Source organism: Rectinema subterraneum (assembly GCA_009768935.1).
Lineage (GTDB): Bacteria > Spirochaetota > Spirochaetia > Treponematales > Rectinemataceae > Rectinema > Rectinema subterraneum.
Map to the genome: position 1 here is coordinate 57672 of WESA01000003.1, position 57671 is coordinate 115342.

Genomic DNA, 57671 nt, shown 5'->3' on the forward strand with positions numbered 1-57671 from the left:
CTTGCTGGCGCGCAATTACTGCAAGCCCGAGCACCGCGTAGATGTCGAATTCGATGTTGAGTGCATTCTGGTAGTACTCGACTGCTTTATCGTAATCGCCCATGTTGCGGTAGGCGTCGCCTGCGCGGGTAAGAATGACCTTGTTCTTTGGGTCTTTTTCAAGGATCTTGTTCCAGTAGACAAGCGACATGTTCTGCTTGCCCACGCCTCGATAGCAGTCGGCGATTCCAAACAGGGCATAGAAATTTTCTGGTTCTTTTTCCAGCGCTTTTTCGAAATAAGGGATGCCCTTGTCGAAGTGCTTGAGTTTGCGATAGCAGTTGCCGATTGCGGTGAGTACCCGAATATCGACATTGTCCCCTTCGAGCTCGACCATGCGCTGCCAGTATGAGAGGGCTTCTTTGTATTCCTTGAAGTCATAATGAAGATGGCCAAGTCCGATAAGCGCGTAGTGATTGTCCGGGTTTAGTTCGAGCACACGGTGATAGATGGCCTTGGATTTTCTGAAATCATGCACTTTGCGGTAGGCATCGGCAACGCGCGTGAGCACAGTAATGTTGGTGTTGTCATGCAGGAGGTACTGCTCCCAGATTTCGATGGCTTTCTGGAACTGGTTGAGCGCTTTGTAGCAATCGGCAAGTCCGAAAAGCGCGTAGCTGTTGCCGGGATGGAATACAAGGCATCGCCGGTAGTAGTCGGCAGCTTCCTTGAAACGACCTTGCTTCCGCGCAGAATCGCCCATTCCGACGAGTGCATAGTTGTTTTCCTTGTCTTTTTCAAGGATCTGTATAAAACATTCTACTGCTTCGTCAAAACGGTTCTCTTTGAGCAGCTGGTAGCCTTTCTTGGAAGTTTCGGCTATTTCGGTGTTTTCTGACTGGATTTCTTCAGGCACTTCGAAAAAATCGTCATTGTAGGGTAAAGACGGCATATCACTCATGACTTTTACCTCATGGCGGAAAGTATTTTTACATATGGCTCATACAAGCCTGCATATTTATTACTTATTTCTTTCCGTCCTAATTCTATATGAAATTATACTTGCTGAATCCAATTTGCGCAAGGAACTGGCGCAAAATAAATTTGATATTCAGGCTGGGCCTTTGCGATAAAATCGGACGGTCGAGCGGCCGAATATTCTTGTGTCTATGCTTTTCAGAGCCCCGACCTGTTCGGGCAGGCGGTCTTCGTGCGGAAAATGAATAAGGACGAGGCTTCCTTCATGGAGGCTGGCAGAGCAATCGAGCCGCTCCAGCAATTGAAGCTTGAATTTGTAATCGAACGGAGGATCAAGGAATACAATATCGAAAGCGGTTTTATTGCGCATAATAAAAGTTTCCGCAGGCATTGCGCGACAGAAAAGCGGCGGCTCGGCGATAGTCGCATTCTGCAGCAAAACAGGGAATTTTTTTCTGTCTTTTTCAATGCACACAACAGGCTTTGCGCCCCGGGATGCCGCCTCGAGCCCGATAATTCCGGAACCCGAAAAAAGATCGCAGAAGGAAAAACCGGTCAGGTCGCCAAGCACTGCAAATACCGATTCCCGCATCCGATCCATGGCTGGGCGGATTTTGAGATCGCCCTCAGGCATCTTGACAATTCGGCCGCTATACAGTCCTCCAGTGATGCGCATCTGCAATTACCAGTCTTTAAGCCTGAAATCGCGCCGGATTTCGCGATCGATGTCGCGGGCTTTTATATCCGCGCGCTTGTCGAATTCCTTTTTGCCGCGGCACAGGCCCAGCTCAAGTTTCACAAGGCCATGCTTTAAATATATGCTGAGCGGTACGAGCGTATAGCCTTTTTCCCGAACCCGGCGGTCGATACGCTTGATTTCCTGCCGATGGAGGAGAAGCTTTTTCGGGCGGTCCGGATCATGGCTGAACATGGAAGCCTGAGCATATTCCGCGATATGGAGGTTGTTGAGCCAGACTTCCTCGCCTTTTATTTCAGCAAATGAATCGCCGAAGCTTACGCGCCCTTCTTTAATCGATTTTACTTCGCTGCCCTGGAGCGCGATGCCGCATTCAATATTTTCCTCGATTTCATAATCGAAACGGGCGCGGCGATTCTGGGCGATTATTTTTATCGGAACCTGGGATCTCATTTCTTTCTCAATGCAGGTCGGAATCCGAGAAACTCGGAGCCATGGGCAGCAGGAACAGGCCCTCTGGAATCGATCGAAATCTGATCGGGGCTGTTCGCCCACGAGCCGCCCTTGACTGTTTTCTGGCTTATAGCGCCAATGAGTTCGTCAAAAGCTGAAGAGTCCTTCTGGATCCATGCATAGGGACGGAAACCATCAGAAGTCCATTCCCACACATTGCCAAAAAGATCTGAGAAGCTCAGGCTGTCAGTACCAGCAGAACCGACTGGCAATGGCCCCGTCGATGCATGGTTTTTGAATATGCCGAGAGAAGAAATGCTGCGCGAAGACACTGCAGCAGCAGCTTCCCACATGGCCTCTGTCGGCAAGACCACTTCATAGCCTGCTGGAGCCTGGCGATTCAGCCATTGGCAATAAGCATTGGCCGCGTACCAGGATACTCCTGTGATCGGTCGGTTATCTGCTGCAGCCAAATCGAAATCTTTCAGATACGAGCTGTCTGCAAGGCCTTTTTCGATAAGCACAGCTTTATTCTCAGGCTTCCAGTCGGGATTTTCCGCAAGGAATCGAGCAAATTCGCGCTGTGTCACCTCGGTGGACGCAAGACCAAATTCAGGCAATGTGCTCTGGAATAAGGTTTTCGAGCCCTCGGGCGTGCTGCTGACAAGGTCGAGAAGTCCGCCTTTGAACATGATGAATGAATGAGGTCCAACGGATCGAAGTCCATTCGCTTGCAGAGGGTTTATGCGCAATGCTGCTGTTTCCTGCTTTAATGCGGCAGCGGCGTTCCTAATGGCATCGCTTGCTTTGTCGGGGATTGTCTCCATAACCATTGCGGCGCTGTTTTTGGACGAGGCAAGCATTCCTGCCAAGTTTCTTGCAGTGCAGAGTACGCCAAGCGGACTTCCGGCAGGCGCAGCAATTGCGGTGCTGGCATACACGGTATCTCGCAAGGAAGCAGCATTCATGGAGAGACTTATTCCTGCTGCCAGAAGCGCATCGGAAAGAGCAGCGCGGTCGATGTTCTGGATGGATGCCAGATCCCTTGAGGCTTCGGAAAGCGTCATGGGCAGCTGATAGATGGCGCTTGGCTTTCCGGATAGAGCCCAGCTAGCGAAATCCTTGAATGCTGGAAGCATAATCGCTTCTTGCGATTGAGGCTCAAGAGCGTAGCCAAGATGCACAGCTGGAGGAAAAATCAGAGTGGCAAAAATGCGGTTTGGAACCGTTGTTTGCAATACTTTCGAGGAAAACCCCTGCTTGCGGATTTCGATTTGATGGGGGCCTGGTTTTGCGTGCGCTCCATCTTGTGTATTCCCTGCGTATGCGCCATCTATATAGACTGCGGCTGCGTCCGGATGCCCGGAAAATTGCAGGCGCGCCCCTGGATGCGACAAACCGGGGTTTACGAGAAGAAAAAAGAGCACAACCAAAATGGCAATTGAATAGAGAACCGGGACATATACGCGGGGACGAACGCCCAGCACGGGTTTGAGTGTGACCTTGGCTTGCGCTATTTCTTGCTCGGTTATCTTGTCAGCGTCTTTCATTGCAAAAGAAGCCTAGCCGAAGGGCACCGTCTTGTCAACGATATGCGCTCATGATAGCCTGATATCGCCATGAAGAAAACAGATTTCTTCGACCGCCTTGTTGCATTCTCCGAAAGTTTTTTGACCCGAAGAAAACAGAAGTCTCTTCGGGCAAAGATGAAACAGCAGAAACGCCACCCGGTTGTCGACTGGATATATGCCATTCTCTGGGCGGCCTGCGTCGTGCTCGTGATCAACCAATATCTCTTCCAGGCATATCGCATCCCTTCAGGGTCCATGGAAAAAACGCTCCTTGTAGGCGACATGATTTTCGTAGACAAGCTGTCATATGGCCCTGAATTGCTTCCTGGCGTGCTGAAAACACCAGGAGTATCCAAGCCCGAGCGAGGCAAGGTCATCATATTCGAAAATCCATCCTACCTTTCGCGCGGTCCCTTATACACGATTTTCCAGCAAATGTTATACATGGTCACTTTCACACTGGTCGATATCGATAGAGAGCCAACAGGCGAGCCTCGTGTCCACTATCTCATCAAGCGGGCGATAGGAGTAGGTGGGGACACTATCCATGTTGTCAATGGTGAAGTGTACATCAAGCCTCGTGGTTCGTCTGAATTTATGAGCGAAAAATCGCTCATGCAGGGGCTGGGCCTTGCTGTCAAAACTCAGCGGCTTGTTTCGCAGAGCGAATATGCTGAAATCACAAATGTCGGAATTGCGTCGGCATATTCCGAGCTGAATCTTGCATTCCCGGCGAGCCTGGGTACACCATCTGTGCAGAGTGCCAACAAGGACGCGTTCCATTATGACATGAGCCGCGTTACCACTCTCAGAGACGCGAATCCTTCGGAAGCCCGCAACGCTCAGATTGCGCAGCGCTATGAGAACGGCTGGTACATCGCTGATTCTCGCGTCTTCCCAATGGGCGACAACAGAGACAATTCCCGCGATGCGCGGTATTTCGGTCCTGTCGCGGAAAAGAAAGTTCTTGGCCATGCCCTTTTTATCTACTTCCCCTTCAGCCGAATGGGCAGTATCCGGTAGTGGCAGCATGTTCGCGAGAAGGCCTGTTCGATACGCGGAAAAAGTCGAGAGAAAAAAGAATCGTCTGAGAGCTATCTGGTTCGTCGTGGTCTTTATAATTCTGAGCTCTTTTATTCGGGGTGTCGTGATCCAGAGCTGGCAGATACGCGATCAAACAATGAACCCCTCCCTTGTGGTCGGGGATGTCGTGCTCGCTGTTCCGTTCTGGTCAATTTTTTCTTCCGCTCCATTTAGCTTTTCGGGTCCTCTTCATCAAGGCGACCTCGTGCTTATCGATGACGGGGCATCTGAGGTCACGCCTCCTGCGCTCCTTACTGCCGATGCAGTGTTGCGCTTTTTTACATTGCAGCGATTTTCCATTCTGGAAGCACAGTATGGCAGGAATTTTGGTGTGCCCGAAGTCATGCGGATAAAGTCCATCATACGGGAGAACAGGGAAAACAAGCGAGTTATCCTCTATACCCTTGAATATGATGCCCGGCGAATGTCTGCCGATGCTCCCGCTGATAAAGAGGTACAGGCTTCACGAATCCGCGCTAAACTCGTATTTAGAATTTGGCCAATACGAAGAGTCGGGCCTTTGACATGAGCGCAGAGCATTTCACGGACAAAAAGCCATTCCCCACACGCTCGCTGTATGTCCATATTCCCTTCTGTGCAGGGCGATGTGCATATTGCGATTTTTTTTCGGTTCCACGAGGAAGCTGCTCCCCCAGTACATTGGCGAGCTATGTCAGCGCTGTCCTTGAACAGGCAGCGGAATGGACAAAAATATTCGAAGCAGGGGAATTTGCGACAATTTATATAGGGGGCGGCACACCGACTGTTCTTGGTACAGAATTATTGGGAACGCTTGTCCGAGGCCTTGAGCCTTACGCCGCAAATGAATGTGAATGGACAATCGAAGCAAATCCGGAAAGCCTCGATGAAGAAGCAGTCCAGATGCTTGCAGAGACGAAAGTCAGCCGCATTTCGCTTGGAGTGCAGACATTGTCGCAAAACCAATGGCCAATACTAGGGCGAGTCGGTTCGGTTGAAGATTCGCTCCGCGCAATCGAGCTGCTCGGATCGAGCAGATTTGAAGTTTCAGTCGACCTTTTGGCAGGGATTCCATATCGGGCCAGTGATCCGGCTGGGGCCCCGGAGTACATCGAAGCGCAGCTTCTGCAAAGTTTGAGTGCGCTCTCAGGGAAAGTTCCGCATATTTCGATGTACGATCTCACTATAGAAGAAGGGACTGTATTGCAGCGCCGGATTGTAGATGGGGAACTTGTGCTGCCTGATACCGACAGCCTTGCTCGCGCGAGGGAGAGCGCAGACGGCCTGCTTGCAGCGCACGGCTACATTCGCTATGAAGTCTCGAATTATGCCCTGCCTGGGCATGAATGCAGGCACAACCTGGCATATTGGAACATGGACCCCTATCTGGGTTTGGGCAGCGGGGCAGTCAGCACCCTTGCGTACCCTGCAGATGCACATCAGCGAATGCTTGGTTCCATGGTGAGGCTGAATGGCACGAAAAATCTGAAACATTTCATTGCCCGTCCCGCTGAAATTCCGCCAGAAGTTGAAATTATCGACAAGCCGACTGCAGCTTTCGAGGTCTTGATGATGGGTTTCAGAACGGCAAGAGGTGTCGATGCCACCAGGTTCTCTGCGCTTTTTGGCATTCCGATCTTAGAGCTCATTCCATCATCGCTCGAACGATGGGGTGGGGAGATTATTCAAAAAGATAATCACATTGCCATTCATCCTAGGAACTTCGACATTCTAAACAGATTTCTGGTAGAATGCTTTGAGGAGATGGACGAAAATCGAGCCATGCTAAAAACTTGAAATTTTAGAAGGAGCATTTCATGACATTATTTCAATATGCCGTAGTGGCGTCGATTCTTCACGACGAAAAACAGAAGCAAGAGCTGCTTTCAAAATTCGAGCAGGCATTGATCGAAGCTGGAGGTGAGCTTCAGTCTGTCGGGACGCATACACTATGCCCTCGGAACACCAACCTTCCTCTCTTTATTTTTGTCCTCACTGGAGGCACCGAAGCCGAAGCGATGCAGCTTATTCAAAAAGAAAAAATGATAGAGCAGGGTACACCTGTCGTCCTCCTGGCTCATCCTTTCCAAAACTCGCTTCCCGCAGCAATGGAGATCCTTGCCAAAGTGAAGCAGGATAGTGGCAAAGGGCTCATTCTGCAGGCAGACGCATCCGGAGTGTTCGATGCTGCTGCCCTGGGGAACATTATCGCTGTATCGCAAAGCATGAGAACCCTGCAAGCGAGCCGCATTGGCGTTGTCGGGAAGCCTTCAGACTGGCTTATTGCATCGAGCCAGCATCCGGACATTGCAAAAAAAGCCTGGGGTCTGACCCTAATCGATATTCCTTTTGCAGAACTTATGCATGACATAGAAGCCATTCGCGCAAAACCCGAGCGCGCGCCCGATATGCCAGGCTTGCGTGCAAAAGCTGAGTTCTTTTCCGAGGCAGATGAGGCGGATATGCGCAAATCCGCGGAAATTCTGCAGGCACTGAAAGGCATTGTCGCTCGCTATAGGCTTACTGCGCTGACATTGCGTTGTTTTGACCTTGTATTGCAGGACAGCAGCACTGGATGTCTTGCGCTTTCAGCACTTGCCGATGAAGGGATCGATGCAGGATGCGAAGGTGATATCCCTTCGATTATTGCGCTTCACTGGATGCGTACGCTCACGGGAATGACAGGATGGATGGCAAATCCTTCGAGAATTTCGATTGATAAAGAAAAAGGAACTGCTCAGGCGCTTATTGCGCATTGCACCGCTCCACGCTCCATTCTTTCAAGCTATGGATTGCGCAGTCATTTTGAATCGGGTTTGGGTGTAGCAGTCGCCGGAATTACTCCTGAAGGTCCGGTAACATTGGTAAGGATCGGAGGAAAGAATCTGGAAAGAGTGTGGTTTTCTAACGCGTCAGTTATTGGCAGCCCCCGCCAAGAAGGCCTTTGCAGAACACAGGCCTTGCTTGAACTTCCGGAAGCTCGCGCTGAGGAACTCCTCACCAACCCTCTTGGTAACCATCTTGTCATGATTCGCGGCGATTGGATAAAGCGCATAGAAGCTTTTATCCGGCTATGGCAATCATAGACGATTACACGAAGAAATCGTAATTCGACTTGATGTGCTCAGCGAAGCCCTCCTGATACGAAATATTCGCGCGGGTTTCTGAAAAAATTGTGCTCGGAGGGCCATGACCTGGGAAAATCACTGTTTCTTGCGGGAGGGAAAATAGCTTCTGCTGTATACGTGCTGCAAGCGCATTGGTATTAAATGTGCTACTTGTTTTTCCGATTAAGCCAGCATGCAGGACATCCCCTGTGAACAGGAACGACTCATCGACGAGATAGACAATGGAATCCTGAGAATGCCCCGGTACCGCAATCGCTCTGACAGAAAAACCGGCTTCCTCGAATGATTCGCCATCTCTGACCTTTTTGCATTGGAATTCAAGGATCTTTGCATTGGAGGCATAGATTATCGGACTGTAAATCTTCATTATTGTCGAAAGTCCGCGAATATGATGTGTATGGTTGTGCGTTATGAATATGGCACAGAGGTCAAAGTGGTTTTGCTCGATTTTTTCTATCATTGTTGGCGTAAGTTCGGCAGGATCCACCGCAATGGCCTTGCCCAGTTTTTCGTTTCCAATCATATAACTGTTCGAAAAACCGAAAATGGAATAATGCTGATAAATTTTCATAGGTATAAATGCTCCAGATCGCGGACTGCTTCCGCAATATTCGATCCGACAAACGTGACGTTGGATTCCTTTGCTGGAATGTAGAAGGCGCGTTTGAAATCGCAGTTGTCGAAATTGACTGTATCGAGATCACAGAGCATAAAGCGCGAATTATAGAGATTCGATCCGGAAAAGGTACAATCGGAAAAGTGCGAGCCATTGAAGTTTGTTTGGATAAGTTCGGAATTTTCAAAACTGCAATCGAGGAAATTTGATGAGCCGAATGAGCAGAAATCTATATCTGTGCCGGAAAAGTCGCACGAAATGAATTCTGATCCATCCAGAAAAGAGAGATGGAATGAAGCGCCTGTGAACATTGCGTGATGCATTTTGACATTTCTGAAAGAACAGCCAACAAATCGGTAGCGGGAAAAATCCATTCCCATTATCGTTGCATCGTCAAAAACACGATTCATGATGAGCGTTTGGGATCGCAATTCTTCAAGGGATTTGCGCATGCGTTCTGCATCATTTTTCAGGTGATCGAAGCAGAGAGTTTCGAGCGAAAATGAAGGCCGGTGGCAACCCTCGACGGAGCAAGGAACAACCTTGAACATGCCTACAGCCTACATGATTTGGCGGCAGCGCTCAAGGTCCATACCATTATTCCGATACAGATTCGCTGTGTGCTTGCCAGGAATCTCCATCCTGTGTAGTATTTTATCCATGTGTTATGCATGTGGCGCTCTCTTGCCGTATGGATACAAGCCAGGCTTCAATGATACTTGCGAGCAGTGTGGCAAGGACTTGCACGTATGCCAGATGTGCCGTTTCTATACGCCTGGACTGCATTGGGACTGCGCCGAGAATATCGACGAACAGGTTTTCGACAAAGAGAAGCGCAACCATTGCGAGTGGTTCTCGGCTGCAGAGAAGTTCGTAGAGAATTCTAGCACAGACAGGACAGTTTCGCAGTCTGACGCGAAACGCAAGTTCGATGCGCTGTTCGGAGACTGAATGCAAAGCAACAACGATGCATTGCATGTATGTGTGTTTGATTCAGGCATCGGCGGATTACCATTCCTGAAAGCAATTCACCAGGAGTGGAGAGGAGTCACGATTTCGTATGTTGCTGACGATGCCGGTTTTCCATATGGAACAAAATCCCCCGAAGCCATTCGGGACATTCTGTTCGAGCGAGTAAGAAGAATCCGCGCTCGCCTCGATCCGGATATACTCGTGATATCCTGTGTGACCGCAGTGCAGATTGGGCTCAAAGATCTGCAGGCAGCACACCGTCCGATGAAAATCATTGGTGCTATTCCTCCGATTGCGCAAGCAGCCCGGGAAACGCAATCGCACCGTATTGCGGTGCTCACTACTGCCCGCGCTGCGGAAGATGCTTTTCTTGATGATATGATTGCTCGAGATGCTCCGGAAATCGATGTGTTCAGGATCCCTGCGCAAGACCTTGTCGATTATGTCGAGCAGCATTTGCCTTTTGCGGAGCAGGAAAGCGCTGAAGCGGCTGTCGAACCATATATCGCGTATGCCCTGGAAAAGGGAGCTGACAGGCTTGTCCTGGCAAGCAGTCATTTTGTTTTTCTTGAGGAAGCAATTCGGCATGTTATTACTGCGCGCGGAATGGATGATGTCCATTGCCTGGATTCAAGAGAGCATGTGCTTTCTGCGCTTCGGCGTTTTTTGTTTTCTGAGCCTGCGGCCGAGGCGGCTAACGAGGGGGGCTTTTATCTGACAGGCGACAGAAAACCTTGTCCTTCCTACATTGCGTGGGCGAACCGGTTCGGGACAGCTGTGCCCGAACTGCTTTGAGGAACAAGCTAGTGGGAACCAGCATGCTAGGCATCGTTCTTTCCTTCAGCAACCATTATGCGCGAGTGAGATGCGAAGACAATACAGTTCGTCTCTGCACCATCAAAGGCAAGAGAATCCGCTCTCTCGATGGCTGGTACAATGCGCTTGCAGCAGGTGACAGGGTTTCTGTTCAGATCATTTCTGATGGCGAAGGTGTAATCGAAAAGCTGCTGCCCCGTAGGAATGTCTTCGGGCGGTTCAATGAAAAGGGAGGCGCGGATCAAGCGTTTGCAGCCAATATCGACATGGTCGTATGCGTGACTAGCGCAAATTCCCCGCCTTTCCGGCCTAGATTCATCGATCGGGTAAGCGTCATAACTGAACAGTGCGGCGTTCCGCTATTGATTCTTTTCAACAAAATAGACTTGGGAAGCGATGAACATGCTGAAGCGAGGCTTTCTGTTTTCGAATCGCTGGGATATAAGGTTCTTCGTTGTTCGGCATTGCTTCAGCAGGGATTGAATGCGTTGCGTGAATCCATTCTCGGCAAAACAGCAGTTTTTGTCGGCCAATCAGGCACAGGAAAATCGAGTATAATCAATGTACTAATGCCTGGTATCGACCGCAAGGTCGCAGCGATTTCCGAAAAATACAATAGAGGCAAGCACACGACGACACTCGCGGAGCTCTTTTTCTCTCCGGAAGGAGATATAGCAGTTATCGATACGCCGGGATTTCGCCGCCTGGCCATGCGCAATATCGAACCTGATGATTTGAGCGCATATTTCCCTGACATGATGCCATTTATCGGGAAATGCGCCTTCGGAGCTTCATGTTCCCATACCCATGAGTCCGGCTGCGCAATCATGGATGCTGTCCAAAATGGCATAATCCACTATGATCGCTACGAAAGCTATCTGCGCATACGCAGCGAACTCGAGCGATCCAGACAGTGGAAGAAAGAAGAAACAGGAAAATTTCGCAAAACTCCCAAGTTTCGCCTTGAGGATGAAGAGGGATGGTAATGCACGAGCACAGCCTTGCACGCCTTGATTTTTTCCGGCTTCGTGAGAGGCTGGAAGGATATTGCCTTTCCTATGAAGGGCGCGCACTGATGCGCAACACTCTTCCCTGTTCGAATCCAGAATCAGTTCGCAGGCTCAAACGCGATCTCTATCTGCTTTCCGAGGGGCTTAGAGAAAGGGAAATTCCAGCCTTGCCTTTCCCCGACCTTGATGTTGTTGTGCAAAAAGCAAAGAAAGAAGGCCTTGCCCTTGATGTAGACGAGCTCTTTGCCTTAGGCATATGGGCTACATCATATGAACAGATTGTCGGGCTAGTGCGCTCGATACTTGAAGCCAGCGACAGAGCGAAGAGAGCGCACCAACCAGAAGAGAATGTGCCCATGACGGCATTTGACAGCAGCGCTGATACTGAGGAATGGGCGATGCTCGGCATCGAGACAGCAGTTTTTTCTGCTCCTTCGCTCGCGCTGCTTCGAGAGAGAATATTTGCGATTCTTACACCAGAAGGCGAAATCAGAGACTTGCCCCGGATTCGGGCGCTAAAGCGGGCCATCCATACAGCACAGCTCGAAAATCAGCGGCTCGTCAGCCAATATCTGTCGGATCCGGATTTGCAGGATGCACTGCAGTCGAATGCCGCCACAGAGCGCGACAACCGCACTGTGCTTGCTATCAAGGCAAATTTCAAAGGCAGGGTAAAGGGCATTGTTCATGAATTCTCTTCGACTGGCCAGACTGTTTTTATCGAGCCGCTGGAGCTGATCGAGCGCAACAACCGGCTTCTGGAACTGGAAACCAGGCTCAATGAAGAAATACGCGCCATCCTCCGCGAAACAACAGAAGCCATCCGTCCGCTTGTGCCATCCTTTGAGAGAGCACGACAGCACCTGGCAGCTATCGATGCAAGGCTTGCTCGCGCAATACAGCTCCGGAGGGAGGATCTTGTCAATGCCACGCTTCTCGACGAAGGCCTGCACTTGTATCAGGCCAGACACCCACTTTTGGGAAAGAAAGCTGTGCCGATCGATGTCGATGTGCCGGATGGAACACGCGTGCTCATCATCACCGGGCCCAATACGGGAGGCAAGACAGTTTCGCTCAAGACAATCGGGCTTCTTGCGCTTTTGAATCAGTATGGAGCTGGCATTCCTGCGCTATCTACTTCAGGATTTGCAGTTTTTGATACAGTTTTTGCCGATATCGGCGATGAACAATCCATCGATCAGTCTCTTTCCACATTTTCGGGGCATATGCGCGTCATTTCCGACATTGTGCGTGCAGCTACCGGCAGAAGCCTTGTGCTGCTCGACGAACTTGGAGCAGGAACCGATCCCGAAGAAGGGTGCGCCATCGCTATGGCCTTGCTCGACTTTTTTCTGGAGCGTAAGAGCCTGACCATTGCGACCACTCATCACGGTATTCTCAAGAATTATGGATATACAAAACCCGGCTGTCTCAATGCCTCGATGGAGTTCGACGCGCAAAGTCTGAGTCCTACCTATCGCATGTGTATGGGAATTCCTGGCGAAAGCCGCGCACTGGAGATTGCCAGGCAGACGGGCCTGTCCGATGAAATAGTGGCGACCGCGACAAGCTATCTCGATGATGAGCGAACCGATTATTCAGCGTTGATGCGCTCTCTGGGAGAGAAGCAGCGTGAACTCGACAGGCTGGAGCAGGAAAAACGCAAGCAGTTGAAAGGAGCACAGGAGTCTCGCCGGAATGCGGATTTGCAGAATCTGAAGGTGCGGCAGAGAGAGCTGGAACTGCGGCGCCAGGGTGTTGCCGAGCTGAACCGCCTTCTTTCGGAAAGCCGCAGGACCTTCGAAAATCTTGTAAGAGAGATCAGAGAATCTGGAAGAAAGGTGGAGGAGGCTTCCAGTGCGCGGGAATTTCTGAATGAGCTTTCTGAAGAAGCCAAGCGGGAAAACGACGAACTGAGCCGATTCGAAGCGGAGACAAAAACGCTTGCTCGTTCACTTTCCGATGGGAATGCTCCGTCCCGCCGAATCGATCCGGCGTCGGCAAGCGTTGGAGAAAAAGTACTGTATGCTGGTCGCGAAGCGATCATCGTACGCAAGCTGGATGAAAAGAGAGTTCTCATTCAAGCAGGCTCGCTGCGCATTCCAGTAGCGATGGAAGATCTCAGCATCCCGCCTTTGCATAAAAAACCGGACAGTGAGACCAAACTTGTCTATCAGGTGGAGCTTTCAAGCCCTGGCGAAGGATCCTCAAAGCCGCTGCCCGAGATCGATGTGCGTGGGATGCGGCTTGCCCAAGCGCTTGAAACGCTCGCGCACCAAATCGATGCAGCGAGCTTGGGTGGGCTGGGTGTTTTTTCCGTCATCCATGGCACCGGCGAAGGTATTCTCGGGAAAGGCATCCATGAGTGGCTGAAAACGCAGCCCTCGGTAGCTGATTACTATTTCGCGCGGCCTGAAGACGGGGGTTTTGGAAAAACATGGGTACATCTGAAACCATAAAAGATTTGCAATTGACACCAATTTATGCTGCATGGTATCGTTATGCGGCATTTTTATCAGCCAAAGGAGTTTTCATGTCCGGACATAGTAAATGGGCAACCATAAAGCACAAAAAAGGCGCGCTCGACGCTAAAAGAGGGCAGCTTTTTACAAAGCTTATCAAGGAAATATCGATCGCTGCCCGCATGGGTGGTGGCGATCCGGAAGGCAACCCGCGCCTGCGCACCGCAGTGCTCAAGGCCCGTGCTGCCAACATGCCAAAAGACAATATCGACCGCGCGATCAAGAAAGGCACAGGCGAGCTTGAAGGCACCATCTATGAAGAGCTTTTCTACGAAGCATATGCCCCTGGCGGCGGAGCAATGCTCATCGAAGTGCTGACCGACAACAAGAACCGCGCAGCCGCAGAAATCCGCAATATTGTCACGCGATCTGGCGCGAACCTTGGAACCGCAGGTTCTGTCGCGTATCTTTTCAAAAGAAAAGGCGTGCTAACCTATGATGGCGAAAAGTATACCGAAGACCAGATTCTGGAAGCGGCGCTCGATGCAGGAGCGGACGATGTGGTGAATGAGGACGGAAGCATAGTCGTGTTTACCGATCCCGCTTCTTTCGAAGATGTGCTCAATGCGATGAACGCAAAAGGTTTCGAGACCCTCGGTGCTGAAATATCCATGGTTCCCGATACCTACATCAGTGTCGATGCAGAGACAGCAGCTAAGATACAGAGGCTTATCGATAAGCTGGAAGAGAACGAAGACGTGCAGAATGTCTATCACAACATCGAAATGCCTGAAATCGAAGAGTGATTAAAGAAATGGCTGCTCGTCGCGCTATCGTAGCGATTGGGATTGATCCTGGAATCGCTGCGGTAGGATTCGGCGTAGTCCGAACGAGGGAAGGGAGTCTCGAACTAATCGCTCATGGATGCATTCAGACAGAATCGTCCGTACCGATGGGCAAGAGGCTCGCGCACATATTCAATGAGATCAAAAGGCTGTTGCAGCAATATGCTCCTGATGTCGGCGGCATCGAGGAGCTTTATTTTTTTAGAAACGTATCATCGGCATTCCCTGTAGCAGAAGCGCGAGGTGTCATCAGGCTCGCATTCGAAGAAGCGAACATCGAACTCATGCAGCATACCCCAAATGCCATCAAGAAATCCGTAACCGGTTCCGCCCGCGCAGATAAATTGCAGGTGCAGGAAATGGTGCGCATCCTCCTCGGCATGAAAGAGATACCCAAACCGGATCATGCAGCCGACGCGCTGGCTGCGGCGATTTGTACATTGCATTCGATTGGCCCCGCAGGCTATACTCTTTGACATGTTCAATCGCATCCGCGGTATACTCAACGGCCATGCTGATGATGCCCTCCATGTTGCAACCGGCGCAATCGAATGGGAAATTTTTGTCCCGGTGCGGGATCCCGCGTTTTTTTCGCGTGTAGGCGAAGAGATCGAGCTCTATACCTGGCTGCATCACTATGAAGATGGCATGCGCCTGTATGGATTCATCTCTGCGCCGGAGCGGCAGCTCTTTTTGGATCTCCAGAAGGTCGAAGGAATTGGCCCGCGCCAGGCATTCAAGATTCTTCAAGGGATTGCGCCGCGGGCACTCGCCACCATGCTGGATACCAGCGATCTCGTTTCTCTGCAGAAAATTCCTGGCATTGGGCCCAAAACCGCGCAGAAAATGATGCTTGCGCTCAAGGGCAAGTTGATCGCGCTCGAAGGAGAAGTAGGCGTTCCGGCTCCTGCTGTGCAGGGGCGATTCCGCGATGTCATCAGAGCGCTGATAGAAATGGGTTTTGATCGGCGCGAAGTCGAACGAGTTGTGGCCCAGCTTGGCGCTGATGTGCAGCAAGGACCGGAATCGGAAAAAGAGTTGTTCAGAAAAGCTCTGCTTGAGCTGTCGACAGGAGCGGGGGCATGAATTCAGAAATTCCTGATGATGAATCTATTATTCATAGCCCCATGAATCCTGGATATGATCCGAGTGAGGACGAAAAAGAAGCAACGCTGCGCCCGCGCTATCTTTCTGAGTTTCAGGGGCAAGAGAGAATCAAGGATAACCTGCTCATTTTCATTCGAGCAGCGCGCGAACGAGCAGAAGCGCTCGACCACCTTTTTTTGATGGGTCCGCCTGGATTGGGCAAAACCACGCTTGCGCTCGTTGTCGCTTCAGAAATGGGCGTGGACTTCAAGCCAACAAGTGCTCCCGCCATCGAAAAACCGAAAGATCTTGCTGGAATTCTTACAAATTTGCGCCCGAATGCCGTGCTGTTCATCGACGAAATTCACAGACTCAAGCCTGCAATCGAGGAAATGCTCTATATTGCCATGGAGGATTTCGAGCTTGACTGGGTAATCGGACAAGGGCCTGCAGCCCGGACAGTTCGGATCCCGCTTCCGCCTTTTACGCTTGTCGGTGCGACGACCAAGGCTGGAATGGTTTCTGCGCCGCTTTCAAGCCGTTTCGGCATTTCCCTGCGTTTTGACTATTACTCGGCAGAGGAACTCGAGAGGGTCGTCAGGCGATCTTCCCGCATTCTCGATATCAAAATTGATGAGGATGCGGTGAAGCTTCTTGCAGGAACGAGCCGGGGGACGCCGCGGATTGCCAACAGACTTCTCAGGCGCATGCGCGATTTTGCACAGGTAAAAGGGGCGGGTGTCATAACAAAGGATATTGTGATTGATGGGCTCGCGCGGCTTGAAGTTGATTTTCTCGGCCTCGAGCGCCTGGATCGGGAAATACTCAAGGCCATTATCCTTCGGTTTGGAGGAGGCCCTGTCGGCGCTGAAACGCTCGCGGTTTCGGTCAGCGAAAGTGTCGAAAGCCTTGAAGACTACTATGAGCCGTACCTGATTCAGATTGGAATGCTTGCGCGAACGCCGAGAGGGCGCATTGTAACCCCTGCCGCATATCGCCATCTTGGACTGGAACAGATGAATGAAAACGGATGACTTCAATTTTGAACTGCCGGAAAGGCTGATAGCTCAGTACCCGCCCGAGCACCGGGGCGAATCGCGCCTTATGGTGCTTGATCGGGCAACAGAGAAGACATTCGATGCCATGGTAGCGGACATAGCCTCATTCATCGAGCCAGGCACCTTGATGATTTTCAATGATTCCAGGGTGCGCAAAGCAAGGCTCTATGGCATCTGCGAGCAAACCGGTTCGCATGTTGAATTTGTTTTTCTGTCTCCTGCTGATGAGGCGGAATTCGATGAACAGCAATTCCGAGGCTCAGACCATGCTGCCCAAGCGCTCAATATGCCCGGATCGGACAAGCCGGTTGTCCCAAAACACAAGCTCCCTTCATCATCGCAGCGCTGGCTCGTCGTATGCAGCAAAGCCAAACGACAAAAAATCGGAAGAAAATATCTGTTTCCTGGGGAACTTGCAGGAACCATTATCAGCGACCGCGTCGACGAGAAGATTATCGAATTTTCTGCGCCTATAGGCGATGAATATTTTGACCGATACGGACATGTTCCTCTTCCTCCATACATCAAGCGGGAAGACACGAAAGCTGATGAACAGCGCTATCAGACCGTATATGCCAAGCGTACCGGGTCAGCAGCCAGCCCGACAGCGGGTCTTCATTTTACCCCCGAAATTCTTTCTTCTCTGCGGGACCGAGGAATCGAAATCGCACATGTCACCTTACATGTCGGGCTAGGCACATTCTTGCCAGTGCGCACGGAGAATATCGAAGACCATCGCATGCACGAGGAATGGTTCGAAATCTCGCCTGAAATTGCAAACAGGGTAAATGCAGCCAAAAAGGAAGGCAGAGCTATTCTTGCAGTGGGAACAACCTCGCTTCGGGCTCTGGAATCAGCCTGGTACGATGGCGCGCTCCATTCCGGCAGCTATTCAACACGGATATTCATATACCCGGGCTTTGAATTCCATGTGGTCGATCAGCTCTTTACCAATTTTCATACGCCGAAATCGACACTGCTCATGCTGGTGTCAGCTTTTGCCGGAAGAGAGCGGATTCTGGAGGCGTATCGGTCGGCCATCGAAAAGCAATATCGTTTTTTCAGCTATGGAGACGCGATGCTGATCCGGTGATTCCACACGAAGGAACGCCGAGGAAAGCGAACACCACTGCTTCGATGCGCTGGCGGACTGTCTCAATATCTCCATCCGCATTGATCCGCTCTATGTGCCAGCCCTGCTGTTCAAGCCGATCTGCCATAACCGCATACATGTCATGCACGCGTTTCTGGAATTCAAGCGTCTCGTATATCTCTTTATTCGAGCGTGTATCGATCCGTTTGATGCAGACTTCCGGATCAACCTCAAACAGCAGAGTGAGCCCTGGAGCGGGGAATCTGCTGTTGAGCTGCCAGGGAATTTCAGGACCGCAGGTAACTCCCTGATAGGCAAGACTTGAAAGAACATAGCGATCAGAAATGACAAGTGCGCCTTCTTCAACTTTCTGTGCAATTCCTTCTTTGCCATAGAGGTGCTCATTTCGGTCTGCGGCAAAAAGATGGGCGACCGTCGAAGGGGCTGCCTCATTTTTGCCTGAAAGAACAGATCGGATAAGCATGCCTATCGGGCTTGTGGTCGGTTCTGCTGTCGTGACACAAGATAATCCCCGAGCGCGCAAGCTCCCGGCCAGAAGATTCATTTGAGTTGTGGTACCGGCACCATCGATTCCTTCTATGACAATAAAACGCTTTTTCAGCTCGTCAGTGTTAATCGAATGCATAATGTGCTAGTATATAGGTGACTCATAATTTTGTCATGCAGGATTCGTATCGGATGAGGACGAAAAGGCCAGCAATCGCAATAGCATTGATTTCTCTTCTTTTTGCCATATATTCCACAATTGTCATAGTCAATCTTCTTCGTCTCGAAGTTCAGCAGGCGGTTGGCCGTTCTCTTGATTCGGTTCAATCTGTCGTTGATCAGGCAACCGGGCTTAGTCTCGATTATGATTATCTGAGCATCGACGCTGTCAATCGTTTTACAATGCATGGCATACGGCTGGTCCGAAAAGATGCGCCCGATGTCAGCCCTGTGCAAGTGCGGAGCGTATCTCTGCGCATCAGCTATTGGGCGCTCATAACGGGCAGAAGTACGGAAGTGCTCAAGGAAGTCTCTGCGAGCGATCTGCAGGTAGATCTTGTCCTTCCTGAAGATGAATTTATTGTCCAGAAGCTTTACAAAATTCTGTTCGAAGGGCCGCTGATTGTCCTGCCTCGGTTCCAGCTCAATATTGAGCCAGTGCATGTGCACCTGAAACAAAATGAGCCTCTCGCTGACGGTACGATTCATATCGAGTCATTCCAGCTCTCTACGCTTGGCGGATTCCCCGAAATTGTGGCGCCCTCGATTTCTGCAGACTTGGGGGGCTTTTTTGGTCTTCCGAAAGATCTTTCGTCTAAAATTGGCATCGATGGATCGCTTGCGGCCGATTTTTCGACATTTGATTTCTCTGTGAATATTTCCGCAGGTGCTCCTTCAGTTTTGCTGCTGCCTCAGCAATTCGTTGTGTCCAAGCGAGGCAGTCGGATAGAGGCTCGTCGGAGAGGGAAGGGGCTTGAGCTGGTGGGGTGGTATGAGAAGGGCCGCTGGGGGTTGCAAGGGGACATGTTGGGGTATCGGGTGAGTGGGGATATGGAGGGGAAGGGTGAGGTATGGGAGGTAGTAAAGGGGGTGCGGGGGGATGGGCATATTGAGGCGTGGGGAGAGGGGAAGGTGCTTGGGGGCTATCGGGTGGATGTGAAGGGTGCAGTGGATGAAGGGGTGCGGTGGGGGAAGTATGCGCTGGGAGGGCTTGCGGTAGTGCTCAAGGGGGAAGGGGATAGTGCGGGGTATCGAGGGGTGGTGGAAGGTGTGCATGCAGGCTATGGGGTACGGTATGAGGGGGAGGTAGGGTATGCGTCGTGGGCGGTGAAGGGGAGCTATACGGTGAGTGGGGCAGGGGTGCGGGTGCGAGGGACGGTGGAAGGCTCGGGGGATCGGTATGGGGTGGAGGTGGCGGAAGGGAATGTGCGGGGGCTGGTGCTAGGGGAAGGGGCGGGGCAAGTGAAGCTGACGGGGGAGGGGTATGAGGTAGGGTATAGGGGTGGGGTAGGTGCAGGGCGTGTGAGTGGGGAAGGGAGCATAGGGAAGGATGGGGGATTTGAGGGGGTTGTGGAGGTAGAGAAGGTAGATGTGGCGTCGGTCGTGGCGGCGACGGGGCTTAAGTTGCAGGGGGTTGAGGGGGTTGTGAGCGGGCGGGTGTATGGGCTTGTGCGAGGGGGGAAGGTATCGTGGGCATTGAATGGAGGGGAGTATGAGGGGAGGGTGCAAGGGGTAGGGGTGAAGGTAGGGCTTGAGGGGGGGGGGGATGAGGCGGGGTATACGCTGAAGCGCGCGCAAGGGGTGGTAGGGGGTATTGCGGTAGGGCTTGAGGGGAAGGGGATGTATAGGGGGGAGGTATTTAGGGGGCAGGTGACGGTAGGGGGGATAGGGTATGGGGTGCAGGTGGGGGTGAAGGAAGGGGAAGTAGGGATTACGGTAGGGGATACGGCAGAAGGGAAGGTTGTGTTTGGGGGAAGTCGGATAGAGGGGCAGGTGCGCTTGAAAGGGTTTGGGGTAGGGGTTGGTGGAGGGGTGGTGTGGCTCAAAGGGGGAGCACGTGGGTGGTATGAGAAGGATGCTTGGGGGCTAGAGCTGACGAATGTAGGGGTACGGTATGAGGGAGAGGGGGTCTATCCGCAGCTTGAGGTGAGTGGGACGGTGGACGCGAAGGGAGCGAAGCTGACAATAGACTATTTCGAATATAATGCAAGAAAATTGAAAGGTGAACTAACGATTACATATGCATCAATTGAATCTATTATCAGAGATTTCGATGCTTCATATACATTATCGAGCATAGATTATGAACGGGCAAAAATAGAAGGAACCATAAAATCCAAAGACGGGATAATAGATGCTGCAATTACCGCAAATGCATTGCCGATCGAACAATTTATCCCTTCCTCGCTGAAAATTGCCGGAGATCTTCAATTAAAAGGAAAGGCATCAGCATCCTTAAATGGCGACAAATTCAGTCTGGCGAATTTTTCGCTTCTTGAAGTCCAGTTTAAAATGCAAAAAGGTGAAATCAATGGTCTTCCTTTTTCGGCATCGGGAACTGCAGATCTCAAAGATTCTGTATTGTCGATCAAAGATGGTTCATTTGCATATCTGAATCACAAGATAGATGCAATTTCAGCCAATTACGATATCAAGAGCGGATCAGCGCACTTTGGAGCGCAGGTAAGGTCTGTAATAGCTGAAAAATTATTCACCGCATATTTCAATGGCGACGGAAAGATTGCTCAGGATAATCCCTGGAATGATCTGCAATTCTCGGGGCAAATAGCTAAAGCCATTTATAATTCCAGAAATATTGATGACATTGGCTATGTGGCTGCTTTCAAAAATGGCAATATTGATTTGAATCTGAACCAAGCCAATGGCTCGAATGCGCATGCAAGCATTACTAGCATGAGCGAATTCGAAGTTTCGCTGAATAATTTTTTCAAGCTCACTGGAACAGCCAAAGGATCTGTCAAAGAAAACGCTGTCGAAGCTGATGTATCTCTGAACAAGTTCGATTTGGCTGCTCTGCAAATGTTCATTCCAGAAAATTACATAAAGGACATGAGTGGGTCGGCGTCCTGTTCTCTCAAGATCTCCGGAGATCTGAACGATCCGGCAATTGATGGAAATATTGCACTCAAGGCTGTATCTTTTTCCTCAAATATCTATCTTCTTGAAAAAGTGGGCCCATTTGATGCGGATATGAAAGTAAGCGAGGGTATCATCGAATTAGGTCCTGCTATAATCAAAGTTGGAACCGAAAGCATATCACTAGCGGCAACAGCAAGCCTGAGCCGATGGGAGATTGGCGATATAAAAGCATTCATCTCCACTCAGGAGACTGCCGCTCTGCGATTCAAAGGAACCATTGCCGGCCTAACTGCTAAAGATATTCGTGCAAAAACTGACCTCACCGCGACATTGTCTCAAAGCGGTCTCGAGATTAAAGGCAATATATTCCTCGATAATGGCACTCTTGAAGTTAATCCTGCGGGCTTTGTCGTTTCGCCGGAAACCGCCAAGGCGACAGTTCCTCTCTCGCTCAATATCGCACTGACGCTCGGGAAAAATGTGGAACTTTATCTTCCCGGTCAGGATTTCCCGCTTGTAAGCGGAATGTCTTCTCCGAATTCAGCTCTGAACATTCTGTACGATCAAGCAAGCGGCGCATTTTCTGTTACAGGGAAAGTCGAACTCAGATCTGGCTATGTTTTGTATTTGCTTCGAAATTTCTTTATAAAACAGTGTACTATCGAATTTTCAGAAAACCAGACGAAGTTTAATCCGCTTATCAATGCCGTTGCAGAGCTGAGAGAGTCAAGCAAAGATGGAATGATAATTGTCACTCTTTCAGCAGATCAGACACCCTTCGAAAATTTCAAACCAAAGCTTTCTTCAATTCCACCCAAGAGCGAGATAGAATTGCTCGCACTGCTTGGAGGAGGGCTCGCTCTTTCCGAAACATCGGACAATAATCCTCTTACCATTCGAGAAGCTATGATTGCGAGTTCCGAATTCCTTACCCAGAATTCATTGTTCAGATCATTCGAACAAAGAGTGCAGAAAGCGCTTGGCCTCGATGTTCTCTATGTGAGATCGTCTTTCATCCAGAAATGGCTTCTCGACATCACCGGTCAGTCGACCAAGGGTCTGGCCAACTACCTCAGCGGAACTGAGCTTTTTGTTGGGAAATATATAACCGATTCAGCATTCGCGCATTTTATTCTCAGGATGGCGCAGAACCCGCTTGAGGAGACTGGCGTTTTGCAATTAGACTCTGAGCTTGGCCTAGAGTTCCAGTCTCCATTTGGACTATTGGAATGGGGCCTTTCATTCGGGAAAGAAGGGACGCCTCTTAACAACCAGAAGATCAGCCTGAGCTGGCGCATAAATTATTGAGTGTTCATAGGAGTGGCAATGAGACTTCACAGAGCGCTTTTTGCAGCATTGATTCTTTTTTTTGCTTTTCAGACCACCATGGCGCAGGATACTCCTGATGAATGGTTCTGGAATAAGCCCATCGCTGGCTTTCAATGGGAAGGACTCCATTACGCAAACCGGAATGATCTCGATTCGATGTTGCGGTCATATATCGATGTTGCTTTTACCGATACTGTCTGGACTGATATCCAGGCAAAACTTTATGCGCTTGACTGGTTTGACAGCATTGAACCTGTCGCTCTGCCAGCAGGAGATTCAAAAGACAAGGTTATTGTCAAGTTCATCGTAACAGAAAAACCCTCTATCAGTTCGATTCGTATCATCGGCAACAGCGCATTGCGGACTTCTGAGCTCCTCGATGCCGCGTCTTCCAAAAATGGCGCGATTTTCAATGCAGACAAGGCAAAATCAGATACTGTCGCGATGCAGAAACTATACCTCGAGAAAGGATATCCTGATGCGAAGGTTGAATTTGAAACCGCGCCCAGTCCACAGGATGCCTCGCGCATCATTCTGACATTTAAAGTCGAAGAGGGAACTGCGGTCATCGTCCGAAAAATCCTTTTCTCCGGCAATTCTGTTGTTTCCGCACAAACCCTGAAGAGCCAGGTTACGCTGAAAGAAGCCGGATTATTCCAGAAAGGCGCATTCCAGGAATCCAAACTTGCGGAAAGCAGGTCAGCCATAGAGGATTATTATTCGAGCAAAGGCTATGTGGATGCCAAAGTCGTCGATATTCTGAGGACTTACACAAAAGAGGAAAAAACCAGCAAGAACTACCTCGACATCACATTTGTTATTTCCGAAGGAAAGCAATGGGTTTTCAGTGGCGTCAGCTTCGACGGGAATACCATATTCTCGACGGAGCGGCTTTCATCGTTCATTTCTCTGAAGCCTGGCGATCCATTGAACCTCAAGCGCCTTCTCTCCGACAAGCAAAAAATAGACGATCTCTATTATGAATCTGGATATATTTTCAATTCCATCTCTATGTCCCAAACCCGCGACGAACAAGCGGGAAGCATTTCCTTCAAGATTTCAATCATTGAACGCGACCGAGCGCATATCGGCAGCATAAGCTTCAAAGGAAATACAAAAACAAAGGACTATGTCATTGCCCGCGAAATTCCCCTCGAAGTCGGAGAAGTATTTTCAAAAACAAAAATAATCGACGGCCTGCGCAATCTCTATAACCTGCAGTATTTTTCTTCGATTGACCCGGAAATCCATCAGGGAAGCGTGGAAAACCTCATGGACCTCGTCATCAATGTAGAAGAGATGAGCACTGCGCAAATTCAGTTCGGTCTGACATTGACAGGGCTGGGGCAGAGCAATACATTCCCGATTTCAGGATTTGTCAAATGGAACGACAGCAACCTTGGCGGAACCGGGAAAAATCTTCAGGTCAACATGACGCTTTCGCCCGACGAACAGAGCCTCGATACTTCTTTTGGGCAAAACTGGCTGCTCAACAAGCGCATTTCACAAAGCCTAAGCTTTACTATAAAGCATGCCATGAGCCAGACAGCCCAGGATTCAATCGCTCCGATTTTCTCGTCTGAAGATATTCCCGACCCGTACACTGCTCTCGGAAGTGGTGCGAACGAGTGGAATGGTCTTCTTTCATCGGTGCCAGACAATTACCTCATGAAATATGATGACTACACTTTCAGCCTCGGGTACTCGCTCGGATACGTGTACAAGATTCCTCGGGGAGATATTGGGCTTTCGGGAGGCGTTTCATCAGGCCTTGGCATGTCTTCGTACGACGCGAGCAAATATCGGCCATATGAAAAAGAGATGCGCGATTACAATGGGCAATGGATACTGAAAAATTCCATATTCGGACGCGTCTATCTCAATCGGCTCGATTATTGGTACAACCCCGGTAAAGGCTATTTCCTGAGCCAGCGTTTCACCTATACAGGATTTTTGTCAAATGAGCGACAGTTTTATATCAGGTCGGACACGAAGGCAGAACTCTATGCGACATTGTTCTCAATTCCCTTCAGTCCTTCATGGGTATTTTCTCCTGTAGTTGGGCTTCATTCGGGAGTGCAGACGCTTTTGGCCCAGCCCTGGACACCGCTCTCGGTCACCAAAGATTGGGTCTATCTCGATGGAACATTCAGCGTACGTGGTTGGAAATCGCTCTATGGATCGAAGGGTACTCTCGTCTGGGAAAACTGGCTAGAATTGCATCTCCCTATTGTGCCGCAAGTTGTAAGCCTCGATGGCTTCTTGGATGCAGGCGCGATGCAGACACAGAATGGCTGGGTCAATATGGCGCTCGATTCTCCTTCAGCAGAAGGCGAGTGGAATCTGCAGTGGAAGCATTTCGCTTTCTCGACGGGCTTGGGCGTGCGATTTGTCATCGCGCAATTCCCCTTCCGTTTCTATTTTGCAAAGCGCTTTGTTTTCGATGGTTCTGCCGTTACTTGGAAGACAGCAGCCGGTTCCTTTGATTTTGTGCTGAGCATCACACAGCCGTTGTATTGAAATGAATTTGTGAGCTGCCGGGAATAGGGTGCGAGCGATAGATCGCGAGCGGCTCTTGCCGCAAAGCACAAGCCCTTTCCAAGTTTCCATCGCTTCTTGTGCCGATCCGGGCAGCCCTCTATAATGTTTTCATGCCAGAATCCAGCACAATGCTCGAGCAATATCGCCGAATCAAATCGCAGCATCGCGGTGAGATTCTTTTTTTTCGCCTGGGCGATTTTTATGAGATGTTCAATGAGGATGCTCAGGAAGCAAGCTCCATCCTCGATCTTACGCTTACAAAGCGTCAGGGGCAGCCCATGTGCGGCATTCCCTACCATGCCGCAAAAACATATATCGCCCGCCTGTTGAAAGCCGGCAAGAAAGTCGCAATTTGTGAGCAAAAGACTATCCAGGGCAGACGCGGCCTCATGGATAGAGATGTTGTCGAAGTCATCACCCCGGGTACTGTAGTCGAAGACGATTTTCTCGAACAGAGCGCAAATAATTATCTCGCCGATATTTGTTTGCTGCATGGGCGATTGTGCTTTGCCTACCTTGATGTTTCGACCGGAGAATTCAGGGCGCATTCCCTTCCATTTGATGACCGCAGCAAAGAGGTTCTTCGCGCTGAATTGTATCGGCTTTCGCCGCGCGAGTTGCTCGTTCAGCAATCCCTGCTCGATCAGGCCAATTTTCTCCAGGTAATCCGCGAAAGCGCAGCTATGATAGAGCCTCAGCCTGACTGGACGTATGATGTGTTTCACTCAGCCGATATGCTAAAAAGAAGATTCGGCGTCGCATCGCTCAAGGGATTCGGATTCGAAGACAACGATCCTGCCCTCGCTGCAGCAGGAAATTTACTTGAATATGTGCAGGAAATGGTACATCAAAGCTGTCCGCATATTCGGGCAATACTGCGCTTCGAGCAAAAGGACTATGTTCTCCTCGATGAAGCGACCAAAAGAAATCTTGAACTAGTAAAGAATTTGAGCGATTCTAGTCGCCGCGATACCTTGATTGAGATACTAGACAAAACAAAAACCGCTGGCGGGGCCAGAATGCTGCGGCAATGGCTTTTTCAGCCCTTGCGCAATAAAGCTCGGATAGAAGCGCGGCATGAAGCGGTATCTTTTTTGTATCACAATCAAATATTGCTTGGCGATGCGAGAAAGATCCTTGCTTCAGTGCTGGATGTCGAGCGCTTGATCTCGCGGCTCGCAATGGATAAAGCGCATGCAAAAGATCTGAGAGCGCTGCGGGATTCTGTTGAAGCAGGATTAGCCTTGTTTCAGTTGATAGAAGCTGAACATCCTCCCATGGCTCTTATCCCGCGGGTGAGCGCTGAAGACAAAGCAGAATGCAATCAGGTCATAGCCACTATTGACAGCGCAATCCAGGACGATCCTTCTGTGTTGCTCACAGAGGGCGGTATCATCAGAGATGGCTATAACAGCGAACTCGATGAATTGCGCAATTTGCACAAAAATGCACAGGCAGTGCTCGAATCCTACCTCGAAGAGGAAAAACAGCATACAGGCATCCAGAACCTTCGTATCCGCTACAATCGGGTAATCGGCTATTATCTCGAAGTCACGAAAGGCAAGCTTTCAAATGTACCTTCGCATTTTATTCGAAGACAATCGCTGGTCGGCGGAGAGCGGTATACAACCGATCGCCTGGCAGAGCTGGAAAGCAAAATCAATGGCGCGCAGGAGCGTATCATCGAATTGGAAAAGCGCCTTTTTCTCGAAGTGCGCGAAAACATCAAAGGCAATGTCGCAGCGCTCCTCGAATGTGCCCACGCGATTTCCGAAATCGACTGCCTTGCGTCTCTCGCACAGGCTGCAACGGAAAACGGCTATACAAGGCCGGTTATGTGCGAAGAGCCGGTAATCGATATTGTGAACGGGCGTCATCCTGTTGTGGAAATGTGCCTGCCCTATGGGGATTTTGTTCCAAATTCGATTTCCCTTTCGCGCGACAACCAGTGGTTTGCATTGATTACCGGCCCGAACATGGCAGGCAAGTCGACAATACTTCGCCAGACTGCGCTCATTGTGCTGCTGGCTCATATGGGGAGTTTTGTGCCAGCTGAAGCGGCAAGGATAGGTTTGGTCGACAAGATTTTCTGTCGCGTAGGAGCCCAGGACAATCTTGCGCGCGGTGAGAGTACATTTCTGGTGGAGATGCACGAGGCAGCCTTCATTCTCAATACAGCGACAGCAAACAGCCTGGTGATAATGGATGAAGTGGGGCGAGGCACAGGGACGCTTGATGGTGTCTCAATTGCATGGGCTGTCAGTGAATATCTTGTTGAGCGGGTGGGCTGCCGAACGCTCTTTGCAACGCATTACCACGAGTTGACAACAATGGGCTTGTCCGGACTCCGGAATATGCGGATGGCAGTAATCGAGCATGATGGCACTGTTTCCTTTCCGAAGCGCCTTGAAGACGGAGCTTCGAGCGGTTCATACGGAATCCATGTCGCGAGGCTTGCTGGCCTTCCTGATGGCGTAATCAGTCGCGCATCGGAAATAGAGCAGCATTTCCACCAGCTTGAGCGAGGACTGGGGCAGGAGCAGGGCCAGGTAGAGGAGAATGATGCTGTCCCGGGCAGAATTCCAGCATATTCATTTTCCCCGAAGCCTTCGAAAGAAGCCTATATTCCCGATGCAGAAAGCAAAAAAGAAAAGCGAGCGCAGATGCGCAGGACTGGTGAGCTTTTCAGCCCGGAAGATCTTGTTCTCTCGGAATTGAGAAGCATTAATCCGAACGAGATTACGCCGCTTGGAGCTTTGCAGATTCTCTCCGAGCTTGTCGAAAAATTGAAGCAGTAGGCAGCGTTAGCGCGTCAACCTAATGGGTATGCGCTTTTTTCATTGTGTTGCCGATTGTGTTGACGCGATCTTTCCGGTTCGCTGTGTGCTGTGCGGCAGTCTTGTCAGCAAATCTCCTTGGTGGCCAGCCCCGCTCTGTACCTCATGCGAAAAAACGCTTGAGTGTATAGGTGGGCTGCGCTGCGAACGATGCGGACGACCGCTTATAAGCGAGCAAGGGCTTTGCGCGCAGTGCAAAAATGAACAGTATATTCTCATGCACATTTTGCCTGTTTTTGCTTATAAAGGAAACGCTGCTCGGCTTGTGCAATGTTACAAAATCGAGGAACGCGCTTCGCTCGCAAAGTATTTTTCGCTTCGGCTCGCGGAAATGGTGCCCTTGTTTGCGGAAACAAGCAGCGATATTGCAATAGTTCCTGTTCCGCCTCGCCCGGAGAAGATATGGGCAGGCAAGTTTGACCAGGTGGGCATACTCGCAAATTATCTTTCGCGCTATGGATACAGAATCTGGAAAGGGCTAGTAAGGCGGAAAGGTGGTGCGGAGCAGAAAACGCTCGCGCGTGCCGATCGTCTGAAAAATGCCTATCAGTCATATATGCTTCGTGCAGGATCCATGGATATCCCCGAAAAGGCCTTGCTCTTGGATGATGTGTGCACGACGGGATCGACGCTCGATGCGTGCGCAGAAATACTTGCAGGAAAGGGTACGACTATTCTTGGAGCGATAGTACTTGCAGCGGATTGAGTGTTCTGTTTGCTCTTGCTGTTCCGAATCTTGACGAACATCATGAAAAACTCTATACTACAATCAAAATAAAGTTTGAGTGATTCTTTTTTGCGGCATGCGGGAAGAGTCGTGAGAGCGGCTCTTTTTTTATTCCCCCGAAAGGCGGGAATCATACCGGTTGCGATAGGGCTTTGTGTGTTGCAACCGTGCCTGCCCGGCAGATCGCTCCGCGAGAGCAACTGCCGAAATGCGCTTCCTTCCGGCTTGCATAATCATTGACATCGAAGCACATCATAAAAAGAAGGCACGGCAGCAAGCCCGGTGCAGCTCAAACATGGATGCATTGCATTTGGATGGTGGAAATGAACGGAAAAGAACTTGAAAAAGAGATCGACGACCTGTTGCGCGCTGCTGGGCTTGATCTGCTGGAATTCTCGGTGACACGCCATAGAGGCAAAACTCATGTGAGAGCAGTGATTTACAGCAGGGAAGGAACAGGCACCGATGAGTGCGCGAAGGCGCATCGCTTGATTCTGCCGCGTGTGCAAATGCGTTTGGGTGATCAGGAACCATATATAGAGGTTTTCAGCCCGGGCATCGACCGAATTATCCGGACCGAACGCGAATGGCAGGCGTTTACAGGCAGCTACATAATGATCCTGACATCGGATGTGCCTGAATGGCGCAAAGGACGCCTCGTAAATTTTGGAAAAGGAGTCGTTCAAATCGAAATGAACGAAACAGTAGTTGATATACCAATCGCTTCTATTCAGAAAGCGAAGCTTGATTCATCGCATGAGGGAGAGAAAACTCATGGCATCTGAAATGGCAGAAGCAATTCGACAGCTGATCTCTGAAAAGGGAATTCCGGAAGAGCTCATTATCAAGACACTTGAAGACTCGATTCTTGCAGCCTACAAGAAAAAATTCGGAACTTCCGAGAATGCAATAATCCGGTTCAAAGAGAATTATGAAGGAATCGAGATCTATGCAAAAAAGACAATAGTCTCGGACGATGATTTTGAGGACGAAGTGCTGGAAATTCCTCTTGAGGAAGCCAGAAAGCTCGCTGAAGAAGCAGAAATTGGCGATATTCTCGAAATCCCTGTTGATCCCTCGGAATTCGATTTTCAGTCAGTTATGCTTGCAAAGCAGACGGCTCGGCAAAGCTTGAGGGACATTTCTCGAGACACCTTGTATGCCGAATTTAAATCGAAGGTTGGTGAAATCATCATCGGATATTACCAGCGCGAGCGAAATGGAACCATTTTTGTCGATCTCGGAAAAGTGGAAGGCATTTTCCCGCGGAAATACCAATCACCGCGCGAATCCTATCATGTCGGCGACCGCATCAAAGCACTCATCGTCGAAGTTGAAAAGACAAAAACCGGCTTTCAGGTTGTGCTTTCGCGAACACATGCCGAATTCGTGAGAAAACTGCTCGAACTTGAAATTCCGGAGATATACGACAAGACAATCGAAATCTTCAAAATTGTCCGCGAACCTGGCTACAGGACAAAAGTTGCTGTCTACACCAAGCGGACCGATATAGACCCCGTAGGTGCCTGCGTAGGGCCGAAAGGAATGCGCAGCCAGCTCATCAGTCAGGAGCTCGAAGGTGAGAAAATCGATTTTATTCGTTATGACATCAATCCGAAAGAGTTCATCCGAAATGCTCTTGCACCTGCGCAAATAAAAGAAGTATATATAGTCGACGATGCTCGCCACATGGCATTGGCTGTCGTCGAAGAGCATGAGCTGTCCATTGCCATTGGCAAATCCGGCCAGAATGTCAAGCTTGCGAATCGGCTCTGTGACTGGAATATCGACGTAATGACGGAAGAGCAGTATCTTCAGGATTCGAGAAATGTCGAGCTCAAGAAAGCCGCAGACAGTCTGTTCAGCGCTGAAGAGGAGCAGGGAGAAGAGCTTCTGCTCAAGGACCTGCCGGGCATGAAGCCTGAATGGATTTTGGCACTCGAAAGTGCGGGAATTCAGTCTATAGAGCAGTTCCTGGAGGCGGAGGAAAGCGAAATGCCGCAGCGCACCTCCATAGCTGCCGAAGACCTTGCACGTATCCGCGAGATCATTGAAGAGAATGTAGAGATAGTCCAGGAAGAAGCGGAAGAAGAGGAAACAGAAGCGTACTCCTGTCCAGAATGCGGAGCACCCATTACAATGGATATGGATCATTGCCCGTCATGTGGAGTGGCGTTGAGCTTTGAGGTTGACGAAGGGCGGGATGAATAAAGGAACGATATGACAGATAGCACAGACAAAGACCCGAAGAAAGTCCATTTGATAAAACAAGCAAAGCAAGCCTCTCAGGAGCAGCCGATTGAGCCAGTTGCAGCGCCTCAACCTGACCAGGGCACCGAAAAGAAAAAAGTGGTAGTCGTGGTCAAGAAGAAAGTGGTGACTGCAAAAAAGGTCCAAGCAAAAGTCATATCTCCTGCAGGTAGCGCCCAAGGCGGCGCTCAGGAAGAAACGAATAAAGAACCCGCAGCTTCAGCTTCCGCACAGGTCGAAGCGCATGCAAAACTGGAAATTGCCAGACCAACCCCAGAATCCTCGGCTCACATAGCTTCGCACAAAGGACAAGAACCGGGAGTAAGCGCTGGAGCTGTCGCATCGCTAGCCACTCAAGAATCTTCCGGAAAGAGTGAAGAGTCGTCGGCAGAAAAGAAGGCAGCGGAAACAAAGCCAGACGCCCCAAGGTCTCCCGCACACACATCGCCAAGCCAGCAGAGCCATCGGCCCGACTCTTCATATAATCCGCAAAGGCGCTATTCCTCTGATGGCCGCGCAGGAAATCTCGCTCAGGGACGCCCCGCGCCCACTTCACGATATAACCAGGACAGGAATGAGTCCCGGCCCCCTGCAGGAACATATCCAACCAGAACATCATATGGCCAGCAGCCATCAAGGTCTTATCCATCGACGCAGACTAGGCCGGGGCAGGGCAGTCCTTCTGCGTATAACCGGGGTCCACGGCCTTCGGGTGGCTCTCAATACCCAGGCAGTTCTCAATATCCAGGCGCTCCGGGTGGAGCAAACAGGGGATATCCCTCAGCGAGATCGGGCCAGCAGCCAGGCTCTCGCCCCGGCGGTTATGCTGGTTCGCGGCCTTCAGGTGCCGGCGGCTATGGCGGTTCCCGGCCAGGGGGCTCTGGCGGATACGGCGCTCGTCCAGCTCCTGCACCCGCGGGTGAAAACCGTCCCTCCACGCGCCGTCAGCCAGCAAAAAAGAAAGGCACCTTCGGCAAACGCGAAGAAGAAATCGAACTCGAAAAGCAGATCCAGCTCAAGAAAAAGGCCGAAGCTAAGCTTGCTGCCGTTCCTAAATCCGTCGATATAATGGAAAATATCAGCATTTCAGATTTGGCCAAAAAAATGAATCTCAAGCCAGCCGATCTGATAAGCAAGCTCATGTCGCTCGGTGTCATGGCGACGATCAATCAGAAAATCGATGCTGATACTGCAGCGATCCTGGCAGCGGAATATGGATGCGAAGTCAGGGTAGTAAGTCTCTATGACGAAACGGTAATCGAAAAAGCAGCTGACAAGCCTGAAGAACTAAAACCACGCCCCCCTATCGTTACGGTCATGGGACATGTCGACCACGGAAAAACCAAGCTTCTTGATGCGATACGGAAAACCGATGTCGTGTCGCAGGAGTTTGGCGGCATTACGCAGCATATCGGCGCATATATGGTCGATACTCCGCGAGGGAAGATATCGTTCCTCGACACGCCAGGCCACGCTGCGTTCACAAAAATGCGTGCGCGAGGCGCGAACCTTACTGATATTGTTATTCTTGTGGTTTCTGCAGTCGAAGGTGTAATGCCCCAGACAAAAGAAGCCATCGACCATGCCAAGGCTGCCGATGTTCCTATCATCGTTGCCATCAACAAGATCGATTTGCCAGAAGCCAATCCTGACAGAGTAAAAACCCAGCTTTCCGAACTTGGCCTTATCCCCGAAGAATGGGGCGGAACGACGCAATTCGTTGAAGTCTCGGCGCTTCAGAAGAAAGGCATTCCCGAGCTCTTTGACGCTATTCTGCTGCAGGCTGAAATGCTCGATTTAAAGGCAAATTTCGATAGGCTTGCGGAAGGGAAAGTTATTGAATCGCGCATCGATCAAGGGCGCGGTATCGTATCGAGCATCATGATTCAGAATGGAACACTTCGCATAGGAGATCCGTTCGTCGCCGGAATCTATCCGGGAAAAGTGAGAGCACTTTTCGATGACAAAGGCCAGAGAGTAGAAGAGGCCACCCCCGCCATGCCAGTTGAAGTCCTCGGATTTGAAGGCATGCCTGAAGCTGGAGATCCATTCGAGGCCGTTGAGGATGAAAAGTTTGCCCGCCAGATTTCCGCAAAGAGACAGGAACTCAAGAAATACGAAGAAGGCCGCAACGTCAAGAAAGTAACCCTTGATAACCTTTACGAGACTATCAGTCAGGGCGAAATCAAAGAGCTCAAGGTAATTATAAAAGGCGACGTTCATGGCAGCGTCGAAGCGCTCAAAGGCATGCTGGAAAAACTCTCGACAAGCGAAGTACACCTCAATGTGATCCGCGCAGCTGCCGGCGCCATTACCGAAGACGATGTCATGATGGCTTCTGCTTCGAACGCGATAATCATCGGTTTCAACGTCCGCCCGACTCCCAGCGCCAAACAGCTCGCCGAGCGCGAAAAAGTCGATGTCCGCAAATACAATATCATCTATCGCGCCCAGGAAGAGATCAAACTGGCGATGGAAGGGCTCCTTGCGCCGGAACTCAAGGAGCAAGAAGTCGGAAAGGCCGAAGTCCGCAGTATCTTCAGGGTCCCAAAAGTGGGCATTGTCGCAGGCTGCCAGGTCACCGAAGGTATTGTCAAGCGGAATTGCCAGGTGCGCGTCATTCGGGACAATATCGAAATTTTCCAGGGCAGCCTCTCATCTCTCAAGCGTTTCAAGGACGATGTCAAAGAAGTTGCCGCTGGTTACGAATGCGGTATAGGAATAGAAAACTGCAACGATTTGCAGGAAGGTGATATTCTCGAGTTCTACGAGACGGTTGAGGTTGCCAGGACCCTTGAATCAGGAAACAACAATGGATCAGATACGAAGGCGTCGTCTTGAGGAACTCATCCGCGAAGAAATTTCACGGATGATTACCTTTGGCGAAATAAAAGACCCGCGAGTGAACAGTTTTCTTTCGGTGACCAGGGTCGAAGCAGCCCAGGATGGTTCGCATGCTAAGGTATGGGTCAGCAGCCTGGAGGATGAGGAAAGCAGGCTTGATGAAGCGATAACAGGCCTTTCCCATGCCGCGGGCTTCATCCAGGCTCTCCTAGCAAAGCGAGTTAGATTGCGGCTCACCCCTGTACTGACTTTTTTCCCGGACCGCGGTATCAAAGAAGGCTTTGAAATATCCGAAAAGCTAAAGGATTTGCTCAAGTAATGTCTTGCAGCGGTTTTTTTCTCGTCGACAAGCCTGCCGGGCCGACTTCCAATAGAGTGCTTCAGGAAATCAAGCGAGCATTTAGCAAAGCCTACCCAACTCTGAATGTGAAATTCGGGCATGCGGGGACGCTTGATTCGTTCGCATCAGGACTGCTTATCGTGCTTACAGGCAAATGCACTCGTCTTACGCCATGGTTTATGCATCAAACCAAAGAATATGAAGCTGTTTTCCGTTTCGGAGAAGAAACAGACACGCTTGACCCGCTTGGCAGGATAATTGGGCATGCTGAGCTGCCAAGCAAAGATATGCTCGAACAAGCGATTCCTCGGTTTCAGGGAGATATTCTTCAGATTCCCCCGTCATACAGCGCAGTTCATATCGGCGGAAAAAGATCATACAAGATTGCGCGAGATGGCGAAACACCTGATCTTGCGCCTCGACCAGTTATGATCGAAGCTCTTAGGATGCATTCATATGACGGAGAAGAAGCCCATTTTAGCATTCGCTGTTCATCCGGCACATATATCCGCGCCCTTGCAAGAGATATTGCGCAGGCCTGTGGCTCTCGCGCTTTTGTAAAATCCCTGCGAAGAACGCGTATTGGTCCTTTTGCTGTCGATGCTGCGTTGCGTCCTGATATGTGTTCAGCCAAGACCATGATGCATTTTACATCCGAGGTTGCGATCTCACTGGGATTGGGCGCGGGATTGCTGAATCCAGCATATTTTGACCGCTTTCTGCACGGGTCGGATTTGCCTTTATCAGCGATCGAATCAAGAGGAAAAGCTTTGGACCTCTTTGCTGGAAGATCACTTGCAGATAGCCCTCTTGCTCTTTTTTCGCAGAGCGATGCATTTCTCGGCATTGTGCAGAAAAGCGAAAGCGGATGGGCTGTCAAGGTTATGGCAGCAGATGAGGCGAAAGAATGAAAGTCCTTACGTGGCAAGATTTTCTGGAAAATGTTCCTCACGCCAGGATAGCTGCGACAGTCGGAGTGTTCGACGGCCTTCATCTGGGCCATCAAGCTCTCATCGAGACAGTAAGGAAAGAGGCACCCCAACTAAAACCTTGCGTGATTACCTTCCGCGAAAATCCCAAAAAAATACTTCATCCGGCAAGTTATCGCGGAAGTCTTCTCACGACAGAGCAGAAACTGTCCGCCATCGAAGCTTCGGGCATTGAGTATTGCGTGCTGATTGACTTTTCTGGCAAATTCGCTACACTTTCGGGAAGGGAATTCCTTGCGGCGCTGTATGTTGCGAATGTGCGATTTGTAGCGGTCGGAGAGAATTTCCAGTTTGGCCACAGGCTTGACACCAATGCAGTAAAGCTTGAAGTATTGAGCGAGGAAATCGGGCTGCGACCCGCAATCGTAAAGAATGTGATGTATCGTGGGCATCCGGTAAGTTCAAGCAGAATACGCCATGCGGTCCAGGAAGGAAGACTGGAGGAAGCTGCCGATATGCTTGGCAGACCCTATCAGATCATTGTCCAGCGAGGCGCTGAACCTGGTGTCATGGTAGCAGAAGATGATCTGCTTCTGCCGCCCGATGGTGAGTATGAGGGTATCGCCAACGATGGTGGAGCGATGCAGTATTGCAGGGTGGAAATTGACCATCGGAACTTGAAATTTGGATTGCGCATGCAATCGGAAGTAGTCCGATTCGCATTCGTTGATACGGCAACTCAGGAGAAGGAGAATTTAGTATGGCTTTGAGCAAAGAAGACAAGGCCCAGGTAGTGCTCGAGTACGGCAAAGACCCAAAGAATACTGGTGCAATCGAAACCCAGATTGCGCTCATATCTTCGCGGATCTCATATCTTACAGAGCACTTCAAGACGCACAAAAAAGACACGAACTCGAGACGTGGGCTACTCAAGCTTGTCGGCCAGCGCCGCAAGCTCCTGAAATACCTGCAAAGAACCAATCTCGAATCATATCGTGAAATTGTGGAAAAACTGCAGATCCGGAAATGAATCCAATTTCCGCGGCGCCATGCGTCCGCCGCGGATTCCGGATATTCGAACATCAGAGAAGGAAAGGAATGATCAACAAACTGGAATGTCAAATCGGTAACGAAACCCTGGTTTTCGAAACCGGACGGATGGCCAAACAGGCCAATGGAGCAGTGTTCGCCACATATGGCGGCAGTGCGATAATCGCAACGGCATGCTGTTCTTCGACCCCTACAGAAGGGTTGGACTTTGTACCGCTAACCGTTGAATATTCGGAAAAATATTATGCAGCCGGGAAAATTCCCGGAGGCTTCATCAAGAGGGAAACACGGCCCAAAGACAGAGAAATACTTGTTTCCCGCATTATTGACAGGCCGATGCGTCCCCTTTTCCACAAGGAATTCGGGCGGGAAATCCAGGTCGTTCCGACTTGCATTTCTGCGGATCAGATCAATCCGCCCGATGTAATCGCAGCGAATGCAGCGAGCGCTGCTGTGCATATTTCGGATATCCCTTTTGAAGGCCCTATAGGATGCGTGCGCGTTGCGCTGGTCGATGGCAAGTACATTGTCAATCCAACCTACGAGCAGATAGAGCATGCCAAGCTGGAGATTGTCGTTGCAGGGACGGCCAAGGGCATCACTATGGTCGAAGGTGGCTCGCATGAAGCTTCCGAAGAAGAAATGATCGAAGCCATCGAAACCGCAAAAGAACCCATAGCCAGGATCTGCGCTACCATCGAAGAGCTAAAGCATCTTGCTGGAAAAGAAAAACTCCCGCTTGCGCCGCTGCAGGTCGAGCTCAACAACAAAGAAGAAATCCGAGCATATGCGCACGAGTTGCTTTCAAAAGCGCTATTCACCAAGGTGAAGCAGGAGCGGGCAAAAGCAGTTGCACAGGCCATCGCAGCTGTCAAGGATAAATTCAAGGATGCGCTTACCGATGATATTCAGGCCAAGCTTTTTTCCAAATTGATGGATGACCTGCAATATGAAATCTTGCGTTCCTCGATTCTCGACAAGCAGCTTCGCGTCGACGGCCGTGGTCTTGAGGATATTCGTCCTATCACTTGTGAAGTCGGGGTTCTGCCGAGAACGCATGGATCCGCAATTTTTACCCGGGGAGAAACGCAGGTTCTTGCTGTTACAACGCTTGGCACTGTATTCGATGAGCAGATTTTTGATGACATCGAAGGCGACCGCCGCGAGCGATTCATGCTGCATTATAATTTCCCTCCATTCTCGGTGGGCGAGGTGGGAAGGCTTGGCACCGGCAGGCGCGAGATCGGCCATGGAGACCTGGCACGCCGCGCTATAGAGCCCATGCTGCCGCCCAAAGACAAATTTCCTTATACCGTCCGTGTTGTCGCAGAAGTTCTTGAATCGAATGGTTCTTCTTCTATGGCGACCGTCTGTTCTTCTTCGATGTCGCTCATGCATGCAGGAGTTCCGGTCGCCAAGCCGGTAGCAGGTATTGCAATGGGCTTGATCACCGATGAAACACGCTATGCAGTCTTGTCTGACATTCTTGGTGATGAAGATCACCTCGGCGATATGGACTTCAAAGTAGCAGGAACAAAAGAGGGCATCACCGGATTCCAGATGGATATCAAGATATCCAGCGTTTCGACTGAAATTCTTCGCAAGGCGCTCGAACAGGCCAGACGGGGAAGGCTTCATATTCTTTCGATTATGGAAAAGACGATCTCTGCACCGCAGAGCGAAATCTCTCCCTTTGCGCCCCAGGTAATCAGTGCACGGATTGATCCCGAAAAAATAGGCCTTGTAATCGGGCCATCGGGAAAGAACATCAAAGCCCTTTCCGAAAAATACGATGTACAGATCAACATCGAAGAAGATGGATCAGTCACTGTATATGGCAAGGATCAGAAATCTGCCTTCAATGCGCGCGACGCGATTCTTGGCATGGTCGAAGAACCGGAAGTCGGAAAGATTTACACTGGAACCGTCAAGCGAATTATGGACTTTGGTGCGTTTATTGAAATCATCCCTGGCCGCGAAGGATTGTGCCATATTTCACGACTTGCCAAAGGCCACGTGGAAAAGGTGTCCGACATTCTTAAAGAAGGTGACACAATTCAGGTGAAGCTCATGGAAATCGACCACCTGGGCCGTTTGAATCTTGCTGCGATCGATTCGCTCGACGAAAACGGGGAAGCTCGCGAACGCCCTGCGCGCAGCGATTCAAGATCATCAGATCGCCCGCGCGACTCCAGGCCTTCGCGGAGAGATTTCCACCGCGACAGGTAATTTGCGTACAATATGCCTCTTCTATTGAAGTCGGCAGCTGGCACCATGCTTGCTGCCGATTCTATGCCGAATGCATCCAGCGTCTCGATAGGCTTGTGGCTGCCGTACGGCTCGAGAAACGAGAAGCCTCAAAACAGAGGCTTTTTTCATTTTATTGAGCACATGGTATTCAAGGGGACCATTAGTAAAAACGCCCAGGCGCTTGCACGGACTTTCGAGCGCACCGGAGGCTTTGTCAACGCGTTTACCGAGCGATCCACAACGTGCTTTCATTGCACAATCCCGGCAAAAGAGTGGAAATATGCCTGCACAACTCTTCTCGAAATGGCATTTCTCTCGATTTTCCCTGAAGATGAATTCGAAAAGGAAAAGATAGTCATACTCTCCGAGATACTCCAGACTGAAGACGATCCGGAAGAATTGGCGCATGAGCATTTTTTCCGGCTTTTTTGGAAAGACCAGCCGATCGGTCTGCCAATAGCCGGAGAGCTTGCAGACATTCAAACGATCTCGAGAGAGAAGCTCTTTTCGTTTTATCTTGAACAATTCAAGCCAGAAATATCATTCATCAGTATTGCAGGAGCGATAGACGAGAACGAAGCGGCAAGGTTTGTCGAAGCTGAGCTTACGCGCATAACATCGTTGAGGCAGAAGCTTTTCGGCACGATTGGGCTGGCCGCTGAAAACTGCGAAATTATCGCACCTGTTTCAGCGGTGCCACATATATTTTCCGCGTATGAAAAGAATCATGCTTCGCTCTCGTATGTGATTCAGTGCATGCAGGTGCCCCCTCCGCAAAATGTGCGCCGCTATCTGCTGAATGCCCTCATGAACGAAATTATTGGAGGTTCGACCATCTCCCGCCTTTTCCAGTCATTGAGAGAGAAGGAAGGGTTGTGCTATACCGTATTTTCGTCGTTCGAAACCGAGACCCTCGAAGCGCTATGGATTATTCATCTGCAGACAGGCGGAAAGCAATTGACGCGGGCTCTGGATGTACTTGATGACGAAGTCAAGAAGCTATCAAAGGGATATCCAAGTGCCATGGAGTTCGAAGATGCGCGCAGCAGAGTTGCGGGGCTATTGCAGCTTGCTTCGGAAGATACTGATTTTCGCCAGCGCCGCATGGCACGAAGCTATTTTGCGCATGGAACAACAGAAGGAATAGAACAGGAACTTGCTCTCGTGCAATCAATCGAGTACGATGAAGTCTGCAGTGCAGCATCGGATTTCGGTTCTTTGAACCGTGCGCGCTTTGTATTTGGAACTGCAAAAGAAAAAGAACTTTTGAAGCGGGGATATCTGGAGCATGAGTGATTCTTTCGCAAAGCAGATAGAGGTGTCCATTTCTCTTTCAGGCAATGCGCAGATGCCCAACTATGCGACAGCGCAATCCGCGGGAGCTGATCTCTGTGCCTCGCTCTCAGAGCCAGTTGTCATACAGCCCTTTGCGAGGGCGCTGATTCCAACAGGGGTAAGAATTGCTCTTCCGGAAGGGTACGAAGCTCAGGTGCGCCCGCGCTCGGGCCTTGCATTCAAGCACGGTGTGTCATGCCTCAATACACCAGGCACAATAGACGCCGATTATCGCGGGGAAATACAAGTTCTGCTCATCAATCTTGGAGACAAACCCTTTACCGTAACGAATGGCGATCGTATTGCCCAGCTGGTCATCGCTCCTTGCAGTCGGGCCAGATTTTCTCAAGTGGCACATCTCGATGAGACCGGAAGAGGGACGGGTGGTTTTGGTTCGACGGGATTGTAGGATGAAAGAAAAGCCGCCCCTTACCTTCTGGCGTATGATGTTCTCCGAAATGATGCTCTCTTTCTTGGCAGCGTTTTTCTTTTTTTTTATCGTATTCTTGATCAATCAAGTGCTGCTTTTTGCGGAAGACATCCTGTCGCGAGGGGCTGATCTGGTATCGGTCGCAAAGCTCCTTTTCTATTCACTGCCGACAATTATTGCAATTACTGTTCCATTTTCGGTTCTGGCCGCGACGCTCATGACTTCTTCGCGTCAGCATGCTGATAATGAATTTCTGGCTTCCTCGACGCTCGGCATTCGGCCGCTGTGGATCTATATACCCTTTTTAATCGTCGGCCTCGGAATAGCAGTCGGATCGTTCTATGCGAACGACTGGTTCATCCCCAGGGCTGCGAACGGCTTCAAAACCGTATATGCTGAGCTCATCAGAAAATCCGCAAAAGTCGAGCTGTCTCCTTATACGATTTCGAAATATGGCGATAAATTGCTTGTTACTGGCGCTTCCAATGCCGCACTGATTCAAAATCTGCTGATTGTAGACCAGAAACAGGGGGCGGATGCGAATGTTGTCACCGCAGATGATGTGAGTATCGAATTCTCCCAGGATTCAATGGATGCGATACTCAAAATGAACAACATAACCGAAGAAAAGAAGCTCCCTGGCGGAGAGCCGGGGGACTTTTCCATGACAACCGCCCGCCAGGGCGACATACGAATCCAGATCAGAGAGCAGATACCGAGCTATAGCAGCACAGCTCCATCAGAGATGTCTATCGCTTCTCTAGCTCGCCAGATAAGGGAAAAGGAATCACGGCTTGCTTCAAGGCTGAGAGAAAAAGAATCGCAGAAAGCGACTGCGCTGGACAGGCTCCGTCTCAGCTATGCGCAAAGCAGCGCTGCTTCGTCGGCACTTGCTTCTTTCAAATCACTCGCCAGCCAGAAAACAGAAGACACTTCTTTGCAGATTTACCGGCTGGAGTACCAGAAAAAGTTTGTCATACCATCAGCATGTTTTTTCTTTGCATTTCTTGCCTTTCCGCTCGGAATCGGCTCGAGGAGGGCAGGGCGAACTGCCGGATTCGGTCTTGCGCTGCTGCTGGCTGTCATCTATTGGGCTTTATTGTTTGCCGGGCAGACTTTTGGATACAGGCAAGGGTTCGACCCAGCGCTTTCGATGTGGATGCCGAACTTTGTCATGTTTGCTGCAGCCTGCCTCATCTGGATTTCCAGAAAAATTTTCACAGGGCACTTCCTATGAACGAGGAACTGGTGAAATCGAGATTTGCCAGCCTGGATTTGAGCCAGGGGCCAGGAAAGCCTTTCCTGCTCTGGAAAGAACTGACCAGCAAGGTTTTGCTCTGGACAGCCGGAGGGACGCTTTTCCTGTCTCTCGTGATTTCATTGGCTGAACTGTTCTCGATGCTGTGGAAATTTCTAGCCAGGAACGCATCCTTCATCGATATATTGAAATGGATCGGTTTTGGCATTCCCAAGCATATTGTAGATGCAGCGCCTGTCGCCTTTCTGTTTGCGATTGTCTTCATTTTGAGTGAATGGCATGCGAATAATGAGCTTGAGGCCGTATTCAGCGCAGGCATTTCTCTCCAGCGTTTTGTGCTGCCCCTCTTGCTGGTGTCGGTTTTGCTCTGTGCTACGGAATATTTTGTCACTGATCAGATCGCAATTCCCTTTCTGAGGGAACGCAGTACGCTGCAATCCGGTATTTTAAGGGAATCTGACAGCCGATACGCCGTTCCCGCGCTGATGGCTGATAAAGGCAAGAAGGTTTATACATATCGATTTTATGATGAGAAAAAGGGGCGCATCTATGATATCTCGGTTATCGAGCGGGATGATTCCGGAGCGCTCCTCAGAAAGATTTCCGCAAAATATGCCAGTTTTGAAAACGAGCTTTGGGTTTTTTCGGATGCGATCATATATAAGAAATCCCGCGATGTTTGGGAATTCGCTGAAGCACCTCGGTTTTCTGATCCTGCATTCGATGAGCCGCCCGCAAGTTTCATGAGGCCGACAATGGATGTCCGCTTTATGAATAATGCTGAATTGAATGGCCATATCGCTTTTCTTAAATCTGCAGGGCTGCCCGCTGAAGATGCGGAAGTGGAGCAGCAGCGGCGAATTTCATTTGCGTTTACTCCGCTGGTTGTTGTCGGGCTGGCGGCAGCGTTTGCTGGGCGTTTCAGAAAAAGCATTTTTCTGCTCAGCCTGCTTTCGAGCCTTTCTAGCGCTACGTTGTATTATGTCGCGCAGATGCTGGCCTCGCTTGCTGCAAAGGCGCGCATGTCCAGTGCTGGTTTGGCAATCTGGAGCGTAATGTTGCTTTTTGCCGCTGCCTCGACTGTTTCATATTTCAAAGCAAGAACTTGAGCATATATTATATTTTATAAGCAATAAGGAATAACAGATGGCTAATTCCATTTTTATTGAAAAACATAGAGATCCGTCCTGCAGAGCGCGAACAGGAACACTTTTTCTTCCTCATGGGGAAGTGGAAACACCCACGTTCATGCCTGTCGGCACGAATGCGACCGTGAAAGCGGTCGAGCCTGCAGATCTCGATGCGATGGGGTTCAATATCATCCTCGCAAACACATATCATCTCTTTCTGCGCCCGGGCCCCGATATCATCGCGAAAGCAGGTGGATTGCACGGATTTTCTGGCTGGAAAAAGAATTTTCTGACCGATTCGGGAGGTTTTCAGGTTTTTTCTCTCTCCCAGTTCAGAAAAATCCTACAAGAAGGTGTGCATTTCAAATCGCATATCGATGGATCTTCTCATGTTCTGACACCCGAGAAAGTGGTTGATGTCCAAGTTGCATTCAATTCTGACATTCAGATGGCGCTCGATATCTGTGCTCCATGGGGAGAGACCGAAAAGAAGGCCTTTCGGGCAGCCATGCTGACCTATGATTGGGCAAAAAGGGCAAAATCGCAGTGGATCATGCATCGTGAAAATGGCTATCAGGGGAATCTTTTTGGCATCGTGCAAGGAAATTTTTACGAAGAACTAAGAAAACTCAGTGCCGAGCAGATATCGGAGCTCGACCTGCCAGGAATTGCGATTGGAGGATTGTCTATCGGTGAACCAAAAGAGGCCTATATCGAGTATCTCGAATTGACTTCAGCGCTCCTTCCTTTAGACAAGCCGCATTATCTCATGGGAATTGGAACTCCCGACTACATAATCGAAGCGGTCCGCAATGGTATTGATATCTTTGACTGCGTGTATCCTACCAGGACTGCGCGAAATGGCCTTCTATTTACTTCAAAAGGTCAGATCACAATCAAAAAAGCCATCTTCAAAGAAGATTTTTCTCCGATTGATCCCGAGTGCAGCTGCCATGTCTGCAAGACATACAGCCGAGCATATTTGCATCATCTGTTCAGGAACAATGAGATTCTCTATTCTATGCTCGCCAGTCAGCACAACCTGCATTTTACGGCTGATTTTGTAGGCAAAATTCGCAGGGCCATCGAGCAGGACCGCTTCGAGGCATTCGCCCGGGCATTCATGTCTGGCTATAGCGAAGCCGCAGCTGCAGAATGACAAAGCGCATCGAATCAAGGAATAAAAAATCCGGGCTGTCGCCTATGCTGGGACGCCCGGATTTTGAAGACATCTTCTTTTCAGAATTCTGCTTTTGTAATCTTTAGCACCTTGTAGCTGAACTTGCGCTCATTGATCGTAAAGTTCAGAGTCTCCCCAACTTTGTGGTTCAGAAGATGCTTCCCTAATGGCGACAGATACGAAATCACTTGTTTCTCGGGGTCGGATTCCCATGGCCCCAGAATCGTGAATAATTCTTCCTGCCCTGAAGCGAGATTCTTCAATGTCACTTTGGTGCCGAATGATATGCTTGTTGTATCCACATGCTCGGGGCCTATAATCTGCGCACGATCGAGCTCGTTCTTGAGTTTGCCGACCTTGGAGTTCAGCTCGTCCTGCTTTTCCTTGGCAGCCTTGTACTCGGCATTTTCTCTCAAATCGCCGAGAGAGAGGGCAAATGCAATTTCTTTCTGGTTGGCAGGGACATCGATTTCCATGATATGGCTGAGCAGGCGCTTCTTTTCTTCGTATTTCGAAGCAGTCACCATAAGGCCATGTGACACTGTAAGCCGCTCGTTGCCATCATAAAACTTGATGTCGGGGAATCTTTCTCCGATCTTTTTCTTTATGTTGAGCTTGATTGCAGGATCGACCTCTTTTATGTCGGCCAGCATCGAATAGACGCGCTCAGTGACCTGCTGCGGTGCATCCTCGAGGAATTCTTCGAGGTCTTTTTCCTTGAACAGAATATTCTGTACGAGCTTGTTGATCTTGCGGTTTTCGGTCGTATCTTTGTGGCTGTCTATTTCCTTGAATGTGATATCGAGTATATGGAGAAGCGTAAGAATAATCTTTTCCCGCACAATGCCGAGTTCCTTGAGCCAGGGCTTGTCTTTCAGATCTTTGGCAAGCCAGATGAAGGCCTCGCGCATATCCTTGTAGTTTTCCACGATATACATCGCTAGGCGCTTCAGCTTTTCTTCCTGGTCTGCATTCTCGAGCGCTTCGAGCATTTTGTTGGAGCGAGCATAGGGGAGAAGCTGAATATAGATATCGGGCCAATTCGGGATAAGTGTTTTGATATTCTGAATGAATTGATTCTTGAGCTCGGTGTCCTTCAGCCCGAGATAGATAGGAACAATGCTGTCTTTTATCTGCGCGAATAAGTCGGGGAATCGTATCGTGACATGCTGCTGAAGCCTGGGATATCTTGTGGACAGTTCCTTAAGCAGCAGATACGAGCCAACGACATATTCGTTCACCTGACCGATCTTGAGGAACGACACGAAGTAGGAAAGCATATCCTCGAAATAATCGGAATCGATATCGCTCATCTCAATGTAATCTCTGAAATATTGGGCGCGCGCGAAGAAATTCTTTTCTGCCTTGAACTGGGCATAGATTTTTTCCTCGAATGAAAGCGGCCGGTCGCGAACGATGAAGGTGGAAATATCATCAGACGCATTGCCGAACATCGGATCGGTTTTCAAAATTTCTTTGGCGCGCGAACTCCATGAATTCCATTCAGATGTCGAAAGAATAGAAGGCACCAGCTCGGCTTTGATGCGTTTCATATCAGCGCGATTATCAAAACTCTTTATAATTACCTTGATTGCCCATGCGGGATCTGCCTTTACCTTGTCTCTCAGCTTTTCTTTGGGCCATGTTGCCTTAAGAACCCAGATGTGATCTTTGGACAGAGTGGTAAGGCTGTCGAACCCCATTTTCAGCGACATGTGGTGGTTGCGCGATTTCGAGAAATCAATGACTATTTCGTCGTTGGTGACATTGGAAATGCGACCGATGCTCCATGTTCTGTGGAAAACGAAATTGCCTTTGTCAAATGCGATGCGCTTCTCGAAATCAGCGATGGCTTCATGCAAAGACCTATAGGTCTGTGTCAAATTGGAGAGCCGCACGCATTCATCGAACATCGAGTGACCGGAGTAGATTGCAGTATAGCAATCGAGGAATTCTTTGCGCAGGGCAGGGTTGCGCTCGTCGTATTCGATACTGAGTTTGAGGATATCGAGTGCAGTCTCCCATTTTTCATTTTTCTTGTACCAGGCATAAAGATCCATGAGCAGCATCGCGGCCTTTTCGGGCGAGATCTGCTTGGCGATCTTTTTCTGCGCATGGAGGAAAAAGTCCAGGTCTTCGGGAGACAGGTCTATAAGTTTGAGCCATATATCTTTTATATTTGCAAACAGACTTTTGTTTATATATCGAATCAGGGCTTTCTTGTAAAAATCGATGGCTTCTTCCGTACGCCCATTTTTCTCTTTCCATTCCGCTATGAGCTGCGCAAGTTCAGCTTCTTCCGTATCGATGCGTACAAGTCGTTCCCACACTGCATAGCGCTGTTCGATTTTATCGTCTTCCGCATAGCACTCGGCAAGCCGCATGAGCGCAATGCGGTTTTCTCCGTAGTCCAGCATGCGGTTGCAAATGTATTCGACAATATTGGTTTTCTTGCTGTCAGCAAACAAATCCATAAGCTGCACAAGGTAGGATTCATCTGCTGGCTGGCGCATGATATTTAAAATGCCTGCAACATAGAGTGCAATGACGCTGTTCTTTGTCTGCGAAAGATGATCTGTGCAAGTTTTTATTATATCATCAGTTACACCTTGCTGAACAGCGTCTTCAACAAGACGATCAAGTTCTTTGAGGCTGGCGACAGAATAATTGGCCATAAGCGTTCTGGTCCATTTTTCTTCGTTCAGCATCAATTGCAATTTTTCATTCAACGGAGACTCGGCCATCATATTCTCCTCTTCATCCTACATACAATGCATGTATCGATTGATCAAGAATCTTGATCTTGAGTGATACAGAATGCCATCCGGCTTCATCGCCCTGAGCCTTCAGATAGTCCGCCATCCAGAAGTAGCGGTTCAGAAGGCGGGGCAAAAGGCTCGACCGGCGCTGTGGAGATTCCCTCAATTCGATCTCGATCTGGCGAGCTGATGCCGATATTCGATTATATTCGGCAGTACTCAGTTCGCGCTTCAGATTGAAAACGCCCCAGATTTCAGCATATACAGGAATCCATTCAGCAATATCATTTCCAGAATAGCCTAAATTGCGCACATTTTCAATGATCTTGAGAATGAATTCAGATTCGAGAAAATCGATTTCTACAGCTTGCGGATCGATAAAAAATGCTTCTCTGAAAAGCGCTTTTGAAAGGCGGGCTTCACCAGCCATTGCGTAGGCATCTGCAAGTTCCGAAAGAATTGCTGCATCGTTTCGCTGCGACTGGGCGGCTCTCTCAAGATGCACGATAGCTGTTTCGATGTCTCCTGTTGCCTTGCGGGAACGCCCTAATCGCAAATCGATGGCCGCTCCGAGGGATTCTTTCTGTTCATCCGGAAGGGCAAGGTACTGATCCAGCGCCAAACCAAAAATGAAACGCTTGAACGCATAGCGCGTTGTTTCAAAGCTTTCCCCGATATGGCCAAGAAATACCATGAATTTTTTCCATGAAGCGCAGAGAAAATCTCCGCGATCCAGCAAGTTTTTTGTATCAGGCATGTTGAGAAGCTGCTCTTTCCAGAACTGCATGCATTTCATCGCAAAAAGAACTTCAGGATGCTCGAAGTCTGTCTTCAATGCACGTTCGAGAAACAAGTCTGCGCTCTGAATGTCAGCATTCTTGAGGCTTTCATATGCGATAAGGAGATCGCTGGCGGCTGACGCATTCTTGATCTGAGGCTGAATTGCCATGAAGGCTTTGAACTCCTTGCTTTTATCTTGTGTAATAGTATCCGAGCGATGAAATATTCGTCAATGCGTATATCATTTGTCTATTGAAGTTTGCGCGATTTCGAGCTGTCAATGTGAAAATCGGCTTGGCAAAAGCCGCAGATTTGCATTATTCTGTTGACTGTATGAAAATGCCGATTATAGCGCCATCAATTTTGTCTGCGGATTTTCTGGAAATCGGTGCCGCGGTCGAATCGATTGAATCCAGCGGAGCTGAATGGCTCCACCTCGATGTCATGGATGGCCATTTTGTGCCCCCCATAACATTCGGGAACAAAATGGTATCAGATATCCGCAAGCGAACTGGCCTGTTTCTGGATACGCACCTTATGATCGAGGAGCCTGAGCGTCACATACATGCTTTTCTCGATGCCGGTTCCGATGCAATTACGTTTCATGCTGAAGCATGCATTCATTCACACCGGCTTTTGCAGACAATCCGGCATTCGGGGAAAAAAGCGGGTATTTCGATAGTGCCTTCTACCCCTGTTAGCCAGATTCTTCCTTTGCTTCAAGCGGTGGATCAGGTGCTCGTGATGACTGTCAATCCCGGATATGGAGGCCAGAAACTCCTTCCTTTCTGCCTTTCGAAGGTCGATGAACTGCGCGATATTCGAAAAAAAGAAGGGCTCGATTTCCTGATAGCGGTTGATGGAGGGACAAACCTCAGCACAATTTCTCAAGTCGCCATTCATGAGCCGGATATATTGGTTATAGGGAGCGCATTCTTTGCGGCTCAGGACAAGCAGGCTTTTGCCTGTAGTATAAGGAGCGCGTGGAACGAATAGCATAGTAGGCAAAGCAAATTCTGTTTTAATATATCAAAATTGTGTGAGAGGACAAACGCGAACATGAAAAAGTACATTTTGGGGCTCTTGCTCTTATTGGCGGGCATATCGCTTTCTCTTCATGCCCAAGGGAATGATGAGATTTTTGCCAAATTCAGTTCTGCATTCGATCTGTTCAAAAAGGAAAATTTTCAAAAGGCAGGCTCGGAATTCGCTTTGCTGTACGAGACATGGTCGGAAAGCTCTCTGGCGTCAGACAGCTGCTTTATGGCAGCACAATCGTATTTCAATGCCGGCGATTATCCTACATCCTACCTCTACTGCGTGCAGTTCATTCAAAACTATTCTGATCATCCCAATATTCCTGACATGAAGTTCCAGCTAGGCCGCATATTCTTCAAAACTGGTCGCTTCAAGGACGCAATTATTGCTTTCGATGATTTTCTGAAGGCATATCCCGGCAGCCCGCTTTTTGCTTCTGCTCTTTTCTGGAAGGCGGAAAGCTATTATCAATTAGGAGATATTGCGCGTTCCTTTCCTCTCTTCAATGAATTGAAAGAAAAATGGCCAGATTCGGACAAGGCCTCTCTTGTTTCCTGGAGGCTGAATGTGATGGGGCTGGAGGCGAGGGAAGCGAAATTTTCGCGTTTGATGGCGTACGAAACCGAAAAAGCAGCTCAAATGGAAATTGGCGGAATGCAGAAGGAAGCGCTGCAAGAACAACAGTATATAAGAGTATATTATCTTCTCAAGACGCTTCGCGTTCGTAACGAACTGCCAGGCTCATCGAAATTGCCGCTGTATGTGCAATATACCCCCCAAAATGCTCCTGAAGTCGACTCGAATCTAAAGAGCCGCCTCAATAAGCTGAATGTACTTTTGGAAGCGAAAAAGCGAATCCTCGAGCTTCTCCTGGCTAAAATTGATGCATATATGAGGGAGATTTCTCCATGAAAAGATCCTTTGCGCTGCTTGCTGTTATATTTTGCTTTACGAGTGCAGCCACCGCGCTCGATCTCCGAAGCGGACTAGTGAGAATTGCGACCGACGACCTGACACTGCGTCCGATGCTGTATCGACTAGTAGATATAGCCGGAAAAAAGAAATATGAGCCGATTTGGTACAGCGATGATCCCCGGACAAGCTTCATAGTTATCAATGTCGATGGCAGAATCTACCGGATGGGTTCGTCCCAGGAGTACCAGACTTCCCAGAAGCAAATTGCGAACGGAATAGAAATTGAATACCGCTCGATAATCAACCGGGTGACACAGCGGATTCAGTTTGCATCGCTTGCTGGCTCGAGGGTCGCGAATGGGTTTCTTGTCGAAATTGAGGTGGAAAACTTTACCTCGCGCGATATGAAAATAATGCTCAAGGAAGTATGCGATACCTGGCTCGGCGAAAAGTCAGGAAATCATATCGCGCTTGCTTCCAATCCAAAGGTCATTGATGAAATGTACCTTACTCCTGATTCACAAGAGCCATATATCGTAAGCCCGGGAGAGTATGCGTCGGTTGCGCTTCTCTTCGACTCGGAGCCGAGGCCTGATGCAGTTGTCATTGCTAACTGGAAACGATTGAGCGACTCCATGTTTGCCTATGATTCTTCGCTTATGCGCGGCTTTACGCTTTCGCCATACTCCATAAATGACTCGGCACTTGGGTTGTACTGGAATGAGAGAATTGTTCCTGCAAAAGGAGTCATAAAGGTTTCAAGCAGATGGCTTACCGGTGGTCCAGGAAATGAATTCCTCGCATGGCTGGCAGATAATTATCCTCCCAAAGCAGAGCAGCAAACAACCGAAGCGCAGCAGAATAGCACAGAACAGATGTCCCTGCCCGCGCTCGACGTGGAAGCAATCCGAAGTTTGCTTGCAAGAATAGACAGTGCAATCCAGAATGTCGATGTACTGAGCGATGAGGATTTGCAACAAATTCTGTCTGAGCTCGATTCACTCGAACAGGGTGTAGCGAATCCGATACCCCAGAACTAATAGAGCAACGGGGGGTTGAATACAAGATGAGAGCAGTCATACAGCGAGTATCAGAAGCCTCCGTCACCATGCAACCGGAAGACAATTCCGGAGAGCGTCTTTGCGGCCGCATCTCGAATGGGATACTTGTGTATCTTGGTGTGGGGGTCGATGACACTGATGAAGATGCATCATATCTTGCTGAAAAAATCGCTCACCTCAGGATATTTATGGATCAGCAGCAAAAAATGAACCTTTCAGTGCTGGATCTTGGATATGAGGCGCTTGTCATTTCGCAATTTACTTTGTACGCCGATTCAAGAAAAGGCAGGAGGCCCTCGTATTCCCAGGCTGCGGAGCCAGCGCGCGCTCGGTACTTGTACGAGCTTTTCTGCAAAAAATTGCGCAACCAAGGCCTGCATGTGCAAACAGGCATGTTCCAGGAAATCATGCGGGTCCGCTACACAAACGAAGGGCCTGTCACCATTTTGCTTGATACAAAAAATTAAAAAAGGGGGTCTGACCCCCTTTTTTAAACCGTCGGCGGGCGAATGCCCGCCCTCTACTTGATTATTTATTCTTGTTCTTGGACCCGAGAGGTCTGCCGCGCCGCTTGGGTGCTGCGGATGCAGCGCTGGAAGCGGATACAGCTCTGACTGCGGATGCTGGCTTTCTGCCTCTCGTCGAGGTTTTTTTCGGCGCGACTGCACTTGCTTTTTTCGCCGGTCTGCCTCTATTTTTACCTGGTTTCTTTGCCGAAGCAGTTTCTTCTACAACCGCCTGAGCAGCAGCAAGCCGAGAAATGGGTACTCTGAAAGGAGAAGAAGAAACATAATTCATGCCAACGCGATGGCAGAATTTGACCGATGCGGGATCGCCGCCATGTTCGCCGCAGATACCTACTTTAAGTTTTGGCCTGACAGAACGACCTTTTTCGATACCCATGCGAATGAGCATACCAACTCCGTCCTGATCGAGGCTCTGGAAGGGATCAGCTTTGAAAACGCCCGCTTTTTTCTCGTCCACGTAATCGGGGAGGAATTTGCCTGCATCGTCGCGGGAAAGGCCAAGCGTCATCTGAGTGAGATCATTCGTTCCGAACGAGAAGAATTCTGCAACTGTAGCAATTCTGTCAGCGAGGAGAGCAGCGCGCGGCACTTCGATCATAGTACCGACCATGTAGCTTAGCTTAATGCCAGATTTTGCAATAATTGCATCTGCGACTTCGCGGGTTCGCGTTTCGAGAATCTTGAGCTCCTTGTCGTCGATAACAAGGGGGATCATGATTTCGGGAAGCACCTTGATGCCCTTCTTTGTCATATTGCAGGCCGCAGTGATGATTGCGGTCACTTGCATATCGAGAATTTCAGGATAGGTGATGGCCAGACGGCAGCCACGGTGGCCGAGCATGGGGTTGGCTTCGTGAAGCTGCTCGACACGCTGAACGACTTTTTCGAAGGAAACGCCGACTGCTTTTGCAAGGGCGCGCTGTCCTTCTTCATCGTGCGGCACGAACTCATGGAGCGGTGGGTCGATCAAGCGGATCGTGACAGGCAAGCCATCCATCGCCTTGAAAATGCCTTCGAAGTCTTTGGTCTGGAAGGGCAGAAGTTTTGCAAGCGCTTTTTTGCGGCTCTCGAGATCGTCAGCGATAATCATTTCCCGAATTGCGAGGATGCGCTCTTCGGAATCGAAGAACATATGCTCGGTCCGGCAAAGACCGATGCCTTCTGCCCCAAGCTGACGAGCTTTTTCGGCGTCATACGGAGTGTCGGCATTCGTGCGAACCTTGAGGGTTCTGATTTTGTCAACCCAGGACATCAGAGTGGTATATGCTTTGGGGGGTTCAGGTTTCACAAGTTTGAGCTGGCCTTTGTAGACATTGCCGGTCCCGCCGTCAAGCGTAATGTAGTCGCCTTCTTTGATGACAGTTTCACCGACCGCAAAGATGCCCTTTTCGTAATCGATGTCGAGCTTTTCGCAGCCGACAATGCAGGTTTTGCCCCAGCCGCGCGCGACAACCGCCGCATGGCTCGTTTTGCCGCCTGTAGCGGTGAGAATGCCTTGAGCAGCATGCATGCCGCCGACATCCTCCGGGCTGGTTTCTTTCCGAACGAGGATTACTTTTTCGCCTTTTGCAGCCCATTCTTCAGCATCTTTTGCATTGAAAACGACTTTTCCGGTTGCTGCGCCAGGGACCGCGTCAATGCCCTGGACAAGGAACGCCTTCTTGAGCTCTTCCGGTTTTGACTTGTCGATCATGGGGTAGAAAATGCCTTCGATATCCGATGCCTTGATGCGAAGAATCGCTTCTTCTTTGCTGATGAGTCCTTCTTTTACCATGTCCACGGCAATGCGGAAGGCTGCAATAGGACTGCGCTTGCCGGTGCGGCACTGCAGCATGTACAGTTTGCCTTCTTCGACAGTGAACTCGAGGTCCTGCATATCGCGGTAGTGTTTTTCGAGCTTTCTGCGGATGTCGACGAGCTGCTTGTATACTTTGGGGTCGCGCTTGTCAAGCTCTGCGAGTCTGATGGGGGTTCTGATGCCTGCTACAACATCCTCGCCTTGCGCATTGACCAGATAATCGCCATAGAATACATTTTCGCCGCTGTTCGGATCGCGGGTGAAGCAAACGCCGGTACCGGAGGTTTCGCCTTTGTTGCCGAATACCATCTGCACGACATTCACTGCTGTTCCCTTGATGCCGACAAGCTTTTCCACCTTGCGGTAGGTCACTGCCTTATCAGCCATCCATGAATTGAACACTGCATCGATTGCACCTTTCAGCTGTTCCCATGGATCCTGCGGAAAATCGACTTTGATGTGTTCGCGATAGATTTTCTTGAACATTTTGATGAGCTCGTCGAGCTCCTCTTCATTGACATCGGTATCGTTGACTTTCTGGTCTGCAGGGATGCCCAGGCGAGCTCTTGTCCGCTTTGCTTTGATTTCGTCGAACGCCTTGTCGAACTCCTCACGCTCAATGCCCATTGCTGTGGAGCCATACATCATGATGAAACGGCGATATGCATCAAGAGCGAAACGGCGATTCCCTGTCTTCGCAGCAAGGCCCTCGACAGAAGCATCGGTAAGGCCTAGGTTGAGGATGGTTTCCATCATGCCAGGCATGGAAACAGGAGCGCCCGAGCGCACTGAAACAAGCAACGGATCCCTGGGGTCCCCAAGCGTCTTGCCTGTTGTTTTTTCGAGCTGCTTTAAGTGTTTCTGGACTTCTTTTTCTAGTCCTTCCGGCCACTTCTTGCCGCTTTTGAAGAAGAGATCACAAACTTCCGTGGTGATAGTGAATCCTGCCGGTACAGGAAGCCCAATTTTTGTCATCTCGTGCAAGCCAGCGCCTTTGCCACCGAGAAGTTCCTTCATGGTGCCATCGCCTTCCGCGACTCCTGCACCAAACGAATACACAAATTTTTTCTTTGGCATGAGGCATTTCCTCCACTGATAAAAAAAAGACTGACGAATATAAGATTCGCTGTTCCAGAAAAACTAATCTAAACAATAGAATTAGTCAAGTTATATATAAATAACGTTATTTTAAATTTGCCTTTTTTCTGGAGAAAATATCATTGATATATATGGCTGATATTCAGCGCCAGGAAATATCTATCCGCGGCGGTTCAACAGATGTCAGCAGGTCGGCCATCGATGATTCAAGCGTAACCTTTTTCCCCGAAGTTGCTGTCTTGAAAAAATCAGCATTTTGCATGGAAATTTCGGGAGCCGCCTGCGATGCCTCGAACGTGAATTTGAAATTGTACGGTTTCACTTTTTCGTATAATGCATCTTTCATTTGCTTGTCGAGCGGTTGAATTGCATCTCCCAGCGTGAGCTTCAAGTGTGAAATGCCATCCTCTTGGCTGTATTGTACGAATTTTCCTGCAGGGTCGAGATAATATGCCAGGTGGGAAGGGGAGTCGAACAATAATGTAAAAGAAATGATTATATTGTTCGCTCTTGAATTCTGGGAATAGGATTTCAGATGGACGCCCTCGATTCTCTGCAAGCTTTTTTCTATGTCTTCGCGGGAAAGAGGCAAGGGAAGAGATGGTGTTGTCTCAAGGGCACCAATCTGCGCAAATTCATTGGAAATCTGGTATTCCATGGACAATGTGCCAGAGCCTTTCGCATCCATTTTTGTAGCGGCTTCGATGCCGATGCAAGATGCGAGCATAATGGAAATGACGGCCGCAAAAAGAAATGCTTTCGCTACACCAGGAATTCTGCTCATCGTTTATTTCCTTTCAGCCAAATATTTCGTAATGGGTCTGCACATCATATAGCTCGACCGGATAATGGTCTTCCACAAAAGTCACCGCATCACGCAAAACTGTCTCTCCGTGCTGCGGAGAGTTCGAAACAAGGGCCGCACCGATTTCAGCGAACATGACAGAATCGAGCAAGTCGACTTCAGCGCATGAAAGCTTGTAGCGATGCTGCAGTTTTTCCTTAATCGCCAAAACGACCCTTCTTTTGTCTTTGATTGTCGATGCTTCTCCAAGCCTGAGCACCATGCGCAGCATTGATACAACCATCTGCAATAATACTATCACGCGGGCCTGTTCTTGACAGCCCCCGCCTGCAGGGATATTGTCCAAACCATGAAAAGAAGACTCATTACTTCAGCTCTTCCCTACGTGAATAATGTTCCTCATCTCGGCAACCTCATTCAGGTACTTTCCGCCGATGTGTTTGCTCGATTCTGCAGGCTTCGTGGTTACGAGACGCTCTATGTTTGCGGCACCGATGAATACGGCACAGCCACCGAGACAAAAGCGCTTGAAGAAAACCTAAGCCCGCGCGAGCTATGTGACAAGTTTCATGCCTTGCATCGCGACATCTATTCATGGTTCGAAATTGCCTTTGACACTTTTGGCAGGACTTCGACTCCTGACCATACCGAGGTTACACAATCGATTTTCCTCGACCTCGATCGAAACGGCTACATCACCAGCCAATCCATCGAACAGCTGTACTGCGACTCATGCCACAGGTTCCTTGCAGACCGGTATGTCAGAGGGACATGCCCGTATTGTGGTTATGAAGGAGCCCGCGGTGACCAATGCGAGATGTGCGGAAAACTGCTCGATCCAATGGAACTGATCAACCCGAAATGCGCCACATGTGGAGCGACACCGAAGCCGCGGACGACAACACACCTCTATATCGATCTCCCGGCTATTTTGCCAAAGCTGGAAGCATGGATGAAGGAAGCAAGCATCAAAGGTTTCTGGGCAAACAACGCAATCCAGATGACACAGGCTTGGATCCGCGACGGGCTTCATCCTCGTGCCATTACGCGCGATTTGAAATGGGGCATCCCTGTCCCGAAAAAGGGGTACGAAGACAAGGTTTTCTATGTCTGGTTCGATGCGCCGATTGGCTACATTTCCATGACAGTCAGCCTCGCAAAGGAAAAGAATTTCGATTGGAAAAGCTGGTGGCAAAATCCCGACAAGGTCGAACTTTTCCAGTTTATCGGAAAAGACAATATCCCATTCCACACGGTAATTTTCCCGTCGAGCCTGCTTGGGAGCGGTAAGCCCTGGACCATGCTGCATCACATGTCCAGCACTGAATACCTCAATTACGAAGCCGGAAAATTCTCGAAATCGAAGGGGATCGGTGTGTTCGGCACCGATGCCATGGAAACAGGTATTTCTGCGGATGTATGGCGCTTCTATATTTTCTGGAACAGGCCGGAAACCTCGGACTACACCTTCACCTGGGCTGATTTTCAGGAAAAGGTGAATGGGGAGCTCATCGGCAACCTTGGTAACCTCGTGAACAGGACACTCACATTTGTGTCCCGCTACTACAATGGGGTCATTCCGGAAGGCGAGCCCGATGCAGCATTCTGGAAAGAGGTGCTGAAGCTGGAGGAAAATGTCGCTGAGCATTTGGAACGAGCTGAGCTTCGCGACGCCTTCAGGAGCATTTTTGCTATATCAGATCTTGCGAACAAGCGATTTCAAGACGAAGCGCCCTGGAAGGCGCGGGTGGAAGAGCCAGCGAAAGCTGCCTCGCTGATGCGCGATCTTTGCTATGTGCTGAAAGATCTGGCGATTATGACGTATCCGTATATGCCCAAGGCTGCCGAGAATCTTGCTGGCTTTCTGGGTCTGTCTTTTGGTGCGCAGGGGCTGTCTTGGCGAGAGCTTGGCCCAGCCGGCCTGCCAGGAACAGTGCGGAAACCTGAAATGCTGTTCCAGAAACTGGAAGATGATCTCATTTCAGCATTGCGCGAGCGCTATTCCGGCTCTCAGAAGGAACGGCAAGAACGCGACGCACAGGAAAATGCAGAAGGGCCTGGCGTTCAGGGACCTGCAGCTCCGCCTTCTGCCCCTCCTTCTGAGCCTCCAGAGCAGCGATTCTTCAAGCTTGTAGACCTCCGAGTCGCCAAAATTGTCAAAATCGAGCGACATCCCAAAGCCGACAAGCTCTACATCGAAACGCTCGACGACGGCAGCGGCAAAGAGAGGACCATTGTCTCAGGTCTTGTTCCCTTTTATAAAGAAGACGAGCTTCTGGGCAAGAATATTGTTTTAGTGAACAATCTCAAGCCAGCCAAGCTGAGAGGTGTCGAAAGCGCAGGCATGTTATTGGCTGCATCTGTCTCTGCTCCTGACGGAACAGAAAGCGTTGAAGTGCTAGCCGCTCCCAATGCCAGCCCCGGCGATCGAGTTATTCTTGAAAAAACCGAGGGTGAACCGGCATCTTCAGAAATTCCTTCTGCAATAATCGATGTCGATGCATTCTTTTCGATTCCGATTGTTGCAAAAGATGGCAGTGCATGGGTGGGCACCAAGCGGCTTGTTGTGAATGGCGAGCCAATTGCGCTCCGAAGAGTCTTGAATGGCGAGATAGGATGAGCATATTAGCAAGAAAAAGACGATGAACGTGCTGCCGCACGTCGCTTTTACCCCAATTTCCTCCGCCTCGGATTGCATCCCGGAATTTGAATATTCTAGTTTTCTGCAGTCGAAATTCTGGGGGCTATTCAAGGCGCGCACTGGTTGGCAAGCCTATTCCTGCTCCTATGATTTCGAGGATGATGGACCGCACGGCAATCTTTTGGTTCTGCGGCGGAAAATAGCTAAATTTCTCTCATTCCTGTATGTGCCGCATGGCGGGGGCGAGCTTTCGCGATTGCCGGATCGATGGAATGCGTTGAGCATGCTTGGCCGCGCGTTAAGCGAATCCATGGGCAAATCAGATGCGTTTGTTCGGTTCGACCTCCCATGGGAGCGCATGCTTGACGAGAAAACCGAATTCGAATT

General features: G+C 49.8%; 48 protein-coding genes and 1 pseudogene (2 of these 49 cut by a window edge). 37 read left to right on the top strand and 12 right to left on the bottom strand.

Annotated elements, in window-relative coordinates; translation table 11 throughout:
• The 4 genes from GAP13_RS01830 to GAP13_RS01845 form a co-directional block, all read right to left on the bottom strand.
• Positions 1-931, bottom strand: partial view of a tetratricopeptide repeat protein gene (locus GAP13_RS01830; RefSeq protein WP_186338809.1) — the 5' portion only. Its footprint begins 206 nt before the window's first position; the window shows 931 of its 1137 coding nt (coding positions 1-931); its start codon is at positions 929-931; the stop codon falls past the left edge of the window.
• A 159-nt stretch (positions 932-1090) separates the two neighbouring features.
• The gene (gene rsmD, locus GAP13_RS01835) at positions 1091-1633 is read right to left on the bottom strand and encodes a 16S rRNA (guanine(966)-N(2))-methyltransferase RsmD (RefSeq protein WP_158905602.1); all 543 of its coding nucleotides are present in this window, start codon (positions 1631-1633) and stop codon (positions 1091-1093) included.
• Positions 1634-1639: 6 nt separating this feature from the next.
• On the bottom strand, positions 1640-2107 hold the full coding sequence (smpB, locus tag GAP13_RS01840; RefSeq protein WP_158905604.1) for an SsrA-binding protein SmpB: 468 nt from the start codon (positions 2105-2107) through the stop codon (positions 1640-1642).
• Positions 2104-3657 carry a formylglycine-generating enzyme family protein gene (locus tag GAP13_RS01845; protein WP_158905606.1) on the bottom strand — a complete coding sequence of 518 codons (1554 nt, stop codon included), beginning with the start codon at positions 3655-3657 and terminating at the stop codon, positions 2104-2106. Before GAP13_RS01845 ends, smpB begins: the two co-directional genes overlap by 4 nt.
• Positions 3658-3726: 69 nt before the next feature.
• Between GAP13_RS01845 and lepB the strand changes: the two genes are divergently transcribed.
• From lepB to GAP13_RS01865, 4 genes are read left to right on the top strand one after another with little or no spacing between them, the layout of a single operon-like run.
• A complete protein-coding gene (gene lepB, locus GAP13_RS01850) occupies positions 3727-4701 on the top strand; it encodes a signal peptidase I (RefSeq protein WP_158905608.1) in 975 nt (324 codons plus the stop codon).
• A gap of 7 nt (positions 4702-4708) precedes the next feature.
• Complete coding sequence (locus GAP13_RS01855) at positions 4709-5290, top strand: S26 family signal peptidase (RefSeq protein ID WP_158905610.1); 582 nt, start codon at positions 4709-4711, stop codon at positions 5288-5290.
• Positions 5287-6537, top strand: a complete 1251-nt coding sequence (gene hemW / locus GAP13_RS01860; RefSeq protein ID WP_158905612.1) for a radical SAM family heme chaperone HemW — start codon at positions 5287-5289, stop codon at positions 6535-6537. Before GAP13_RS01855 ends, hemW begins: the two co-directional genes overlap by 4 nt.
• 20 nt (positions 6538-6557) lie before the next feature.
• Positions 6558-7826 (top strand): hypothetical protein, encoded by a 1269-nt coding sequence (locus tag GAP13_RS01865; RefSeq protein WP_158905614.1) that lies wholly within the window; start codon positions 6558-6560, stop codon positions 7824-7826.
• 4 nt (positions 7827-7830) lie between these two features.
• Here GAP13_RS01865 and GAP13_RS01870 read toward each other — a convergent pair whose 3' ends face one another.
• Positions 7831-8439: an MBL fold metallo-hydrolase gene (locus GAP13_RS01870; protein ID WP_158905616.1), complete on the bottom strand. Its 609-nt coding sequence runs from the start codon at positions 8437-8439 to the stop codon at positions 7831-7833.
• A complete protein-coding gene (locus tag GAP13_RS01875) occupies positions 8436-9035 on the bottom strand; it encodes a pentapeptide repeat-containing protein (protein WP_158905618.1) in 600 nt (199 codons plus the stop codon). The genes GAP13_RS01870 and GAP13_RS01875 overlap by 4 nt, the downstream gene beginning before the upstream one ends.
• A 109-nt stretch (positions 9036-9144) precedes the next feature.
• Here GAP13_RS01875 and GAP13_RS01880 point away from each other — a divergent pair, with 109 nt between their 5' ends.
• The 9 genes from GAP13_RS01880 to queA all read left to right on the top strand — a co-directional run bounded on the left by GAP13_RS01880 (position 9145) and on the right by queA (position 17826).
• Entirely contained in the window at positions 9145-9435 is a 291-nt protein-coding gene (locus GAP13_RS01880; protein WP_158905620.1) for a hypothetical protein, read from the top strand.
• On the top strand, positions 9436-10251 hold the full coding sequence (locus GAP13_RS01885; protein ID WP_158905622.1) for a glutamate racemase: 816 nt from the start codon (positions 9436-9438) through the stop codon (positions 10249-10251). It abuts the gene before it with no gap.
• Between the two features lie 65 nt (positions 10252-10316).
• Positions 10317-11258 (top strand): ribosome small subunit-dependent GTPase A, encoded by a 942-nt coding sequence (gene rsgA / locus GAP13_RS01890; RefSeq protein WP_158905624.1) that lies wholly within the window; start codon positions 10317-10319, stop codon positions 11256-11258.
• Complete coding sequence (locus tag GAP13_RS01895) at positions 11252-13741, top strand: endonuclease MutS2 (protein ID WP_158905626.1); 2490 nt, start codon at positions 11252-11254, stop codon at positions 13739-13741. The genes rsgA and GAP13_RS01895 overlap by 7 nt, the downstream gene beginning before the upstream one ends.
• Before the next feature lie 74 nt (positions 13742-13815).
• Entirely contained in the window at positions 13816-14550 is a 735-nt protein-coding gene (locus GAP13_RS01900; RefSeq protein WP_158905628.1) for a YebC/PmpR family DNA-binding transcriptional regulator, read from the top strand.
• Positions 14547-15065: a crossover junction endodeoxyribonuclease RuvC gene (gene ruvC / locus GAP13_RS01905; protein ID WP_241864265.1), complete on the top strand. Its 519-nt coding sequence runs from the start codon at positions 14547-14549 to the stop codon at positions 15063-15065. Before GAP13_RS01900 ends, ruvC begins: the two co-directional genes overlap by 4 nt.
• Before the next feature lies 1 nt (position 15066).
• Positions 15067-15675 carry a Holliday junction branch migration protein RuvA gene (gene ruvA / locus GAP13_RS01910; protein ID WP_158905630.1) on the top strand — a complete coding sequence of 203 codons (609 nt, stop codon included), beginning with the start codon at positions 15067-15069 and terminating at the stop codon, positions 15673-15675.
• An 8-nt stretch (positions 15676-15683) separates the two neighbouring features.
• Positions 15684-16709, top strand: a complete 1026-nt coding sequence (gene ruvB, locus GAP13_RS01915; RefSeq protein ID WP_503473365.1) for a Holliday junction branch migration DNA helicase RuvB — start codon at positions 15684-15686, stop codon at positions 16707-16709.
• Positions 16696-17826 (top strand): tRNA preQ1(34) S-adenosylmethionine ribosyltransferase-isomerase QueA, encoded by a 1131-nt coding sequence (queA, locus tag GAP13_RS01920; RefSeq protein ID WP_158905632.1) that lies wholly within the window; start codon positions 16696-16698, stop codon positions 17824-17826. Before ruvB ends, queA begins: the two co-directional genes overlap by 14 nt.
• Here the strand turns inward: queA and tmk are convergent.
• Positions 17795-18472 (bottom strand): dTMP kinase, encoded by a 678-nt coding sequence (gene tmk, locus GAP13_RS01925; RefSeq protein ID WP_158905634.1) that lies wholly within the window; start codon positions 18470-18472, stop codon positions 17795-17797. The two genes, queA and tmk, sit on opposite strands and share 32 nt — an antisense overlap.
• A 35-nt stretch (positions 18473-18507) precedes the next feature.
• Here tmk and GAP13_RS13230 point away from each other — a divergent pair, with 35 nt between their 5' ends.
• The 18 genes and pseudogenes from GAP13_RS13230 to tgt all read left to right on the top strand — a co-directional run bounded on the left by GAP13_RS13230 (position 18508) and on the right by tgt (position 43841).
• Positions 18508-22740: a translocation/assembly module TamB domain-containing protein gene (locus tag GAP13_RS13230; protein WP_158905636.1), complete on the top strand. Its 4233-nt coding sequence runs from the start codon at positions 18508-18510 to the stop codon at positions 22738-22740.
• Positions 22741-22758: 18 nt separating this feature from the next.
• Positions 22759-25281: an outer membrane protein assembly factor BamA gene (gene bamA / locus GAP13_RS01935; protein WP_158905638.1), complete on the top strand. Its 2523-nt coding sequence runs from the start codon at positions 22759-22761 to the stop codon at positions 25279-25281.
• Between the two features lie 131 nt (positions 25282-25412).
• The gene (gene mutS / locus GAP13_RS01940; protein WP_241864266.1) at positions 25413-28100 is read left to right on the top strand and encodes a DNA mismatch repair protein MutS; all 2688 of its coding nucleotides are present in this window, start codon (positions 25413-25415) and stop codon (positions 28098-28100) included.
• A 28-nt stretch (positions 28101-28128) separates the two neighbouring features.
• A pseudogene (locus GAP13_RS13285) lies at positions 28129-28326 on the top strand (double zinc ribbon domain-containing protein); the annotation flags it as partial.
• Between the two features lie 30 nt (positions 28327-28356).
• Positions 28357-28845 (top strand): ComF family protein, encoded by a 489-nt coding sequence (locus tag GAP13_RS01945; RefSeq protein ID WP_158905640.1) that lies wholly within the window; start codon positions 28357-28359, stop codon positions 28843-28845.
• Between the two features lie 344 nt (positions 28846-29189).
• Positions 29190-29651, top strand: coding sequence for an LSm family protein (locus GAP13_RS01950; RefSeq protein WP_158905642.1), 462 nt, complete (start codon positions 29190-29192; stop codon positions 29649-29651).
• Entirely contained in the window at positions 29641-31077 is a 1437-nt protein-coding gene (nusA, locus tag GAP13_RS01955; protein WP_158905644.1) for a transcription termination factor NusA, read from the top strand. The genes GAP13_RS01950 and nusA overlap by 11 nt, the downstream gene beginning before the upstream one ends.
• 9 nt (positions 31078-31086) lie before the next feature.
• Positions 31087-33957, top strand: coding sequence for a translation initiation factor IF-2 (infB, locus tag GAP13_RS01960; protein ID WP_158905646.1), 2871 nt, complete (start codon positions 31087-31089; stop codon positions 33955-33957).
• On the top strand, positions 33929-34279 hold the full coding sequence (gene rbfA / locus GAP13_RS01965; RefSeq protein ID WP_158905648.1) for a 30S ribosome-binding factor RbfA: 351 nt from the start codon (positions 33929-33931) through the stop codon (positions 34277-34279). Before infB ends, rbfA begins: the two co-directional genes overlap by 29 nt.
• The gene (gene truB / locus GAP13_RS01970) at positions 34279-35211 is read left to right on the top strand and encodes a tRNA pseudouridine(55) synthase TruB (RefSeq protein ID WP_158905650.1); all 933 of its coding nucleotides are present in this window, start codon (positions 34279-34281) and stop codon (positions 35209-35211) included. The genes rbfA and truB overlap by 1 nt, the downstream gene beginning before the upstream one ends.
• On the top strand, positions 35208-35999 hold the full coding sequence (locus GAP13_RS01975) for an FAD synthetase family protein (RefSeq protein ID WP_158905652.1): 792 nt from the start codon (positions 35208-35210) through the stop codon (positions 35997-35999). Before truB ends, GAP13_RS01975 begins: the two co-directional genes overlap by 4 nt.
• A complete protein-coding gene (gene rpsO / locus GAP13_RS01980; RefSeq protein WP_158905654.1) occupies positions 35990-36259 on the top strand; it encodes a 30S ribosomal protein S15 in 270 nt (89 codons plus the stop codon). Before GAP13_RS01975 ends, rpsO begins: the two co-directional genes overlap by 10 nt.
• Positions 36260-36327: 68 nt before the next feature.
• Positions 36328-38508, top strand: a complete 2181-nt coding sequence (pnp, locus tag GAP13_RS01985; RefSeq protein WP_158905656.1) for a polyribonucleotide nucleotidyltransferase — start codon at positions 36328-36330, stop codon at positions 38506-38508.
• A gap of 12 nt (positions 38509-38520) precedes the next feature.
• On the top strand, positions 38521-39825 hold the full coding sequence (locus tag GAP13_RS01990; RefSeq protein ID WP_158905658.1) for a M16 family metallopeptidase: 1305 nt from the start codon (positions 38521-38523) through the stop codon (positions 39823-39825).
• Entirely contained in the window at positions 39818-40273 is a 456-nt protein-coding gene (gene dut / locus GAP13_RS01995) for a dUTP diphosphatase (protein ID WP_158905660.1), read from the top strand. The genes GAP13_RS01990 and dut overlap by 8 nt, the downstream gene beginning before the upstream one ends.
• Position 40274: 1 nt before the next feature.
• The gene (locus tag GAP13_RS02000; RefSeq protein WP_158905662.1) at positions 40275-41531 is read left to right on the top strand and encodes an LptF/LptG family permease; all 1257 of its coding nucleotides are present in this window, start codon (positions 40275-40277) and stop codon (positions 41529-41531) included.
• A gap of 11 nt (positions 41532-41542) precedes the next feature.
• Entirely contained in the window at positions 41543-42661 is a 1119-nt protein-coding gene (locus tag GAP13_RS02005) for an LptF/LptG family permease (RefSeq protein ID WP_158905664.1), read from the top strand.
• A gap of 37 nt (positions 42662-42698) precedes the next feature.
• Positions 42699-43841, top strand: a complete 1143-nt coding sequence (gene tgt, locus GAP13_RS02010; RefSeq protein ID WP_158905666.1) for a tRNA guanosine(34) transglycosylase Tgt — start codon at positions 42699-42701, stop codon at positions 43839-43841.
• Between the two features lie 80 nt (positions 43842-43921).
• Here tgt and greA read toward each other — a convergent pair whose 3' ends face one another.
• Together greA and GAP13_RS02020 are read right to left on the bottom strand one after the other, a co-directional pair.
• Positions 43922-46606 carry a transcription elongation factor GreA gene (greA, locus tag GAP13_RS02015; RefSeq protein ID WP_158905668.1) on the bottom strand — a complete coding sequence of 895 codons (2685 nt, stop codon included), beginning with the start codon at positions 46604-46606 and terminating at the stop codon, positions 43922-43924.
• A 13-nt stretch (positions 46607-46619) separates the two neighbouring features.
• Positions 46620-47570, bottom strand: a complete 951-nt coding sequence (locus GAP13_RS02020; protein WP_158905670.1) for a tetratricopeptide repeat protein — start codon at positions 47568-47570, stop codon at positions 46620-46622.
• A 164-nt stretch (positions 47571-47734) separates the two neighbouring features.
• Between GAP13_RS02020 and rpe the strand changes: the two genes are divergently transcribed.
• From rpe to dtd, 4 genes are all read left to right on the top strand, one after another.
• Complete coding sequence (gene rpe, locus GAP13_RS02025) at positions 47735-48397, top strand: ribulose-phosphate 3-epimerase (protein ID WP_158905672.1); 663 nt, start codon at positions 47735-47737, stop codon at positions 48395-48397.
• 63 nt (positions 48398-48460) lie between these two features.
• A complete protein-coding gene (locus GAP13_RS02030; RefSeq protein WP_158905674.1) occupies positions 48461-49351 on the top strand; it encodes a tetratricopeptide repeat protein in 891 nt (296 codons plus the stop codon).
• Positions 49348-50394 carry a hypothetical protein gene (locus GAP13_RS02035; protein ID WP_158905676.1) on the top strand — a complete coding sequence of 349 codons (1047 nt, stop codon included), beginning with the start codon at positions 49348-49350 and terminating at the stop codon, positions 50392-50394. Before GAP13_RS02030 ends, GAP13_RS02035 begins: the two co-directional genes overlap by 4 nt.
• 26 nt (positions 50395-50420) lie before the next feature.
• Positions 50421-50882: a D-aminoacyl-tRNA deacylase gene (gene dtd, locus GAP13_RS02040; protein ID WP_158905678.1), complete on the top strand. Its 462-nt coding sequence runs from the start codon at positions 50421-50423 to the stop codon at positions 50880-50882.
• 61 nt (positions 50883-50943) lie between these two features.
• On the opposite strand, the gene ppdK is transcribed toward dtd, so the two are convergent.
• From ppdK to GAP13_RS02055, 3 genes are all read right to left on the bottom strand, one after another.
• On the bottom strand, positions 50944-53817 hold the full coding sequence (gene ppdK / locus GAP13_RS02045; RefSeq protein ID WP_158905680.1) for a pyruvate, phosphate dikinase: 2874 nt from the start codon (positions 53815-53817) through the stop codon (positions 50944-50946).
• 163 nt (positions 53818-53980) lie between these two features.
• Positions 53981-54622, bottom strand: coding sequence for a hypothetical protein (locus GAP13_RS02050; RefSeq protein ID WP_158905682.1), 642 nt, complete (start codon positions 54620-54622; stop codon positions 53981-53983).
• A 13-nt stretch (positions 54623-54635) separates the two neighbouring features.
• Positions 54636-54926: a DUF503 domain-containing protein gene (locus GAP13_RS02055; RefSeq protein WP_158905684.1), complete on the bottom strand. Its 291-nt coding sequence runs from the start codon at positions 54924-54926 to the stop codon at positions 54636-54638.
• 66 nt (positions 54927-54992) lie between these two features.
• Here GAP13_RS02055 and metG point away from each other — a divergent pair, with 66 nt between their 5' ends.
• A complete protein-coding gene (metG, locus tag GAP13_RS02060) occupies positions 54993-57263 on the top strand; it encodes a methionine--tRNA ligase (RefSeq protein ID WP_158905686.1) in 2271 nt (756 codons plus the stop codon).
• Positions 57264-57285: 22 nt separating this feature from the next.
• Positions 57286-57671, top strand: partial view of a lipid II:glycine glycyltransferase FemX gene (locus GAP13_RS02065; RefSeq protein WP_158905688.1) — the 5' end (the start) only. 817 nt of this gene lie beyond the right edge of the window; only the first 386 of its 1203 coding nucleotides appear in the window; its start codon is at positions 57286-57288; its stop codon lies beyond the right edge, outside the window.

What these genes read in the sequence shown, in the direction of transcription:
- rsmD (WP_158905602.1), bottom strand. Translation starts at nt 1,633, where the DNA reads ATGCGCATCACTGGAGGACTGTATAGCGGCCGAATTGTCAAGATGCCT.
- smpB (WP_158905604.1), bottom strand. Translation starts at nt 2,107, where the DNA reads ATGAGATCCCAGGTTCCGATAAAAATAATCGCCCAGAATCGCCGCGCC.
- GAP13_RS01845 (WP_158905606.1), bottom strand. Translation starts at nt 3,657, where the DNA reads ATGAAAGACGCTGACAAGATAACCGAGCAAGAAATAGCGCAAGCCAAG.
- lepB (WP_158905608.1), top strand. Translation starts at nt 3,727, where the DNA reads ATGAAGAAAACAGATTTCTTCGACCGCCTTGTTGCATTCTCCGAAAGT.
- GAP13_RS01855 (WP_158905610.1), top strand. Translation starts at nt 4,709, where the DNA reads ATGTTCGCGAGAAGGCCTGTTCGATACGCGGAAAAAGTCGAGAGAAAA.
- hemW (WP_158905612.1), top strand. Translation starts at nt 5,287, where the DNA reads ATGAGCGCAGAGCATTTCACGGACAAAAAGCCATTCCCCACACGCTCG.
- GAP13_RS01865 (WP_158905614.1), top strand. Translation starts at nt 6,558, where the DNA reads ATGACATTATTTCAATATGCCGTAGTGGCGTCGATTCTTCACGACGAA.
- GAP13_RS01870 (WP_158905616.1), bottom strand. Translation starts at nt 8,439, where the DNA reads ATGAAAATTTATCAGCATTATTCCATTTTCGGTTTTTCGAACAGTTAT.
- GAP13_RS01875 (WP_158905618.1), bottom strand. Translation starts at nt 9,035, where the DNA reads ATGTTCAAGGTTGTTCCTTGCTCCGTCGAGGGTTGCCACCGGCCTTCA.
- GAP13_RS01880 (WP_158905620.1), top strand. Translation starts at nt 9,145, where the DNA reads ATGTGTTATGCATGTGGCGCTCTCTTGCCGTATGGATACAAGCCAGGC.
- GAP13_RS01885 (WP_158905622.1), top strand. Translation starts at nt 9,436, where the DNA reads ATGCAAAGCAACAACGATGCATTGCATGTATGTGTGTTTGATTCAGGC.
- GAP13_RS01895 (WP_158905626.1), top strand. Translation starts at nt 11,252, where the DNA reads ATGGTAATGCACGAGCACAGCCTTGCACGCCTTGATTTTTTCCGGCTT.
- GAP13_RS01900 (WP_158905628.1), top strand. Translation starts at nt 13,816, where the DNA reads ATGTCCGGACATAGTAAATGGGCAACCATAAAGCACAAAAAAGGCGCG.
- ruvA (WP_158905630.1), top strand. Translation starts at nt 15,067, where the DNA reads ATGTTCAATCGCATCCGCGGTATACTCAACGGCCATGCTGATGATGCC.
- queA (WP_158905632.1), top strand. Translation starts at nt 16,696, where the DNA reads ATGAAAACGGATGACTTCAATTTTGAACTGCCGGAAAGGCTGATAGCT.
- tmk (WP_158905634.1), bottom strand. Translation starts at nt 18,472, where the DNA reads ATGCATTCGATTAACACTGACGAGCTGAAAAAGCGTTTTATTGTCATA.
- GAP13_RS13230 (WP_158905636.1), top strand. Translation starts at nt 18,508, where the DNA reads ATGCAGGATTCGTATCGGATGAGGACGAAAAGGCCAGCAATCGCAATA.
- bamA (WP_158905638.1), top strand. Translation starts at nt 22,759, where the DNA reads ATGAGACTTCACAGAGCGCTTTTTGCAGCATTGATTCTTTTTTTTGCT.
- mutS (WP_241864266.1), top strand. Translation starts at nt 25,413, where the DNA reads ATGCCAGAATCCAGCACAATGCTCGAGCAATATCGCCGAATCAAATCG.
- GAP13_RS01945 (WP_158905640.1), top strand. Translation starts at nt 28,357, where the DNA reads ATGCACATTTTGCCTGTTTTTGCTTATAAAGGAAACGCTGCTCGGCTT.
- GAP13_RS01950 (WP_158905642.1), top strand. Translation starts at nt 29,190, where the DNA reads ATGAACGGAAAAGAACTTGAAAAAGAGATCGACGACCTGTTGCGCGCT.
- nusA (WP_158905644.1), top strand. Translation starts at nt 29,641, where the DNA reads ATGGCATCTGAAATGGCAGAAGCAATTCGACAGCTGATCTCTGAAAAG.
- infB (WP_158905646.1), top strand. Translation starts at nt 31,087, where the DNA reads ATGACAGATAGCACAGACAAAGACCCGAAGAAAGTCCATTTGATAAAA.
- rbfA (WP_158905648.1), top strand. Translation starts at nt 33,929, where the DNA reads ATGGATCAGATACGAAGGCGTCGTCTTGAGGAACTCATCCGCGAAGAA.
- truB (WP_158905650.1), top strand. Translation starts at nt 34,279, where the DNA reads ATGTCTTGCAGCGGTTTTTTTCTCGTCGACAAGCCTGCCGGGCCGACT.
- GAP13_RS01975 (WP_158905652.1), top strand. Translation starts at nt 35,208, where the DNA reads ATGAAAGTCCTTACGTGGCAAGATTTTCTGGAAAATGTTCCTCACGCC.
- rpsO (WP_158905654.1), top strand. Translation starts at nt 35,990, where the DNA reads ATGGCTTTGAGCAAAGAAGACAAGGCCCAGGTAGTGCTCGAGTACGGC.
- pnp (WP_158905656.1), top strand. Translation starts at nt 36,328, where the DNA reads ATGATCAACAAACTGGAATGTCAAATCGGTAACGAAACCCTGGTTTTC.
- GAP13_RS01990 (WP_158905658.1), top strand. Translation starts at nt 38,521, where the DNA reads ATGCCTCTTCTATTGAAGTCGGCAGCTGGCACCATGCTTGCTGCCGAT.
- dut (WP_158905660.1), top strand. Translation starts at nt 39,818, where the DNA reads ATGAGTGATTCTTTCGCAAAGCAGATAGAGGTGTCCATTTCTCTTTCA.
- GAP13_RS02000 (WP_158905662.1), top strand. Translation starts at nt 40,275, where the DNA reads ATGAAAGAAAAGCCGCCCCTTACCTTCTGGCGTATGATGTTCTCCGAA.
- tgt (WP_158905666.1), top strand. Translation starts at nt 42,699, where the DNA reads ATGGCTAATTCCATTTTTATTGAAAAACATAGAGATCCGTCCTGCAGA.
- greA (WP_158905668.1), bottom strand. Translation starts at nt 46,606, where the DNA reads ATGGCCGAGTCTCCGTTGAATGAAAAATTGCAATTGATGCTGAACGAA.
- GAP13_RS02020 (WP_158905670.1), bottom strand. Translation starts at nt 47,570, where the DNA reads ATGGCAATTCAGCCTCAGATCAAGAATGCGTCAGCCGCCAGCGATCTC.
- rpe (WP_158905672.1), top strand. Translation starts at nt 47,735, where the DNA reads ATGAAAATGCCGATTATAGCGCCATCAATTTTGTCTGCGGATTTTCTG.
- GAP13_RS02030 (WP_158905674.1), top strand. Translation starts at nt 48,461, where the DNA reads ATGAAAAAGTACATTTTGGGGCTCTTGCTCTTATTGGCGGGCATATCG.
- GAP13_RS02035 (WP_158905676.1), top strand. Translation starts at nt 49,348, where the DNA reads ATGAAAAGATCCTTTGCGCTGCTTGCTGTTATATTTTGCTTTACGAGT.
- dtd (WP_158905678.1), top strand. Translation starts at nt 50,421, where the DNA reads ATGAGAGCAGTCATACAGCGAGTATCAGAAGCCTCCGTCACCATGCAA.
- ppdK (WP_158905680.1), bottom strand. Translation starts at nt 53,817, where the DNA reads ATGCCAAAGAAAAAATTTGTGTATTCGTTTGGTGCAGGAGTCGCGGAA.
- GAP13_RS02050 (WP_158905682.1), bottom strand. Translation starts at nt 54,622, where the DNA reads ATGAGCAGAATTCCTGGTGTAGCGAAAGCATTTCTTTTTGCGGCCGTC.
- GAP13_RS02055 (WP_158905684.1), bottom strand. Translation starts at nt 54,926, where the DNA reads ATGGTTGTATCAATGCTGCGCATGGTGCTCAGGCTTGGAGAAGCATCG.
- metG (WP_158905686.1), top strand. Translation starts at nt 54,993, where the DNA reads ATGAAAAGAAGACTCATTACTTCAGCTCTTCCCTACGTGAATAATGTT.